Origin of the sequence: Enterobacteriaceae endosymbiont of Donacia thalassina, from assembly GCF_012568245.1 — a bacterium.
Lineage (GTDB): Bacteria > Pseudomonadota > Gammaproteobacteria > Enterobacterales > Enterobacteriaceae.
The window spans coordinates 59,904-117,574 of the sequence record NZ_CP046188.1; the positions used below are offsets into that span (position 1 = coordinate 59,904).

58 protein-coding genes, 3 tRNA genes and 2 pseudogenes (2 of these 63 cut by a window edge) are annotated in these 57,671 nt (G+C 19.4%); 38 read left to right on the forward strand and 25 right to left on the reverse strand.

The genetic code is table 11. The features are described 5' to 3' along the window. On the reverse strand, positions 1-166 hold the beginning of the coding sequence (ileS, locus tag GJU02_RS00305) for an isoleucine--tRNA ligase (protein ID WP_168919118.1). The gene continues 2,618 nt to the left of window position 1, outside the view; the window shows 166 of its 2,784 coding nt (coding positions 1-166); it begins with the start codon at positions 164-166; its stop codon lies off the left edge, out of view. Between the two features lie 161 nt (positions 167-327). On the opposite strand from ileS, the gene rpsT reads away from it, so the two are divergent. Genes rpsT through gpmA form a run of 3 tightly spaced genes read left to right on the forward strand, consistent with a single transcriptional unit; the run spans position 328 to position 1,689 of the window. Further along, positions 328-594 carry a 30S ribosomal protein S20 gene (gene rpsT, locus GJU02_RS00310; RefSeq protein ID WP_168919119.1) on the forward strand — a complete coding sequence of 89 codons (267 nt, stop codon included), beginning with the start codon at positions 328-330 and terminating at the stop codon, positions 592-594. Positions 595-618: 24 nt separating this feature from the next. Continuing rightward, a complete protein-coding gene (erpA, locus tag GJU02_RS00315) occupies positions 619-954 on the forward strand; it encodes an iron-sulfur cluster insertion protein ErpA (protein ID WP_168919120.1) in 336 nt (111 codons plus the stop codon). Positions 955-990: 36 nt separating this feature from the next. Next, positions 991-1,689 (forward strand): 2,3-diphosphoglycerate-dependent phosphoglycerate mutase, encoded by a 699-nt coding sequence (gene gpmA, locus GJU02_RS00320; RefSeq protein ID WP_168919121.1) that lies wholly within the window; start codon positions 991-993, stop codon positions 1,687-1,689. A 16-nt stretch (positions 1,690-1,705) separates the two neighbouring features. Here gpmA and pta read toward each other — a convergent pair whose 3' ends face one another. Continuing rightward, on the reverse strand, positions 1,706-3,844 hold the full coding sequence (gene pta, locus GJU02_RS00325; protein ID WP_168919122.1) for a phosphate acetyltransferase: 2,139 nt from the start codon (positions 3,842-3,844) through the stop codon (positions 1,706-1,708). A 46-nt stretch (positions 3,845-3,890) separates the two neighbouring features. Beyond that, positions 3,891-5,093, reverse strand: a complete 1,203-nt coding sequence (locus tag GJU02_RS00330; RefSeq protein WP_168919123.1) for an acetate kinase — start codon at positions 5,091-5,093, stop codon at positions 3,891-3,893. 150 nt (positions 5,094-5,243) lie between these two features. On the opposite strand from GJU02_RS00330, the gene GJU02_RS00335 reads away from it, so the two are divergent. Continuing rightward, a tRNA-Cys gene (locus tag GJU02_RS00335) sits at positions 5,244-5,315 on the forward strand. A 29-nt stretch (positions 5,316-5,344) separates the two neighbouring features. Continuing rightward, positions 5,345-5,431 (forward strand) — tRNA-Leu (locus GJU02_RS00340). Between the two features lie 500 nt (positions 5,432-5,931). On the opposite strand, the gene truA is transcribed toward GJU02_RS00340, so the two are convergent. After that, a complete protein-coding gene (gene truA / locus GJU02_RS00345) occupies positions 5,932-6,759 on the reverse strand; it encodes a tRNA pseudouridine(38-40) synthase TruA (RefSeq protein ID WP_168919124.1) in 828 nt (275 codons plus the stop codon). 154 nt (positions 6,760-6,913) lie between these two features. Between truA and GJU02_RS00350 the strand changes: the two genes are divergently transcribed. The 3 genes from GJU02_RS00350 to lipA all read left to right on the forward strand — a co-directional run bounded on the left by GJU02_RS00350 (position 6,914) and on the right by lipA (position 9,754). After that, positions 6,914-8,128, forward strand: a complete 1,215-nt coding sequence (locus GJU02_RS00350; RefSeq protein ID WP_168919125.1) for a serine hydrolase — start codon at positions 6,914-6,916, stop codon at positions 8,126-8,128. Between the two features lie 52 nt (positions 8,129-8,180). Next, entirely contained in the window at positions 8,181-8,807 is a 627-nt protein-coding gene (gene lipB / locus GJU02_RS00355) for a lipoyl(octanoyl) transferase LipB (protein ID WP_168919126.1), read from the forward strand. A gap of 77 nt (positions 8,808-8,884) precedes the next feature. Then, positions 8,885-9,754 carry a lipoyl synthase gene (gene lipA / locus GJU02_RS00360; RefSeq protein WP_168919127.1) on the forward strand — a complete coding sequence of 290 codons (870 nt, stop codon included), beginning with the start codon at positions 8,885-8,887 and terminating at the stop codon, positions 9,752-9,754. A 185-nt stretch (positions 9,755-9,939) separates the two neighbouring features. Here lipA and cspE read toward each other — a convergent pair whose 3' ends face one another. Then, the gene (gene cspE / locus GJU02_RS00365; RefSeq protein ID WP_168820769.1) at positions 9,940-10,149 is read right to left on the reverse strand and encodes a transcription antiterminator/RNA stability regulator CspE; all 210 of its coding nucleotides are present in this window, start codon (positions 10,147-10,149) and stop codon (positions 9,940-9,942) included. Positions 10,150-10,363: 214 nt separating this feature from the next. Between cspE and GJU02_RS00370 the strand changes: the two genes are divergently transcribed. The 3 genes from GJU02_RS00370 (at position 10,364) to GJU02_RS00380 (ending at position 14,252) form a co-directional block, all read left to right on the forward strand. After that, the gene (locus GJU02_RS00370) at positions 10,364-11,146 is read left to right on the forward strand and encodes an enoyl-ACP reductase FabI (protein ID WP_168919128.1); all 783 of its coding nucleotides are present in this window, start codon (positions 10,364-10,366) and stop codon (positions 11,144-11,146) included. Between the two features lie 150 nt (positions 11,147-11,296). Further along, positions 11,297-12,847 (forward strand): Re/Si-specific NAD(P)(+) transhydrogenase subunit alpha, encoded by a 1,551-nt coding sequence (locus tag GJU02_RS00375; protein WP_168919129.1) that lies wholly within the window; start codon positions 11,297-11,299, stop codon positions 12,845-12,847. Between the two features lie 13 nt (positions 12,848-12,860). Further along, positions 12,861-14,252, forward strand: a complete 1,392-nt coding sequence (locus tag GJU02_RS00380; protein ID WP_168919130.1) for an NAD(P)(+) transhydrogenase (Re/Si-specific) subunit beta — start codon at positions 12,861-12,863, stop codon at positions 14,250-14,252. A gap of 1,031 nt (positions 14,253-15,283) precedes the next feature. Here GJU02_RS00380 and GJU02_RS02290 read toward each other — a convergent pair. Continuing rightward, positions 15,284-16,801 (reverse strand): annotated as a pseudogene (locus tag GJU02_RS02290) (Rne/Rng family ribonuclease); the annotation flags it as partial. Between the two features lie 379 nt (positions 16,802-17,180). Here GJU02_RS02290 and GJU02_RS00390 point away from each other — a divergent pair. From GJU02_RS00390 to GJU02_RS00440, 11 genes are all read left to right on the forward strand, one after another. Next, positions 17,181-18,137: an RluA family pseudouridine synthase gene (locus GJU02_RS00390; protein ID WP_246208772.1), complete on the forward strand. Its 957-nt coding sequence runs from the start codon at positions 17,181-17,183 to the stop codon at positions 18,135-18,137. Positions 18,138-18,210: 73 nt separating this feature from the next. Continuing rightward, entirely contained in the window at positions 18,211-18,393 is a 183-nt protein-coding gene (gene rpmF, locus GJU02_RS00395; protein WP_168919132.1) for a 50S ribosomal protein L32, read from the forward strand. 26 nt (positions 18,394-18,419) lie between these two features. Further along, complete coding sequence (locus GJU02_RS00400) at positions 18,420-18,866, forward strand: ACP S-malonyltransferase (protein ID WP_168919133.1); 447 nt, start codon at positions 18,420-18,422, stop codon at positions 18,864-18,866. Positions 18,867-18,994: 128 nt separating this feature from the next. Beyond that, the gene (locus tag GJU02_RS00405) at positions 18,995-19,384 is read left to right on the forward strand and encodes an ACP S-malonyltransferase (RefSeq protein ID WP_168919134.1); all 390 of its coding nucleotides are present in this window, start codon (positions 18,995-18,997) and stop codon (positions 19,382-19,384) included. Between the two features lie 13 nt (positions 19,385-19,397). Then, complete coding sequence (gene fabG / locus GJU02_RS00410) at positions 19,398-20,138, forward strand: 3-oxoacyl-ACP reductase FabG (RefSeq protein ID WP_168919454.1); 741 nt, start codon at positions 19,398-19,400, stop codon at positions 20,136-20,138. A 58-nt stretch (positions 20,139-20,196) separates the two neighbouring features. Then, positions 20,197-20,436: an acyl carrier protein gene (acpP, locus tag GJU02_RS00415; protein WP_168919135.1), complete on the forward strand. Its 240-nt coding sequence runs from the start codon at positions 20,197-20,199 to the stop codon at positions 20,434-20,436. Between the two features lie 96 nt (positions 20,437-20,532). Next, a complete protein-coding gene (fabF, locus tag GJU02_RS00420; protein ID WP_168919136.1) occupies positions 20,533-21,777 on the forward strand; it encodes a beta-ketoacyl-ACP synthase II in 1,245 nt (414 codons plus the stop codon). A gap of 80 nt (positions 21,778-21,857) precedes the next feature. After that, positions 21,858-22,478 carry a dTMP kinase gene (tmk, locus tag GJU02_RS00425; RefSeq protein ID WP_168919137.1) on the forward strand — a complete coding sequence of 207 codons (621 nt, stop codon included), beginning with the start codon at positions 21,858-21,860 and terminating at the stop codon, positions 22,476-22,478. Position 22,479: 1 nt separating this feature from the next. Further along, complete coding sequence (locus GJU02_RS00430; protein ID WP_168919138.1) at positions 22,480-23,499, forward strand: DNA polymerase III subunit delta' C-terminal domain-containing protein; 1,020 nt, start codon at positions 22,480-22,482, stop codon at positions 23,497-23,499. A 37-nt stretch (positions 23,500-23,536) separates the two neighbouring features. Further along, positions 23,537-24,994 carry a PTS glucose transporter subunit IIBC gene (ptsG, locus tag GJU02_RS00435; RefSeq protein WP_168919139.1) on the forward strand — a complete coding sequence of 486 codons (1,458 nt, stop codon included), beginning with the start codon at positions 23,537-23,539 and terminating at the stop codon, positions 24,992-24,994. Between the two features lie 15 nt (positions 24,995-25,009). Further along, the gene (locus GJU02_RS00440; protein ID WP_168919140.1) at positions 25,010-25,360 is read left to right on the forward strand and encodes an HIT domain-containing protein; all 351 of its coding nucleotides are present in this window, start codon (positions 25,010-25,012) and stop codon (positions 25,358-25,360) included. Positions 25,361-25,457: 97 nt separating this feature from the next. Here GJU02_RS00440 and gap read toward each other — a convergent pair whose 3' ends face one another. The 7 genes from gap to GJU02_RS00475 form a co-directional block, all read right to left on the reverse strand. After that, positions 25,458-26,456: a type I glyceraldehyde-3-phosphate dehydrogenase gene (gene gap / locus GJU02_RS00445; protein WP_168919141.1), complete on the reverse strand. Its 999-nt coding sequence runs from the start codon at positions 26,454-26,456 to the stop codon at positions 25,458-25,460. Positions 26,457-26,512: 56 nt separating this feature from the next. Beyond that, a complete protein-coding gene (sppA, locus tag GJU02_RS00450; RefSeq protein ID WP_168919142.1) occupies positions 26,513-28,327 on the reverse strand; it encodes a signal peptide peptidase SppA in 1,815 nt (604 codons plus the stop codon). 31 nt (positions 28,328-28,358) lie between these two features. Then, on the reverse strand, positions 28,359-29,165 hold the full coding sequence (gene xthA, locus GJU02_RS00455) for an exodeoxyribonuclease III (RefSeq protein WP_168919143.1): 807 nt from the start codon (positions 29,163-29,165) through the stop codon (positions 28,359-28,361). A gap of 48 nt (positions 29,166-29,213) precedes the next feature. Continuing rightward, a complete protein-coding gene (cls, locus tag GJU02_RS00460; protein ID WP_168919144.1) occupies positions 29,214-30,680 on the reverse strand; it encodes a cardiolipin synthase in 1,467 nt (488 codons plus the stop codon). 67 nt (positions 30,681-30,747) lie between these two features. Next, complete coding sequence (gene ychF / locus GJU02_RS00465) at positions 30,748-31,794, reverse strand: redox-regulated ATPase YchF (RefSeq protein WP_168919455.1); 1,047 nt, start codon at positions 31,792-31,794, stop codon at positions 30,748-30,750. 4 nt (positions 31,795-31,798) lie between these two features. Next, positions 31,799-32,389: an aminoacyl-tRNA hydrolase gene (gene pth, locus GJU02_RS00470; RefSeq protein WP_168919145.1), complete on the reverse strand. Its 591-nt coding sequence runs from the start codon at positions 32,387-32,389 to the stop codon at positions 31,799-31,801. Between the two features lie 23 nt (positions 32,390-32,412). After that, a complete protein-coding gene (locus tag GJU02_RS00475) occupies positions 32,413-33,360 on the reverse strand; it encodes a ribose-phosphate pyrophosphokinase (RefSeq protein ID WP_168919146.1) in 948 nt (315 codons plus the stop codon). A 177-nt stretch (positions 33,361-33,537) separates the two neighbouring features. Here GJU02_RS00475 and prfA point away from each other — a divergent pair, with 177 nt between their 5' ends. From prfA to tyrS, 10 genes are all read left to right on the forward strand, one after another. Next, on the forward strand, positions 33,538-34,608 hold the full coding sequence (prfA, locus tag GJU02_RS00480) for a peptide chain release factor 1 (RefSeq protein ID WP_168919147.1): 1,071 nt from the start codon (positions 33,538-33,540) through the stop codon (positions 34,606-34,608). A gap of 17 nt (positions 34,609-34,625) precedes the next feature. Continuing rightward, positions 34,626-35,468 (forward strand): peptide chain release factor N(5)-glutamine methyltransferase, encoded by an 843-nt coding sequence (prmC, locus tag GJU02_RS00485; RefSeq protein ID WP_168919148.1) that lies wholly within the window; start codon positions 34,626-34,628, stop codon positions 35,466-35,468. A gap of 114 nt (positions 35,469-35,582) precedes the next feature. Beyond that, entirely contained in the window at positions 35,583-36,854 is a 1,272-nt protein-coding gene (thrS, locus tag GJU02_RS00490) for a threonine--tRNA ligase (protein WP_168919149.1), read from the forward strand. A 3-nt stretch (positions 36,855-36,857) separates the two neighbouring features. Then, entirely contained in the window at positions 36,858-37,397 is a 540-nt protein-coding gene (gene infC, locus GJU02_RS00495; protein ID WP_168919456.1) for a translation initiation factor IF-3, read from the forward strand. A 31-nt stretch (positions 37,398-37,428) separates the two neighbouring features. After that, a complete protein-coding gene (rpmI, locus tag GJU02_RS00500) occupies positions 37,429-37,626 on the forward strand; it encodes a 50S ribosomal protein L35 (protein WP_168919150.1) in 198 nt (65 codons plus the stop codon). A gap of 45 nt (positions 37,627-37,671) precedes the next feature. Further along, entirely contained in the window at positions 37,672-38,031 is a 360-nt protein-coding gene (gene rplT / locus GJU02_RS00505; protein ID WP_168919151.1) for a 50S ribosomal protein L20, read from the forward strand. Positions 38,032-38,100: 69 nt separating this feature from the next. Continuing rightward, on the forward strand, positions 38,101-39,096 hold the full coding sequence (gene pheS, locus GJU02_RS00510; protein ID WP_168919152.1) for a phenylalanine--tRNA ligase subunit alpha: 996 nt from the start codon (positions 38,101-38,103) through the stop codon (positions 39,094-39,096). Next, entirely contained in the window at positions 39,093-41,573 is a 2,481-nt protein-coding gene (gene pheT / locus GJU02_RS00515; protein ID WP_168919153.1) for a phenylalanine--tRNA ligase subunit beta, read from the forward strand. The genes pheS and pheT overlap by 4 nt, the downstream gene beginning before the upstream one ends. Before the next feature lie 100 nt (positions 41,574-41,673). Beyond that, entirely contained in the window at positions 41,674-42,297 is a 624-nt protein-coding gene (locus GJU02_RS00520; RefSeq protein WP_168919154.1) for a riboflavin synthase, read from the forward strand. A gap of 19 nt (positions 42,298-42,316) precedes the next feature. Further along, entirely contained in the window at positions 42,317-43,600 is a 1,284-nt protein-coding gene (tyrS, locus tag GJU02_RS00525; protein ID WP_168919155.1) for a tyrosine--tRNA ligase, read from the forward strand. Positions 43,601-43,629: 29 nt separating this feature from the next. Here tyrS and GJU02_RS00530 read toward each other — a convergent pair. After that, a tRNA-Val gene (locus GJU02_RS00530) sits at positions 43,630-43,702 on the reverse strand. Positions 43,703-43,749: 47 nt separating this feature from the next. Then, the gene (locus tag GJU02_RS00535; RefSeq protein ID WP_168919156.1) at positions 43,750-45,090 is read right to left on the reverse strand and encodes an MATE family efflux transporter; all 1,341 of its coding nucleotides are present in this window, start codon (positions 45,088-45,090) and stop codon (positions 43,750-43,752) included. 148 nt (positions 45,091-45,238) lie between these two features. Between GJU02_RS00535 and grxD the strand changes: the two genes are divergently transcribed. After that, positions 45,239-45,553 carry a Grx4 family monothiol glutaredoxin gene (gene grxD / locus GJU02_RS00540; protein WP_168919157.1) on the forward strand — a complete coding sequence of 105 codons (315 nt, stop codon included), beginning with the start codon at positions 45,239-45,241 and terminating at the stop codon, positions 45,551-45,553. A 21-nt stretch (positions 45,554-45,574) separates the two neighbouring features. Here grxD and rnt read toward each other — a convergent pair whose 3' ends face one another. Then, positions 45,575-46,216, reverse strand: a complete 642-nt coding sequence (gene rnt, locus GJU02_RS00545; protein ID WP_168919158.1) for a ribonuclease T — start codon at positions 46,214-46,216, stop codon at positions 45,575-45,577. Positions 46,217-46,396: 180 nt separating this feature from the next. Here rnt and minC point away from each other — a divergent pair, with 180 nt between their 5' ends. The 3 genes from minC to minE are packed head-to-tail and all read left to right on the forward strand — an operon-like array spanning position 46,397 to position 48,301. Then, positions 46,397-47,167, forward strand: a complete 771-nt coding sequence (minC, locus tag GJU02_RS00550; protein WP_168919159.1) for a septum site-determining protein MinC — start codon at positions 46,397-46,399, stop codon at positions 47,165-47,167. Positions 47,168-47,201: 34 nt separating this feature from the next. Continuing rightward, a complete protein-coding gene (gene minD / locus GJU02_RS00555; protein WP_168919160.1) occupies positions 47,202-48,011 on the forward strand; it encodes a septum site-determining protein MinD in 810 nt (269 codons plus the stop codon). A 2-nt stretch (positions 48,012-48,013) separates the two neighbouring features. Then, on the forward strand, positions 48,014-48,301 hold the full coding sequence (minE, locus tag GJU02_RS00560) for a cell division topological specificity factor MinE (protein WP_168919161.1): 288 nt from the start codon (positions 48,014-48,016) through the stop codon (positions 48,299-48,301). A gap of 9 nt (positions 48,302-48,310) precedes the next feature. Here minE and tsaB read toward each other — a convergent pair whose 3' ends face one another. After that, positions 48,311-48,991, reverse strand: coding sequence for a tRNA (adenosine(37)-N6)-threonylcarbamoyltransferase complex dimerization subunit type 1 TsaB (tsaB, locus tag GJU02_RS00565; RefSeq protein ID WP_168919162.1), 681 nt, complete (start codon positions 48,989-48,991; stop codon positions 48,311-48,313). 248 nt (positions 48,992-49,239) lie between these two features. Between tsaB and hslV the strand changes: the two genes are divergently transcribed. Further along, on the forward strand, positions 49,240-49,767 hold the full coding sequence (hslV, locus tag GJU02_RS00570; RefSeq protein WP_168919163.1) for an ATP-dependent protease subunit HslV: 528 nt from the start codon (positions 49,240-49,242) through the stop codon (positions 49,765-49,767). 19 nt (positions 49,768-49,786) lie between these two features. Further along, the gene (gene hslU, locus GJU02_RS00575) at positions 49,787-51,106 is read left to right on the forward strand and encodes an ATP-dependent protease ATPase subunit HslU (RefSeq protein ID WP_168919164.1); all 1,320 of its coding nucleotides are present in this window, start codon (positions 49,787-49,789) and stop codon (positions 51,104-51,106) included. Positions 51,107-51,145: 39 nt separating this feature from the next. Here hslU and hisIE read toward each other — a convergent pair whose 3' ends face one another. The 8 genes and pseudogenes from hisIE to hisG form a co-directional block, all read right to left on the reverse strand. Further along, a complete protein-coding gene (gene hisIE / locus GJU02_RS00580; RefSeq protein WP_168919165.1) occupies positions 51,146-51,754 on the reverse strand; it encodes a bifunctional phosphoribosyl-AMP cyclohydrolase/phosphoribosyl-ATP diphosphatase HisIE in 609 nt (202 codons plus the stop codon). Further along, on the reverse strand, positions 51,748-52,527 hold the full coding sequence (gene hisF / locus GJU02_RS00585; RefSeq protein ID WP_168919166.1) for an imidazole glycerol phosphate synthase subunit HisF: 780 nt from the start codon (positions 52,525-52,527) through the stop codon (positions 51,748-51,750). Before hisF ends, hisIE begins: the two co-directional genes overlap by 7 nt. Further along, positions 52,509-53,249: a 1-(5-phosphoribosyl)-5-[(5-phosphoribosylamino)methylideneamino] imidazole-4-carboxamide isomerase gene (locus tag GJU02_RS00590; protein WP_168919167.1), complete on the reverse strand. Its 741-nt coding sequence runs from the start codon at positions 53,247-53,249 to the stop codon at positions 52,509-52,511. The genes hisF and GJU02_RS00590 overlap by 19 nt, the downstream gene beginning before the upstream one ends. Before the next feature lie 9 nt (positions 53,250-53,258). Beyond that, positions 53,259-53,849 (reverse strand): imidazole glycerol phosphate synthase subunit HisH, encoded by a 591-nt coding sequence (gene hisH, locus GJU02_RS00595; protein ID WP_168919168.1) that lies wholly within the window; start codon positions 53,847-53,849, stop codon positions 53,259-53,261. Then, entirely contained in the window at positions 53,846-54,913 is a 1,068-nt protein-coding gene (gene hisB, locus GJU02_RS00600; RefSeq protein WP_168919169.1) for a bifunctional histidinol-phosphatase/imidazoleglycerol-phosphate dehydratase HisB, read from the reverse strand. The genes hisH and hisB overlap by 4 nt, the downstream gene beginning before the upstream one ends. 26 nt (positions 54,914-54,939) lie before the next feature. Beyond that, the gene (gene hisC / locus GJU02_RS02270) at positions 54,940-56,001 is read right to left on the reverse strand and encodes a histidinol-phosphate transaminase (protein WP_168919457.1); all 1,062 of its coding nucleotides are present in this window, start codon (positions 55,999-56,001) and stop codon (positions 54,940-54,942) included. A 48-nt stretch (positions 56,002-56,049) separates the two neighbouring features. After that, positions 56,050-57,357 (reverse strand): annotated as a pseudogene (hisD, locus tag GJU02_RS02275) (histidinol dehydrogenase); the annotation flags it as partial. Between the two features lie 4 nt (positions 57,358-57,361). After that, positions 57,362-57,671, reverse strand: the 3' end of a protein-coding gene (gene hisG, locus GJU02_RS00615; RefSeq protein ID WP_168919170.1) for an ATP phosphoribosyltransferase. 590 nt of this gene lie beyond the right edge of the window; only the last 310 of its 900 coding nucleotides appear in the window; its start codon lies beyond the right edge, outside the window — the gene reads right to left on this strand; the stop codon is at positions 57,362-57,364.

Consider the following 57,671-nt stretch of genomic DNA (forward strand, 5'->3'; position numbering starts at 1 on the left):
GACCATCATGTAAAATAAATTTTTTTTTATTTTTTTTAATATTTAATATTTTTTGATATAAATTATCTTTTTCCCATTGTTTTAATATAATTAATTCATTTTTTGTTAAATGTGCTTTCATTGGAAATTTTGTTTTTGGTAAATTTAAATTAAATTTATTTTTCATACTAATTATCTTTAATTTGTTATTAATTTGACAAGAATCAATAAATATAAATTTTATTTTATTTTATTTATGTATAGATATTATATATAATAATATTTTATGTAAATATATAATTTCTATAAAAAATTAAAATTATCATTGTAATTAAAAGGAATATTTATATGGCAAATATAAAATCATCTAAAAAAAGAGCTTTAAAATCAGAAAAACAAAGACAACATAATATTAATTATCGTTCAATGTTACGTACTTTTATTAAAAAAGTTAATAATGCTATTTCTAATAAAAATATTGAATTATCAAAAAATAATTTTAAGATTATGCAATCTATCATAGATAGACAAGTACAAAAAAAATTAATACATAAAAATAAAGCATCTCGTTATAAATCTAGGTTATTTAATAAAATTAAAAAATTAAAAATATAATAAATAATAATTTTAGAATAAAAAATGAACATTAATTTAATAAATAAGCCAATTTCTTTAACTAAAAGAGCAGCAAATAAAATAAAAAAATTACATTATAAAAATGTTAATTTTAGAATATTTATTTTAGGTGGGGGATGTAGTGGTTTTAAATATGATTTTATGTTAGATAAAAAAATAAAAAAAAATGATATTTTGATAAATTTACTAGATATAAATATTGTAATAGATAAAATAAGTATGCAATATTTATTAGGTAGTGTTATTGATTATATTGAAAATATTGAAGAATCTAAATTTATTATTAAAAATCCATATATGAAAAATACATGTAATTGTGGTGTTTCTTTTGATATTTAATATTTTAAAAAATTTATTTATATAAGGAAAAATTTTATGTCTAATATAAAATTAGTATTATTACGTCATGGACAAAGTGAATGGAACAAAAAAAATTTATTTACTGGATGGAATGATATAGAATTATCTCCAGAAGGAAAAATTGAAGCAATACAAGCAGGAAAAATATTAAAAAAAAATAATTTTAAATTTGATTATGCATATACTTCTGTTTTAAAAAGAGCTATACATACTTTATGGTTAACTTTAAAAGAATTAAATCAACTTTGGATTCCTGTTAAAAAAACATGGAGATTAAACGAAAGACATTATGGAAGATTACAAGGAATGAACAAAGATCAAATTACAAATAAATTTGGTATAAAAAAAGTACAGAAATGGCGTCGTAGTTTTACTGCTGAACCTCCTTCATTATCAATAGATGATATTAGATGGCCTAGATTTGATCTAAAATATTCCAAATTAGAAGATTATCAATTACCTTTATCAGAAAGTTTATCTAAGACTTTAGATAGAGTTATATATATATGGAAAAAAAGTATATCTTCTAAAATTAGGAATGGAGAACGTATTCTTATTGTTGCACATGGTAATTCATTAAGAGCTTTAATCAAGTATATTGAAAATATTAATGATAATGATATTATTAACTTAAATCTTGCTACAGGAATACCTATCATCTATGAATTAGATCATGATTTAAATTACAAAAAAAAATATTATTTAAATAATTAATATAAAAATATTAATTTTATTTTTTTATAGATTCAGCTTGAATAACTGTAACTGCTATTGTGTATATTATATCTTCAACTGAAGAACCTCTTGATAAATCATTGATTGGTTGTTTTATACCTTGTAATATCGGACCTATAGAAATTATATTTGATGTTCTTTGAACTGCTTTATAAGTAGTATTACCTGTATTAAGGTCTGGAAAAATAATAATATTTGCTTGTCCAGCAACTAAAGAGTCTGGTGCTTTATATTTACCAATATTTTTTACAACAGCAGCATCATATTGTAATGGTCCATCTATTATTAGATTTGGTAATTTATTTTGTACTAATTTAGTTGCTTTATATACTTTTTCAACTTCAAATCCTTTACTAGAATTACCAGTTGAATAAGAAATCATTGCAATTTTAGGAATTATATTAAATAATTTACTAGTTTTTGCTGATTGTATTGCTATTTCAGCTAATTGTTTATAATTAGGATTAGGATTAATTGCACAATCACTATATATTAGGATATTTTTAGGTAATAACATAATAAATATTGATGAAATTATAGAATATTCTGGTAAAGTTTTAATAATTTGTAATGCAGGTCTTATAGTATTTGCTGTTGTTGTATTAGCTCCAGAAACTATTCCATCAACTTCATTATTTTTTAACATCATAGTAGCTAAAAAAATATTATCTTGTAATAATTTTATAGCATTATTTTTATTTAAAAATTTATCTTTTCTTATATATATTAATTGTTCTATATAGTTATCTCGAATTAAATTAGGATTAATAATATCAATATTATTTAAATCTATATTATTTATTTTAGCTATGTTTATAATTTCTTTTTTTTCTCCTAATAATATACATTTAGCTATATTTTTTTGAGTACATATTGATGCAGCTTTAAGAGTACGTAATTCATTACCTTCTGGTAATAAAATTGTTTTTTTTGATTTACGAGCTTTATTTATTAAATTATATTTAAATATAAATGGTGAAATATAAAATTTATAATTTACATATTTTTGACTAAATATTTTAGAAGGAATATATAAATTAATATATTTAATAATATTTGATATTAAATTAGAATCATCAGTTGGAAAATTATTTTTATGAAAATTTTCTAATTTTAAATAAATATTATAAAAATTATTTTTTGTAAATAAAAAATATATATTATTATTTTTAATAATTTGAGTAATTTTTTCTATAATTTGATAATAATTTTTTTCTATTATATCTGTAAATAGTATAGCTTTAAAAAAAATATTTTTAGATAACATATTATATATTTTTTTAATTTTTGAATTATCTTTTATAGAAATAATAATTAAAGATTTATTAAAAAAATCTTTATTTATAAATATTTGTTTATCATAAAATATAATATATTTAATGTTATTATATTTTATATTATTAGAAAAATCAATTTTTAAATATTTACATATAGTTTTTAAATTAATTCCAAATACAAAATTTTTTAACCATGAAATATATATCATTTTTTTTTTATCTAAAAAAGATAAATTATTATTTATAATATTTTTTTTTTTCTTTAAAAAAAAATTTTGAAATATATTTATATTATAAAAAAAAGGATTATTATTATTTTTATTATTATAAACAGTTTTAACAAAGGAAAATATATGTTTTGTTTTTAAATTATATATTTTTTTTTTAAAAAAAGTATTAATTATAAATTTTGTTTTTTCTAAAGTTTCATTTTTAGAAAATTTAGATGCAACAAAAATAATTTTTGTATCAAATATATTTGCTATATCACAATTAAATTTAAATAATATTGGTTCAATATAGCAAGGTATAATGCCTTCTATAAAAAGAATATCTGTATTATTAATATTTTTATGATATTTTTCTATTATTTTTTCAATAATATTATTATATTCAATAGTATTATTTAGTAAATTAATATCATTAATTTTTAATGGGTTAATAGATTCAATATTTAAATTGTATTTATTTAATACATGATTAGTATAATTAAAATTATAATTTTCTATTTGTGAAATAGGTTTTAAAAATTTACATTTTAATTTTTTATTACTAAAATGATGTAATAATCCTATATTTATACTAGTTAAAAAATGAAAATCAATATTTACTGGAATTGACATAATTACTTTTAACATTATTTTATTATTACCTTTTAAATTAATTAATTTTTTATATTATTTATTATCTATTTATAATATTAAATGTATCTTGTGCTATCATTAATTCTTCATTTGTAGGAATTACTAATATTGGAATACTATTAATTGTATTTATTAATCCAGTTTTACCAAATTTTATTTCATTATTTAATTTATTATCAATAAAAATATTTAAAACTTCTAATTTTTTTATTGTTTTTTTTCTAATTAATACACTATTTTCTCCAATACCACCTGTAAAAATAATTGCATCCATTTTTTTTCCAATTAAAATTCTATAAGATGCTATATATTTAGATAAAGAATGTATAAATATGTTAGTAGCTCTTTTTATTTTATTATCTTTTGAATAATTATTTTCAATATATCTAAAATCACTAGTTATGTTAGTTAAACCTAATATACCTGATTTTTCGGTTAAAATTTTGTAAATTTTATCTATCTGAATATTTAATTCATTAAACATATAAAAAATAATGGCAGGATCAATATTTCCACATCTTGTACCCATTACTAAACCTTCTAAAGGAGTTAATCCCATTGAAGTATCAATACTTTTACCATTTTTTATTGCAGTAATGGAAGAACCATTTCCTAAATGACATGAAATACAATTTAAAATATTTAATGGAATATTCAATATTTTTGAAGCAATTTGAGTAACATATTTATGACTAGTACCATGTGCTCCATATCGACGTATTTTATATTTCTCGTAAAATTTTATTGGTAAAGCATATAAATATGATTCTTCAGGCATTGTTTGGTGAAAAGCAGTATCAAATACAGCAACTTGTTTATTTTTTAAATGAGGTAATATTTTTGTTATTTCTTTAATACCTATTAATTGAATAGGATTATGTAAAGGAGCAAATATAGATGCTTTTTGTATTGCTTCTATAACTTTTTTTGTAATTATTACAGAATTTACAAAATTTTCTCCTCCATGTACAATACGATGACCTACAGCTATTATATTATTATATAATAAATATTTTTTTAAAATATTATTTGTTATATAATTTAATATTATTTTATGATTAATTTTTATGTAAAAATTTTTTTTTTTTTGTGTATTATTAATATTCCATTTAATATAAGAATTTTTATTATTAAAATTTTCTGCTAAACCAAATAATAAAATTTTTTTTTTTTGAACATTTATTACTGAAAATTTTAAAGAAGAACTACCACAATTAATAACAAATATTAATTTATTTAACATATATATTTCCAAAATAAATAGTAATTAATAAATAATTACTATTATATATAAAAAAATAATAAAATTATATATAAGATAAATGATAAAATTTAATAATATTAAAAAATATAATATATACATAATTAATAATTTAATATATTATATACAAATGGCGCATTGGCAGAATGGTTTATGCAGAGGATTGCAAATCCTTTTATTTCGGTTCAATTCCGAGATGCGCCTTTTTTTTAAAAATAATTTATTTTATATTTGCCCAGATGGTGGAATTGGTAGACACAAGGGACTTAAAATCCCTCAGCATGTATATTGCTATGCGGGTTCAACTCCCGCTCTGGGTATTACTTTTAAAATACCCTAAAGGTATTGATCTTTTTGTAAAATATTATTGAAGTAAATAAAAAATAATGATTTTTTCTTCATTAAAAAATAATTATATAAATTTTGATTAATATGATTTAATGAAAAATAATAAAAAAATGATTAAAAATTCTTTTAATAATACAAAAAATAATCTTAATATATTATTAATATTTTATATATAATACAAAACTAATAATTTTTATATTTAAATATTTTTTAACAAAATTTTCTGATATTAAAGTAAACATAAAATATATAAATAATAAAAAAAAATTTTTTAAATAAAAATTAATTAATTTTTATTTTTTATAAAAAATCAATAATTACAATATTTTTTGAATATATAAAACGATATAAACCAACAAATATTATTAAAATTTCTTTTATAAATTCTCTAAAAAAATTAAATTTTATAGAAAAAAATAAAATAAACTACATAATTTCTTTATAAAAAAATCTTTTTTACTATTTAATTTTATTAATTTAATTTTTTTAAAAAAAAATATAAATTATTTTTTATATTTGGAATACCAAAATATTTTGGATATTTAATTTCTGCTAAAAATAAACCATTGGGTTTTACTGTTACTGAAGCTTTAGTTCTATCTTTAATTTTTATTAATTCTAGTAACCAATCTTCTTTTTTATTACCAATACCTATTTCTAATAAACTTCCTACAATATTTCTAACCATATGATATAAAAAAGCATTTGCTGTAATATCTATTACAATATAATTTCCATATTTTTTAATATCACAATTTAAAATTTTTCTAAAAGAAGAACCAATTAATTTTTTACTAGATTGAAAAGATGAAAAATCATGTTCTCCTAATAAATATTTCATAGCATTTTTTATTTTTTTTATATTTAAATTATAATTAAATACAGTAACAAAATTATTAAATATAGCAGACCTATATTTATTATTATAAATAATATAAAAATATCTACGTGATAAAGCACTAAATCTAGCATGAAATTCTTTTTTTACAGATACTATCCAATTTATAACTATATCTTTAGGAAGAAGGCTATTTATACCTAAAATCCATGATTTTTTTTTTCTAAAGCTATCTGTTTCAAAATGAATAACTTGTCCTAAACTATGTACACCTATATCAGTTCTACCTGCACAAAAAATTATTACATTATGATTAGCTATTTGAGAAATAACGCTTTCCAAACATGCTTGTATAGTTTTTTTATAATATTTTTTCTGTTTTTGCCATCCATGATAATTAGTACCATTATATTCAACTCCTAAAGCAAATTTATATTTTTTTTTAGTTTTAAAATTTATCATTTTATATTTATATACCTTTATATATTTTATAATATTTTTTTACTAAAAATTAGTTACATTTTTTTAAAAATTATATAAAATAATATTTTTGATAAAAAAATTTAAATAATTTTTAATAAAATTAAGTATATACTTATCTGTGAGTATAAATATAATGAAAATATATAAAAAAAATAATAAATTTTTAAATAAAATTTTAAAAATAATTACTACTATATTTGTAGTATATTCTACTATTGTATATGCAAATGAAAATATCTTTAATATTATATCTCAACCTACTATTGATGTTAAATCATATATTTTAATAGATTATAATACAGGTATTATTTTAACTGAAAAAAATTCAAATGAAACTCAAAAACCTGCTAGTTTAGCAAAAATTATGACTAGTTATGTTATAGGAAAAGCATTATCAAAAGGAAAGATACATCGAAATGATATAGTTATAGTAAGTAAAAATGCTTGGTCTACTGGTAATATTGAATTTAATGGTTCATCATTGATGTTTTTAAAAATAGGTGATCATATTTCTGTACAAAATTTAATAAAAGGAATTATATTACAATCAGGTAATGATGCATGTGTTGCTATGGCAGAATATATATCTGGTACTCAAAAAAATTTTGTAAATTTAATGAATTTTTATGCAAAAAAAATAGGATTAAAAAATACTTGTTTTAAAAATGTACATGGTCTAGATGAAAATGGACAATATACATCTGCAAAAGACATCGCAATTATGGGTAAATCTTTAATTCGTGATTTTCCTTATGAATATTCCATTTATAAAGAAAAAAAATTTACTTTTAATAATATTTCTCAAAAAAATCGTAATTTATTATTATGGGATAAAACATTAAATGTAGACGGGATTAAAACAGGTCATACTGAAAATGCTGGTTATAATATAATAGCTTCTGCAATAAAAAATAATATGAGATTAATTGTTGTAATATTAGGAGATAAAACAGAACAAGATCGTAAAAAAAATAGTAAAAAATTGTTAAATTGGGGATTTGAAACATTTCGTACAATTAATCCAATAAAAAAATATCAAAAAATAGCTTCTATACCAGTTTTATATGGTAAACATAGTCATATAAGAATTGGCATTAAAAATAATGTTTTTTTAACAATTATTAAAAATCAAGAAAAAAGAATAAAAATTTTATATCATATTAAAAATAATAAAATTTTTGCCCCTATTTATAGAAACCAAGTATTAGGTAATTTAACTTTTATAATCAATAATCATATAATTGGTCGTTATCCATTGGTTGCATTAGAAAATATACCAAAAGGTAATATTTTTATTTGTTTATTAGATTACATAAGATTATTATTAAGTAAATGGATTCATCAATAAAAATATATATAATATATACAATAAATATAACTACTTTATTTATATAATAATAATGTATAAAACAAATTTTATTATCAGAAATTTAGGTATAGAAACATGGAATATAACTTATAGAAAAATGTATAATTTTAATTATACAAGATCTAATAATACATTAGATGAAATATGGTTAGTTGAACATTATCCTGTTTTTACTCAAGGAAAATTATCTAAAATTAACGATATTCTACTGTATAATCATAAAATACCAATATTTAATACAGATAGAGGAGGAAAAATTACTTATCATGCTCCAGGACAGCAAATTCTATATATTTTAATTAATTTAAAAAAAAGAAAAATTAAAATTAAATCATTAATTTCTATTCTAGAAAAAACAATTATTAATATATTATTATATTTTAAGATAAAACCTGATGTTTCTTCAAAACATCCTCCTGGTGTATATATTAATAATAAAAAAATTGCATCCATAGGAATAAAAATTTCAAAAGGATTTACATCACATGGCATATCATTTAATATTAATATGGATTTATTACCTTTTAATTATATTAATCCTTGTGGTTTTCATAAATTAAAAATGATTCAATTAAAAAATTTTATTCCATATATAAAAATAATTAAAATTAGAAAATTATTAATAAAAGAATTTTTATTATTAGTAAATAATATTTAAGATGAAATTATTTTTTTTAAAAATTTTATTTTATAATATTATATATATAATTTTTTAAAATACATAATTAATATAATATGAAACAAAAAAATTTAAAAAAACCTAATTGGATTAAAATTAAATTTTCCATAAAAAATATTAATAAAATAAAAAAAATTAAATCTATTTTAAAAGATCATGGATTATACTCAGTTTGTGAGGAAGCATCTTGTCCTAATTTAATAGAATGTTTTGGTAAAGGACAATTAACTTTTATGATTTTAGGAAATATATGTACAAGAAATTGTCCTTATTGTGATGTAATGCATGGTAGACCAAAAATAAAATACGATAAGAATGAAGCTTCTAATTTAGCTAATATAATTTTTAAAATGAAATTAAAATATGTTGTTATTACTTCTGTTAACCGTGATGATTTACATGATGGGGGTGCAAATCAATTTATTAATTGTATAAAAAAAATACGTAAAAAAAATTCTAATATTAAAATAGAAATTTTAGTACCTGATTTTAAAAATTGTATGAAAACTGCTTTAAATATATTTAGTTATGCTTTACCTGATGTTTTTAATCATAATATAGAAACCGTAGAACGTTTATATTATAAAATACGTCCTTCTGGTAAATATCAAAAATCTTTAATGTTATTAAAAAAATTTAAAAATTTATTTCCTAAAATTTTAACCAAATCAGGATTGATGGTTGGTTTAGGAGAAACAAAAGAAGAATTATTTAAAACTCTAAAAGATTTAAAAAATAATAAAGTTGATATTTTAACTATAGGACAATATTTACAACCTAGTAAAAATCATATACCTGTTTATAAATATATTAGTTTAAATGAATTTTCTAAAATTCAAAAAAAAGCAGAAAAAATTGGTTTTAAAAAAGTAATATGTGGTCCTTTTATACGCTCTTCATATAATGCTGAAAAATTTTCTTTTTAATAATATTATATAAAACATAAAGATGCCTCTGATAAAATTTAAAAATTTTATTTTTAATTATTTATAATTAATTTAATAAAATAAAAAAATTTTTATTTTTAAAATAAATATTTTAAATAATTTTAATAAAAAATAAACTTTTCAGAGGCAATTTTATTAAACCTTTTCTTGCTAACTAAAGAAATTTAAAGAGCAACAACATTAGCAGCAGAAGGTCCTTTGGCTCCGTTAGTAATTTCAAATTCTACTCTTTGGCCTTCAGTTAATGTTTTAAAACCACTACTTTGAATTGCAGAAAAATGTACAAAAACATCTTTACTACCATCTTCAGGAGTAATAAAACCGAAACCTTTAGATTCATTAAACCACTTAACGTTACCTTTAATCTTGGACATCAATTATTACCTTTACATAAAAATAGACACTAAATTTGTGTCATTTAAAAGTACATCAATTAATAATACATTTGTCTAGCGAAACAAATCAAAAAAGTGAGAAATATCGAATTTTTAAATATTTTTTTTAAAAAATTATTTAATTTATTTCATATTTTGATTAGTTTTATTACATTTATTGATAAAATATAAATTATTTAAGGAAAATAAATTTATGTATTTATTAGAAGGAAAAAAAATATTAATTACTGGTATTTTAAATAAATTATCTATTTCATATGGTATTGCTCGTATTATGTATAAACATAAAGCAAATTTAATTTTTACATATCAGAGAAAAAAAAACAAAAAAAAAATTGAAAAATTAGTAAAAAAAATGACAAAAAATCCAATTATAAAATGTGATGTATCCAAAGATACAGATATTAAATATTTATTTTTAAAAATATCAAAAATATGGAATAAATTTGATGGTTTTGTACATTCTATTGCATTTGCTCCTGATAATATTTTAAAAGAAGATTTTATTCAAAATACATCTCGTTTAGCATTTCAAATTTCACATGATATTAGTTCTTATAGTTTATTAGGTATGGTTAAAGAATGTATAAATATATTACATAATAAAGCTTCAATTATAGTCTTAACTTATTTAGGTGCAAGAAATGTTATACAAAATTATAATATTATGGGATTAGCAAAAGCTTCACTAGAAGCAAATATTCGATATATAGCATGTAATATTGGTAATAAAAATATTAGAATTAATGGTATTTCTCCAGCACCAATAAAAACTATTGCATCTTCAAAAATAAAAAATATTAATCATTTAATTAAATTATATAAAAAAAATAGTCCCTTATCAGAAAAAATTACTACAAACCATATAGGTAATGTAGCTACTTTTTTAGCCTCAAATTTATCTTTAGGTATTACAGGAGAAATAATAAATTTAGATTCTGGATTTAATATAAAAATTATTAATAATATCTATTAATTAAAATAATTAATAATTTATTTTTATATATAATATAATAAATATTTGAAAAATAAATTAATAAATGATAATTTTGAATTTCAAATAAATTTTTTTATTTTATATATTATTTATAATATAAACATATTTTCTTATAATTAAGGAATTAATATGATAATTGGAATACCAAAAGAAAAATATTTTAAAGAAAAAAGAATAGCAATGACTCCTTCAAATATTAAAAAATTAATAAAATTAGGTTTTGAAGTATATGTTGAAGAAAAAGCAGGACTACTTTCTTATTTTCAAGATCAAGATTTTATAAATGCAGGGGCAAAAATAGTAGAAAATAAAAAAGTTTGGGAATCAAATATTATAATAAAAATTCATCCTCTTGATACAGAAGAAACTAATTTAATAAAAAATAATAGTATATTAATTAGTTTTATTTGGCCTTATAAAAATAATTTATTATTAAAAATTTTAGCAGAAAAAAATATAACTACTATTGCAATGGATACAGTTCCAAGAATTTCTCGAGCACAATCTTTAGATGCTTTAAGTTCAATGAATAATTTATCTGGATATAGAAGTATTATAGAATCTATAAATTTATTACAAAAAACTCCAAATGGACAAATAACAGCTGCAGGTAAGATATTACCAGCTAAAATAATGGTTATTGGCGCAGGAGTAGCTGGATTATCAGCTATTGGAACAGCTAAAAGTTTAGGAGCAAAAGTAATTGCTTTTGATAAAAGAAAAGAAGTAAAAGAACAAATTCATAGTATGGGAGCAGAATTTTTAGAATTAAAAGATCAACAAAAAGATAATGATTATGAATATAAAACACTTTCATCAAAAAAAAAGGTAGAATTAGAAAAAAAATTTTTTAATAATATTGTAAAAACAACAGATATTATTATTACAACAGCAGTAATTTTAAATAAAAAAGCACCTATTTTAATTACTAAAGAAATGATTAAATTAATGAAACCAGGTAGTATTATTTTTGATCTTGCAATTGAAAATGGTGGTAATTGTGAGTTAACAAAAATAAATAAAATAATTACTACAGAAAATAATATAAAAATATTAGGTCTTACTAATTTACCTAGTAAATTAGCTCCCCAAGCTTCTCAATTATATAGTACAAATATTATTAATTTAATTAATTTATTATCTAACAAAAATAATTCAGGTAAAATTTTTATTAATTTAAAGGATGAAATTATTAGAAATATGACTATTATTCATGATAGTCAAATTATTTGGCCAGCACCACAAAGTAATTTAATAAAAAAAAAAAAAGATATAGAACAAAATATTAATTTTAATAAAACAAAAGACATGTCAAATATAAAAAAAAAAACTTGTTTTTTTACAAGTAATTATTTTTTATATACTATAGGATTATTTTGTATTTATTACATAACAGAATTTATTCCTCGTGAAATAATACCTCATTTTATAATTTTTTTATTATCTTGTATAATAGGATATTATGTAGTATGGAATGTCGATCATAAATTACATACACCATTAATGTCTGTAACAAATGCAATTTCTGGTATTATTATTATTGGTTCTATATTACAAGTAAATAGTAATTATTTTATTATAATTTTATTATCATTTTTAGGAACTTTATTATCTAGTATTAATATTTTTGGCGGATTAACCATTACTCAACGTATGTTACAAATGTTCCGTAAAAATTAAGGAGAATTTATAAATGTTTGATAGGTCATTAATATTTATATACACTATATCTGCAATATTATTTATACTGAGTATTGCAAGTCTTTCAAAAAAAGAAACCTCTCAACGAGGTAATTTACTTGCTATTAATGGCATGCTTATTGCTATTATAATAACTATATTAAAATCACCAATTAATAATATTGGTTATGTATTAATAGCAATTTTATTAGGTGCAATTATAGGAGTTAGTATCTCAAAAAAAATTGATATGACTAAAATGCCTCAGTTAATTGCAATATTACATAGTTTTGTTGGATTAACTGCTATTCTTGTTGGATTTAATAATTATTTATTATTAATTAATGATAAAATTACATTTCATAAAAATATAAATATCCAATTAATAGAAATTTTTATCAGTATTTTTATTGGTTCAATAACTTTAATAGGGTCTATTGTTGCTTTTAATAAATTATCGGGAATAATTAAATCAAAAACTTTAAATATTAAACATAAAAATAAAATACATGTTTTTACATTATTTTTATCATTTATATTTATGATGATTTTTTTAAAAACACATAATATAAAATTACAAATTATTTTTTTAGGATTAATATTATTAATTTCATTAATATTTGGTTATCATTTAATAATGAGTATTGGTGGCGCAGATATGCCTGTAGTAATTTCAATGTTAAATTCCTATTCAGGATGGGCAGCTGCATCTTCTGGATTTATGTTAACTAATGATTTATTAATTATAACAGGGGCATTAGTAGGTTCTTCTGGTGCTATACTTTCATATTTAATGTGTAAAGGTATGAATAGATCATTTATTAATGTATTACTTGGAGGGAACAAATTTTTTAATAAAAATTCTGTTTTAGAAGATACACAAAATTTTAAAAAAATATCTATTGAAAATACAGTAGAAATATTAAAAAATTCTAATAGCATTATTATTGTTCCTGGATATGGTCTTGCTGTTTCTCAAGCACAATATCCCCTTTCCGAAATAGTAAAAAAATTACGTTTATTAAATATTACAGTAAAATTTGCTATTCATCCTGTAGCAGGAAGATTACCCGGACACATGAATGTATTATTAGCGGAAGCTAATATACCATATGATATAGTTTTAGAAATGGATGAAATTAATAAAGATTTTATTAATACAGATACAGTATTAGTAATAGGTGCTAATGATACAGTAAATCCATCAGCTCAGGAAGATATTAATAGTCCAATATCAGGAATGCCTGTTTTAGAAGTATGGAAAGCTAATAATATTATTATTCTTAAAAGAAGTATGAATCAAGGATATTCAGGTATTAGTAATCCTCTTTTTTATAGAGATAATAGTTATATGTTATTTGGTGATGCTAAAGACGTAATAAATAAAATTTTAAAAATAATTTAATAAAAAAGTTTACTCATTGTATATAAATAAAATACTAAGAGTAAACTTTATATTTTATATATTAAATTATTAATTAAAAAAAATTTTTTTTTATAAATATTTTTTAAAAAACACAATTTTTTTATAAAAAAAAATTATGGTCTTTTTACTGGAGATGTAGCATATCTTTTAGCTGCATGTCCACCTGCACCTTTTTTATTATTTATATTAAATGATGTGTTAATTAATTTATTATTATAATAATTTGTAAAATTATTTTGTATTTTTTTACTACTTGATGAAATATAATTTTTATATAATTTTTTTTTTGTTATAAAAGCATTATTTTTGATTTTAGAATGATGTTTATTAAAAATATCTGAAACAATTATATTTGTTTTAGATATAATATTTTTTTTAGCATGTAATCTAACTTTATCTAATTTTATTTTGTTAATTTTAACAGGATTTTTAAATTTATTAAAACCTATTTTATTTTCTAAAGAAATATGAGATATATCAGTAGTTTTATAATTACTAATAATAATATTTTTACTAAAAATATTTTTAATATATTTTTTTTTGCGTAAATAATAATTTTGTTCTGTTTTTATTTTTAAAAAATCTTTTAATTTAATATAATTAAAATTAGTTTTATTATTTTTTTTATTTTTAAATAAAAATTTAATTTTTAATATTAATAATTTAAATTTATTTTTTATTAATTCTAATTTAGAAAAAATTTCTTTTTTATAAAAAAATGAAAATTTTTTTTGTATGTTTAATTTGATTTTATTAAAAGAATTATTTATTTTTTTATATAAATTATTTTTTTTACTATACAAAATATCTTTATTCAAAATATTTAAAATAATTTTATTTACAAAAATTATTTTTTTTATAAAAAAAAATTTTAATAATTTAAATTTTTTAAAAGAAAAATAATATTTTCTCTCTATCAAAGGTTGATTATATATATCTAATTTACTAATTTTATTATTATTTAAAAATTTATTTTTGAAATAATAATTATTATAAACATTTGAATTTAATTTGCGAATTTTTTTAATAAAAAAATAAACATTTTTTTTATCTTCTCCATGTTTTATTCGTAAAATAAAATAATTAGGTGTATTTATTTTATCATTAGGTATTATAAATGTTCTTATTTTTCTATTTTCAATTGCATTTACTGCATTTCTTTTTTCATTTAATAAATAAGATGCTATTTTTACAGGAACTATAGCATATACTTCCTTTGTATTTTCTTTAAAAGATTCTTCTTCTATTAATCTTAAAATTGATAAAGATAAAGATTTACTATCTCTTAAATTACCATTTCCTAAACATCTAGGACATGAATAATAACTAGATTCTTTTAAAGAAGATCTTAATCTTTGACGAGACATTTCTAATAATCCAAATTTCGAAATAGAATTAATTTTAATTTTAGCTCTATCTTGACGAATATTATTAAATAATCTTTTTTCTACAGCTTTTTTATTTTTTAAAAGTAACATATCAATAAAATCAATAACAATTAAACCTCCTATATCACGTAATCTTAATTGTCTAATAATTTCATCTGCAGCTTCTAAGTTAATATTTAATGCTGTTTCTTCAATATCTATACCTTTTGTTGCTTTAGAAGAATTTACATCAACTGATGTTAATGCTTCTGTATTATCAATAACAATTGACCCACCTGAAGATAATCTTACTTTACGTTGAAAAGCTGTTTCAATTTGTGATTCTATTTGATAATGACTAAATAAAGGAATATTACCTTTATATAATTTTATTTTATGATGTAAATCTGTTCTTCCTAAAATATTAATATGTTTTTTTGCTAATTTTAATATTTTAGGATTATCAATTAAAATTTCATTTATATCTTGATATAAATAATCACGCAATGCTCTTATAATTATATTACTTTCTTGATATATTAAAAAAGGAGCAGGTTTTTTTTGAGCTATTTTTTTTATTATTTTCCAATGTTTTAATCTAAATTTTAGATCTAATTTAAGAATTTCTATATTTTTCCCTAATCCAGCTGTACGAATAATTAAACTCATATTATGAGGTAAATATAATAATGATAAATTTTTTTTTAAAATTTTTCTATCTTCTCCTTCTATTTTTCTAGATATTCCATTTGAATTAGGATTATTAGGCATTAATACTAAATAACTTCCAGCTAAACTAATAAATGTTGTTAATGATGCTCCTTTATTTCCACGTTCTTCTTTATTTATTTGTACAATAATTTCTTTACCAACTAAAGAATTTTGTAAATTTAATTTATTAAATAAATTCTGATTAGTATAATTAAATAAATATTCTTTTGTAATTTCTTTTATTGGTAAAAAACCATGTTTATCTACTCCATAGTCAACAAAAACAGCATCTAAACTTGGTTCAATACGTATAATTTTTGCTTTATATATATTAGATTTTTTTTGTTTATAATTAGAATTTTCTATATCTAAATCATATAATTTCTGTCCATCTACTAGAGCAACACGTAATTCTTCATGTTGAGTAGCATTTATTAACATTCTTTTCATAATAACTTACTCATATATTTTTTTATAAATTTATCAATATTTTTATAGAAAAATAAATTATATAATCAGAAAATTATATTTCATATTTTATGAATATTTTTAAATTAATAATATTGATTATTTAAAAATCATAAAATATATTTTATGATTTTTTATAAAAAATTTTTATAAAATATTTACTACGTTATAATTAAAGGTATTTTATACATTAGTATTTTATAAAAATTATTTACTAAAATAATATTAACATAAAATTTTATTTTCAAATAATCATTTTATTAGAAAAATATATTAAATAAAATTATTTTTTTTTATATTTTTTAATTATATTAATGAGATAATTAGTTTATTTTTATAAATATTTTTATAATATAATATTATGTATAAAACAATGAATCATAAAATAATAACTGTTCCATCAATTATCGAACAACAAAGAATTGATAATTTTTTAATAAATAAATTTAAAAATGTTCCTAAAAGTATGATATATAGAATGTTAAGAACAGGAAAAATAAAAGTAAATAGAAAAAAAATATTTCCAAATTTCAAAATTAAATCTCAAGATATAATAAAAATTCCATTTATTTATATAAATAAAATAAAACCAATTAAATATAATATTAATATAAATAAAATAAATTTTTTAAAAAAAACAATAATTTTTGAAGATAAATATTTATTAGCTATTAATAAACCTTCTGGTATAGCAGTACATGGAGGAAGTGGTATTAGCTACGGTATTATCGAAAATTTTAGATATTTATTTCAAAAAAAAAATTTTTTAGAACTTGTGCATAGAATAGATAAAGAAACTTCTGGTGTATTATTAATAGCAAAAAAAAGATCAATATTAAAAATATTGCAAAAGCAGTTAATAGAAAAAAAAATAGTTAAGGAATATATAGCTTTAGTTAAAGGTAATTGTTTTGAAAAAAAAAATATTTATATTAAAAATTTTTTAGTAAAAAATTTTTTAAACAAAAAAATTAAAGTAACAATAGATAATAATAATAAAGGTAAATATTCAGAAACTAAATTTAAAATAATAAAAAATTATAAAAATATTATGTTAATAAAAATAAATCCCCTAACAGGTAGAACACATCAAATTAGAGTTCATATGTCTCATTTAAATTATCCTATAATTAATGATCAAAGATATGGTGATAATAATTTAAATTTAAAATTTAAAAAATTTTTTAATTTAAATAGATTATTTTTACATGCAAAAAGTATTCAATTTATGCATCCTAAAAATAATCAAAAAATTAAAATTTACGCTCCATTAAGTAATGAATTAAATAATTGTTTATTAAAATTAGAACATAAATAAAAATATTTATTACATTTACTTTATCAAATATAAAATATAAAATAAAATTTTATAATATTAAAGGTATTTAAATATGGCTGTTCAAAAACATAAAAAATCAAGATCTAAAAGAGGTATGAGACGTTCTCATAATAAATTATCTAATAATAATTTTTTGTTAATTAATAAAAAAACTGGTAAAAAATATTTATATCATCATATGACTGATGATGGTTTTTATAAAGGAAAACAAGTTATAGATAAAAATCATAATTAATTTTTTATTATTAAATTATATAAAATATGAAAAAATTTGCTGCTATTTTTCCAGGACAAGGAACCCAATTTATTGGGATGATATCTTCTTTATATATAAAATATAAAATTATAAGAGAAACTTTTTGTTCTGCTTCAGAAATACTTGGATATGATTTGTGGAATCTTATTAAAAATGGTCCATTAAAAAAATTAAACATAACATACTATACACAACCTGCTATTTTAACTACATCTATAGCCATATATAGATTATGGTTACAAAAAAATAATATATTACCTAATATAGTTATTGGTTATAGTTTAGGAGAATATACAGCTATGGTATGTAGTGATATTATTAGTTTTATAGATGCTATTAAAATAGTAGAATTTAGAGGAAAATTAATGTATGAAATGTCATCTAATTTAAATGATTTTAATATTAATGGATATTATATGCAAACTATTATTGGTTTAAAAAAAAAAAAATAGAAAATATTTGTAAAAAAATATCTCAAAATAATTGTGTTATATCTATATCTAATTATAATGCACCTAATAATATAACAATTAGTGGTAATAAATTAGCTATAATTAAAGCTATTAAAATATTTAAATCTTTGGGAGCATATACAATACCTATAAATATAAATATACCTTCTCATTGTTTATTAATGAAATCTATAGCATATAAATTTAAAGATTTTTTAGATAAAATAACAATAAATAAACCTAAGATTAAATTTATTAATAATGTAAATTGTAAATATGAAAAATCTTCAGAAAAAATTAAAAAAAATTTAGTAAAACAATTATATACTACTGTTAACTGGTTTGGATGTATAAAATTTATAGAAAAAAAAAATATATTTAATGTAATAGAATTTACTCCTAAAAGTATACTTAAAAAAGTATCATTACAAATTACTAATAATATAAATATAAATTCAATTTATAATGTTAAAACATTTCTTCTAACATTAGAAAAATATAAAAATTTAAATAAATAATATGTTCAAAAATATTAATTTTAAAAATAAAATAGCTTTAGTAACAGGAGCAAATACAGGAATAGGCTATCATATAGCAAATACATTATCTAATTATGGAGCCTATGTAATAGGTACATCAACTAATATTGATGGAATAAAAAAAATTAATAATTATTTAGGTAATAATGGTACTGGCATTATTCTTGATTTAAAAAATAAATCACCATATATTATTAATAATTTAATTAGATATATTATTAAAAATTTTAAAAATTTAGATATACTTGTTAATAATGCAGGAATTATAAATGATAAACTTGTATTAAATATGACAAATAATCAATGGGATAATGTTTTACAAATTAATTTAACTTCTATTTTTAGGATTTGTAGAGAAGTTATTTATTATATGTTAAAAAAAAAATTTGGTCGTATAATTAATATTGGATCTGTTATTGGAATTACTGGTAATATAGGTCAAGCTAATTACGCAGCTTCAAAAGCAGGAATTATTGGATTTAGTAAATCTTTAGCTAAAGAAGTAGCTTCTAAAGGCATTACTGTAAATGTCATATCTCCTGGTTATATTAAAACTGATATGATATTAAATCTAAAAAAAATAGATTTTAATAATATTAAAACACAAATTCCATCTAAACGTTTTGGTTATCCTCAAGAAATAGCTGATGCTGTAATTTTTTTAGCTTCTGAAAAAGCATCTTATATAACAGGAGAGACACTTAATATTAATGGTGGTTTATATATGGGATAATTTTATTATTTTTTCAATTAAATTATCTTAAATAATTTTATAGGAAAATATAACGAGTATGAGTAATTCTATTACTAAACGTGTTAAAAAAATTATTATTAACCAATTAGGAATAAAAAAAAAAAATATTATAAATTCTTCTTCCTTTAAAGAAGATTTAGGTGCAGATTCTCTTGATACTATTGAAATTATCATGGCCTTAGAAGAAGAATTTAATATTGAAATTCTTGATGAAGATGCTGAAAAAATTACTACTATTCAAAAAGCTATTGATTATATTAATCATTTTAAAAAATAAAATTTAATTAAAATTATGGAATTAAGAGTAATATAATATTTTATTCTATTCCATAATAATAATTTTTAAATATATAATTTATATAGAAGAAATATAATGTTTAGACATAGACGTGTAGTAGTTACTGGTATTGGTATGGTTACTCCAATAGGTAATACAATAGAATCTAATTGGTTTAATCTTATTAATGGTAACAGTGGTATTAATCATATTAATACTTTTGATACTAGTATGTATAAAACAAAAATTGCTGGATTAATAAAAAATTTTAAATATAAAAATAATATTTTAGATAGAAAAAAAAAATATATTGATTTATTTATTAAATATGGATTAGTAGCATGTCAAGAAGCTATTCAAAATTCTGGATTAATATTTAAACAACATTATAATCCTAGATTTGGAATTTCTATAGGTTCTGGATTAGGAGGTATTAATTTAATAGAAAAAAATACTAATATTTTAAATAAAAAAGGTCCTAAAAAAATAACTCCATTTTTAATGACATCTACACTTATGAATATGTTAACAGGAAATATTGCAATAAATTATAAAATTACAGGACCTAGCTTAACAATTAGTACAGCTTGTAGTTCTGGCATACATAATATTGGTATTGCCTTTAAAATTATATCTTATAATGATGCTGATGTTATGATAGCCGGAGCATCAGAAAAAGCTGTTACTCCTTTAAGTTTAAGTGGTTTTTGTGCAATGAATGCATTGTCTAAAAGAAATAATGAACCACAAAAAGCAAGTAGGCCTTGGGATAAAGACAGAGATGGATTTGTTATTGGAGATGGAGCAGGTATAATAATATTAGAAGAATATAATCATGCTAAAAAAAGAAATGCAAATATTTTTGCTGAATTAGTAGGTTTCGGGATGAGTAATGATTCATATCATATAACTTCTCCTCCTATAAATGGTGAAGGAGCACAATTAGCAATGTTAAATGCATTAAAAGATGCTAATCTTAATCCTGAAAATATTAAATATATAAATGCACATGGTACATCAACAATATTAGGAGATATAGCAGAAGTAAATGCTATTAAAAAAATATTTAAAAATAATTATTATAAATTATTTGTAAGTTCTACTAAATCAATTACAGGACATTTATTAGGAGCTGCTGGAGCAATCGAATCTATTTATTCTATTCTATCTTTAAAACATCAAATTGTTCCTCCTACAATTAATTTAGATAATCCAGATAAAGATTTAGATTTAGATTTTATTCCTAAAATTTCACGAGATGTTTATAATATGCAATATGTATTATGTAATTCTTTTGGTTTTGGAGGGACTAACGCATCATTAATTTTTAAAAAAATATAAATTTAATATTTTAAATATTTTTTTTAAAAAATACTAAATATAGTATAATATTATATATTTATTTTTTAAAAAAATATCAAATGAATAATAAAAAATTTATTGTAATAGAAGGTATAGATGGAGCAGGAAAGTCTACTATTTGTAGTTATATAATAAAATTATTAAATAATCTTAATATTCATAATATTATTAAAACTCATGAACCAGGAGGTACTCCAATTGCAGAAAAATTAAGAAATATTATTAAATTTGCTAAAGGAGAGAAATTTTCTCATAAGACTGAATTATTATTAATATATGCAGCTAGATTACAATTATTAGATAATATTATAAGAAAAAATATTAACACAAACTGGATTTTATCAGATCGATATGATTTATCTACATATGCTTATCAAATAGGAGGGAGAAAAATAAATAAAAAAATTATATTATTTTTACAAAATTTTATTAATAATAATATAAAACCAGATATAACTATTTATTTAGATGTAAATCCTTTAATTGCTTTACAAAGAATACAAATTAAAATGTATGATAGAATTGAAAAAGAATCAATAAATTTTTTTTCTAGAGTTAGAAAATATTATTTAAAAATAGCAAAAAAAGATAAAAATATTAAAATAATTGATGCTAATTATAACCTAAAAAATGTAAAATCATCAGTTGAAAAAATTATTAATAAATTAATATTAGTATAAAATGAAAAAATATCCGATATTACCATGGTATCCTTGGCTAGATTTTTTTTATAAAAAAATAATTTATCAATTTTTAAATAAAAAAAATTATAAAGCTTATATTTTTTGTTCTATAAATAAATTAGGTATAAATAGTTTAATTTATGCCTTAACTAAATGGATTTTTTGTATAAATAAAAAAAAATTATATAGTTGTGCAAAATGTCAAAATTGTATTTTAATAGAAAAAAATATTTATCCTGATTTACATATTATTCAAAATAATAAAGAACAAACAAGTATTAGTATAGAATTAATTAGAAATATAACCGAGATTACTTATAAAACATCTTATAGAGATGTTGGTAAAATTATATGGTTTCCATATGGAAATAGATTGAATAATTCATCAAGTAATGCTATTTTAAAAATTTTAGAAGAACCATCAAATAACATTTGGTTTTTTTTCCAATGTAAAAACAAAAACGAATTATTACCTACAATATATAGTAGATGTCAATTCTGGTATTTATCTCCTCCTAATGAAGAAATAGGTATGTTTTGGTTAAAAAAAAAAGTTCAAGATTATAAAATTTATAAAAAAGAATTAATAAAAACGGCAATACGTATATGTAATAATTCACCAATTTATGCTTACCAATTATTAAATAATGTAATATGGAAAAATAGAGATTTTTTATATAATATTTTAATTTCTTCTTTAGAAGAAGATATAATGAATTTATTACCTATATTAAATAATAAAAATATTTTTTTATATTTAAATTGGATTTATCTAATTTTATTAGATGTAATTAAAAAACAGTTAAATATAGATCAAAAATTTTTTTATAATTTAGATCAAATATGTATTATACATAAAATATCTAATTTAATTTTAGTTGATAAAATTTTATTAATAATAAAAAAAATATTATTTTATAATAATATTTTAATAAAAATTAAAACAATTAATCATGAATTAGTATTAATTAATTTATTATTATCTATAGAGAAAATCTATAAATCTGATAATAAATAATATTTATTAAATTTTATTTACAATTAGGATATTTATAATGTTCAATAACACATTCGCTAATATGCAAAAAATAGGTAAATCTTTAATGTTACCAGTATCTGTTTTACCAATAGCGGGGATATTATTAGGTATAGGATCAGCTAATTTTCATTGGTTACCTCATATTATTTCTAATATTATGGAAAAAACAGGTAGTTCTGTTTTTGCTAATATGCCATTAATATTTTCTATAGGAATTTCTTTAGGATTTACTCAAAATAATGGTGTATCTGCATTAGCATCTGTTGTTTCTTATGGTATTTTAACAAAAACTATTGAAGTTATGATTCCTATTTTACTACATAATAATGTCACACAAGATATAATTATCCAAAAACATCTTGCCGATACAGGAGTATTAGGTGGTATTGTTGCTGGTTCTATTGCAGCATATATGTTTAATCGTTTTCATAATATCCATTTAGTTGATTATCTTGGTTTTTTTTCTGGTAAACGTTTTGTTCCAATTATTTCAGGATTAACATCAATTTTTGTTGGTTTATTATTATCGTTTATATGGATTCCTATTGGTAAATTAATTCAATTTTTTTCATATTGGGCTATTTATCAAAATCCTATTTTTGCCTTTGGTATTTATGGAATTATAGAAAGAACTTTATTACCTTTTGGATTACATCATATTTGGAATGTTCCATTTCAAATGGAAATTGGTTCATTTATGAATGAGGTAACTAAACAAATATATCATGGTGATATTGCTAGATATATAGCTGGAGATCCATCTGCAGGAAAATTAGCCGGGGGATTTTTATTTAAAATGTATGGATTACCTGGAGCAGCTATTGCAATATGGCATACATCAAAAAAAAAAAATAAGAAAAAAATTGGTAGTTTAATGTTATCAGCAGCATTAACATCATTTTTTACAGGTATTACTGAACCGATAGAATTTTCATTTATGTATGTAGCTCCCTTATTATATGTAATTCACATTATTCTATCTGGATTATCTTTTCCTATTTGCATTATGTTAGGAATGAGAAATGGAACAAGTTTTTCTCATGGATTAATTGATTTTATTATTTTAAGTGGTAATGGTTCTAGAATATGGTTATTTCCATTGATAGGTTGTATTTATACAATTATTTATTATAGTATATTTAAAATAATAATAATAAAATTTAATTTAAAAACTCCTGGACGTGAAGATATACAAAATAATACATATACAGATAATTATATATCATCAAAAAATTATATAAAAAAACTAGTAGAATCTTTTGGTGGAGGAGATAATATTTCTAATCTAGATGCATGTATTACTAGATTACGTGTAAGTGTTATAAATATAGAAAAAGTTAATAAAAAAGAATTAAAATTATTAGGAGCTTCTGCTGTTATAATTTCTGGTACTGGAGTTCAAGCTGTTTTTGGTACTAAATCAGATAATTTAAAAACAGAAATGGATAATTATATAAAAAATAATAATAAATAATAAATATAAAATATTATGAATAGTAAAGAAAATATATTTCAAAAAATTTTATCTAAAAAAGTAATTACTGATATTATTTATCAAGATAATTTAGTAACAGCTTTTAATGATATAAATCCTCAAAGTCCAGTACATATTTTAATTATACCTAATATTTTGATAAAAACACTTAATGATATTAATAACAATCATGAATTTATCTTAGGTAGAATGTTATTAGTTGCATCTAAAATAGCTAAAAAAAAACACATTAATAAATTAGGTTATAGAATTGTAATTAATTGTAATGTTCATGGATGTCAAACAATATTTCATTTACATATGCATTTATTAGGTGGACGACAAGGTATAAAAAATTTTTTTTAAATTTTAAAATATATTTTTCTTATTTAAATTTTTAAAAAAATTTTGCTATGTATTATTTTAATAAATAAATACATAGCAATAAACAAATTTATATTTTTTATTTAAAAATATGTAATATTAAATCCACTATCTTAGTAGAATATCCTGTTTCATTATCATACCAAGCAATTAATTTAAAAAAATTATTATTAATAGCTATACTTGCTTTTTTATCAAAAATAGATATTAATTTTGATCCATTAAAATCACTTGATACCACATCATCTTCTGTATAGCCAATAACTTCCTTCATATAACTATGAGATGCAAATTTGATAACTTTATAAATATCTGATAGTGTAGTTTTTTTTAAAACTCTAACTGTAAAATCAACAACAGAAACATTAGCAACTGGTACTCTTAATGATATCCCTGTTAACTTATTGTTTAGTTCTGGTAAAACAAATCCTACTGCTTTTGCAGCTCCAGTACTTGAAGGAATAATATTTTGATATGCTCCTCTACCTCCTCTCCAATCTTTTTTTGAGGGGCTATCTACTGTTTTTTGGGTTGAAGTTACCGCATGAACAGTTGTCATTAAACCATTTTCAATAATATAATTATCATTAATAATTTTAGCTAACGGCGCTAAACAATTAGTAGTACATGAAGCATTAGAAATAATATTTTCACCATTATAATTATGAAAATTTACTCCTCTAACAAACATAGGAATAGAAATATCTTTAGGAGGAGCTGTAATAATAACTTTTTTAGCACCAGCAATAATATGTTGTTGTGCTAATTCTCTAGTCAAAAAAATACCTGTAGATTCAATAACAACATCAATTTTTAAATCATTCCATTTTAATTTACTAGGATCTGATTCAGAAAAAACATGAATAATATTTTTATTTATAATTAAATTATTTTTATGAATTTTAATTGTTTCTTTAAAAGATCCATGTGTTGAATCATATTTAATCATATATGCCATATAATTTATTTCTAATAAATCATTAATAGCTATAATTTTAATTTTAGTATTTTTTTGAGCAGCACGAAAAAAAATACGTCCTATTCGGCCGAATCCATTAATAGCAACTCTAATAGACATTAAATAATCTCCTTAATTATCTATAATAAAAAAATAAATTTTTTGTATTTTCTAATTTATATAGCATATAAAGAATATGTTTTTTCAACAACAAAAGAATTATTATTATCTAGTAAAGAAAAATTTTGATTAATAGTATTTATAAAATTTTGCATAAAATTAGACATAATAAAAATATCTAATTGCATTAAATAATTTAATAAACAAAAAGTATTTGTATCTTCCCATTGTAATTTTATTTTTTTAATCTTTGTTAATTGCGAAATTTTTATTACTGCATCGTCAAAATCACCTAAATCATCAACTAATCCGTATTTTTTAGCATCTTTACCTAATATAACCATTCCATTAGCTAATTTTTTAACTTTTTCAAGAGATATATGTCTTTCTTTAGAAACTAAATTGATAAATTTTTCATAACCATTTTTTATATTTAATCTGATTATTTTTTTTTCTATAGAAGATAATTCTTTACTTTTAGTAAGATTAAATCTATCTGATATATTAACACCATCTTCTTTTATACCAATAAAATCTAAAATATTACTCATATTATTTACAATACTAAAAATACCAATAGAACCAGTTAAACTAACTGGATCAGCAATTATAAAATCAGCTGCTGTAGAAATCCAATATGCTCCTGATGCTGCTATTTTACCCATTATAACTACTATTGGTTTATGTATTTTTCTTAATAAAATTAATTCATCATAAATTGCTTGTGCAGCTAAAATATCTCCTCCTGGACTATTAATTTTTAATATTACTCCTTTTATTTGTGGATCTTGATATGCTTTATGTATTGCATTTATAATATCATTACTTCCACTTTTTCCATATAACATAATTCCATCTATTGGAATGACTGCAATATTACCATTATTTTTTTGTATATTATTATCTATATTTAATTTTATATAATCACTTATATTAATTTTATTATATGTATTTAATTTTTTATCTAAACCAAACTTTTGAATCATTTCTTTTTTAAAATTATTATAATTAGATATTTGATCTACTAATTTATTTTTTAATGAAAATAAAGTTAAATCTCCGTTACATTTTTCAAGAGAAATTAAAAAATTTTCATCTGTAGGAAAAATTTCTTCTTTAGTTAATTTTCTATTGGTTGATATAGTTGTTAAATAATCATCCCATAAATTATTAATTAAATTATTCATAATAATTTTGTCATTACTAGACATATTATTTCTTGTTATAGATTCTACAGTAGATTTATATTCTCCTATTTTAAATATATGTGCTTTTATTTTTAAATTTTGTAAAAGTTTTTTATAGAAAAATTTTTTTAAATTTAAACCATATAATTTTACATGACCATATGGTAATAAAAAGATTTTATTAGCAAAACTCGCTAAATAATATTGATGTTGATTATACATATCAGAAATTGCATATATTTTTTTGCCACTTTTTTTAAAATCATTTAAATATTTTCCTATATATCTTAAAGTAGGAATATCATAAATATTTAAATTGTTAAGTTTTAATATAATTCCACTAATATTTTTATCTTTTTTTGCATACTGTATCGCATAAGTTATATTAATGATAGGATCATTATCTTGTTTATTTGTAAATCTATTAAATAATTTAAATATTAAATTATTTTCACAAACAGTTTTATCATTAAAATTTCCATTAAAATTAATTTCTAATACTTGATTATTCTTTTTTAATATTTGATTATTTATATTTTTTTTATGATGAACATTATATATGTAATAACATAACAAAGATATTAATAATATAAAAATAATATTTATTATTAATGTTCTAGTAAAATTAATTAATGACCATAAATAACAACAAAAAAATTTTACTAAATTCAATAATTTAATCATTTTTCACCTAATTTTTTAAAATAAAAATTTATTAAATATTTTTAAATTTTACCCAAATAGGAACATGATCTGAAGGTTTAATTAAATTACGAATAGAATATTCTATTCCTGAATTAAAATAATATTTTATTAATGAATGAGTAATTAAAATATTATCAATTCTTAATCCTTTATTAATAAAAAACCCTTTTGATCTATAATCAAACCAAGAAAATTTATTATTTACTAAGGGATTCATTAATCTCCAAATATCAAATAGGCCCCAATTAAGTAATTGATTAATATAAAATCTTTCTTCTGGTAAGAAAGAACATTTTCCTTGTTTTAACCATTTTTTACGATTTTTTTCTCCTATACCAATATCTAAATTAGAAATACTGATGTTAATATCTCCCATAATTATAATGTGATTTTTTGGATTTAAATTTTTTTTAATATAAAAATATAAATTTTTAAAAAAATTAATTTTATAATTAAATTTTATTTTATTATTTCTATTATCTCCTTGTGGAAAATAACAATTTATAATTTTTATATTACCAATAGAACTGTCTAAATCAATCATTATTAATCTTTTTTGATTATTTAAATTTTGTAAAAAATTTTTTTGAATATTAAAAGATTTTATTTTGCTTAATAAAGCTACTCCATAATATTTTACTTGTCCACAGATGTAAGTATTATACCCTAAACTATCTATTTTTTCTTTAGGAAAATTTTTATTATCTACTTTTATTTCTTGTAATCCGATTACATCAGGATTATATAATTCTATAATTAATTTTAATTGATGTATATGCGCTCTTATTCCATTAATATTAAATGAAAAAATTTTCATATAACTAAATTTTTTTTAAATTAAATATTTAAATATAAAATAATTTATCTATAAAATAAATTTAAATAAAAAAAATAATTTTTCTATTATTTTTTTCCAAAATGGTCTTTTTATCCATAAATTATATTCTAATTTTTTAGATTTTAAAATATATTTATTTTGTATAGATAAAAGTGATTTACTAAAAACAGTATCATCTATAATTAGATTAATTTCAAAATTTAAATATATACTTCTTATATCTAAATTTACAGTACCTATTAAACTTATTTTTTTATCTATAATAATACTTTTTGTATGTAAAAAACCTTTTTTTAATTGATAAATTTTAACTCCTGATTTTAATAATTTATAAAAAAAAAATTTACTGGCCCAATAAATAAAAATTGAATCATTATATTTAGGAATAATAATTTTTACATCTACTCCACGTTCAGAAGCAATACAAATAGAAGATAATAAATTACTACTTGGTAGTAAATAAGGTGTTGTAATAATTAAACTTTTTTTAGATAAAAATATTGCTGTAATTAAAGAATTATGAATTATTTTTTTTGATAATTCTAATCCTGAAAATATTACTTGTATTCTATTTATACTTTTTTTATTTTGATATTTAACTAAATTATTTTTTAATTGATTAATAGATAAAATATTTTTTCCTGTTTCAATTTCCCATTCGTATGCATAAATAATACTTATTGTATTAACAATAGGACCAGTGATACGAATCATTAAATCAAGCCATTTTTCTATTTTAACATTTTTTTGTAAATATTTAGAATCTATCATATTCATACTACCAACATAAACTATCTTATTATCAATTAAGATTATTTTTTTATGTTGTCTTAAATCGATTCTTGAATAAAAAAAATTAAAAATTGTAATTTTTAATGACCTAATTATAAAAACACCAACTTTTATCATAAGATAATACCATGAACTATAAAAAAAATTTCTACCTCCAATATAATCCAACATAATATAACATTTGACTCCTCTTTTAGCTGCAATTATAATTGAATTAGAAAATTCGTTTACTAAACCTCCTGGTATCCATATATAAAAAACAATATGTATACTGTATTTTGCTAATTCTATGTCATGAATTAATGATTTAAATAATTTAAATGATGAATTTATTAATTTAATAGAATTACTAGTCATGCTAAATAAATTTTGTTTATTTTCACATAATTTAAATAATGTTTGGATTTTTTTATTTAAACATATATTTATAAAATATAATTTATAATATATTTGTAATTTTTTTAATAATTTACTATAACGAAACCATATTTTTTTAGATTTTGGAGATTTATATTGTGTTTTTGAATAAATTTCACCAAAAACAAAATAAAAAATAATTCCTATTTTTGGAAAAATATATAAAATAAGATACCATAATAAATAAGATTTTATATCTTTATATCTAATAAAGATTCTAATTATAATACAAATCAATATTATAATATTACTATAGAATAAAATTAAATTTAAAAAACTAATCATACTAACACTAAATATATTATTATATAATATTTTAATATTTTAATATTAAAATATATAAATATATATTTTAAACTTTAAAAAGAAAGTGAATAATATCTCCATCTTGTATTATATAATCTTTACCTTCTATTTTCATTTTACCAAATAATTTTGCTTTTATTTTGCTTTTATAAAAAATAAAATCTTTATAATGAATTACTTGTGCTCTAATAAATCCTTTTTGGATATCACTATGTATTTTTTTCGCTGCAATTAATGTTGTTGTTCCTTTTAAAATACTCCATGATTTTGTTTCTTTAATACCTACTGTATAAAAAGTATGTAAATTTAATAAATTAAAACTAAAAATTATTATTTTTTTTAAATCATACTCTTTTTTATGTACAGATAATAATTTTTGTTTTTTATTAAGTTTTTTAATACATATTTTTAATATTAAATATTTTTGCTTTAAAATTTTTATTTCTTTCGAAAAATATTGATTATTAATATTATTTTCATCTATATTAGCAATAATAATTGATGGTTTAATCGTTAATAATTTTAAATATTTTAAAAAATTTTTTTCTTCTATATTTAATTTTAATAAATTTAAAAGTTTACCGTTTTTTAAATAATTTAAACAAATATTTAATAAATATTGCCATTTATTAAAATCCTTTTTATTATTTTTTTTAGAAATATTAGATTGTAATTTATATAATATATTAATATCAAATTGTATAATTTCATTATTTATGATATTTACATCTTTTATAGGATTATATGATAAATTTAATATATTTTGGTCTTTAAAACATCGTACTACGTGAATAATAGCATCTACTTCTGATATATTATGTAAAAATTGATTACCTAATCCTTCTCCTTTATAAGCTCCTTTTATTAAACCAGCAATATCAACAAAAGTAACTGTTGAATGTATAGTTTTTCTAGAATTTGCTATTTTAGATAAATAAATTAATCTTTCATCAGGAAAAGTTACTATACTAGTATTTGGTTTTATTGTACAAAAAGGATAATTTAATGCATCTACATTAGAATTAGTTAAAGCATTAAATAATGTTGATTTACCTACATTTGGTAAACCTATTATACCACATTTTAATCCCATTCTTTTACCCATTATTTTGAGAATGTAAATAATTAAGTGCTCTATTATAATTATTTGTTTTAATAAAAATTAATAAAGCTTTTAAACTATTTTTTATTGCAAAATTAATATTTTTTTGTTCAATTATTGTCGGAGAACTTAAAACAAAATTATTTACTTGAAATTTATTTCTTGGACGTCCTATACCTATACGTAATCTATAAAATAATGTATCATTAAAAATTTTTATAATATTTTTAATTCCATTATGACCTCCACTACCTCCTCCATATTTAAATTTAATAATTCCAGGTAAATAATCTAATTCATCATGAACGATTAAAATATTTTTTAATAAAATTTTATAAAAGTTAGCAACAATAAAAATTGATTTACCTGAATTATTCATAAAAGAATTAGGTATTAATAACATTATTTTTTTATCAAAAATTTTTAGATAACCAATATTTGCATTTAATTTTTTTATTTTTTTTAATTTTACATTAAATTTATTAGATAAATTAAAAATATAATTAGAACCTATATTATGACGAGTTTGAATAAATTTTTCATCTATATTATTACCTAACCCTACTATCATTTTAATATTATTCAAATATTTACCTTATTAATTCTAGTTTATTTAAACATTATAGAAATAGATTCTTCGTTATTAATTCTTCTTATTGTTTCTGAAAGCATATAAGATAGAGTTAAAACTCTAATATTAGTTAATTTTTTTATTTTTTTTGTTAGAGGAATACTATCACATACAATAATTTCATCTATTGCAGAATTATAAATATTTTTAATAGCATCTCCAGAAAAAATAGCATGAGTCACATAAGCAACAACTTTTGTAGCTCCATGATTTTTTAAAGCTTTAGCTGCTTGACATAATGTACCAGCTGTATCAATAATATCATCTATTAAAATACAATCTCGTTGATTAACATCTCCTATAATATTCATTATTTCAGTTGTATTCGAATTAGGTCTTCTTTTATCTATTATAGCCATATCTGTACCATGAAATAATTGTTTTGCTATAGATCTTGAACGTATTACACCTCCAATATCAGGAGAAACTATAATTGGATTATTATATGTATTTTTTGATATATCTTTTAAGAAGATAGAACTTGCAAAAACATTATCTACAGGTACATTAAAAAATCCTTGAATTTGTTCTGCATGTAAATCAACAGTTAAAATTCTATTAACACCTACTCTAGATAAAAAATCAGCTATTACTTTAGCAGTAATAGGAACACGAGCAGAACGAATTCTTCGATCTTGTCTAGCATAACCAAAATAAGGAATAACAGCTGTTATTCTCCCAGCAGATGCTCTTTTAAATGCATCAATCATTATAATTAATTCAATCAAATTATCATTTGTAGGATTACAAGTTGATTGTATGATAAAAATATCATCTCCTCTTACGTTTTCATTTATTTTAACAGATATTTCTCCATCACTAAATTTACCGACAAATATTTTACCTAAATTAATATATAAATGATTAGCAATTTTCATTGCTAATTTAGGAACAGCATTACCAGTAAATAATTTCATATGAGCCATAAAAATCCTTAAAATTTATATTTAAAATTTTCCTTTAAAATATCTTTTTATATAAAACATAAAATATTATTATGTAATATATAGTATTAAAATACTATATTATTATAGTATAAATAATAATGTATTTTTTATAAAAAAATTTTTATTTATAAAATTTTCAAAAATAAAATAATAATTATGAATTCTTATATGATTAAAAAACTTGATCTCTTATATAAGAGATATAAATATATATCAAAAAAATTAGGTAATTATAGAACATATAATGATTACAATTCCTTACGTAATCTATCAACTGAATATTCAAAATTATCTAATATAATTAGACCATTTTTAAAATGGAAAAAATTACAATTAAATTTAATTAATAATAAAATATTATTAAAAGAAAAAGATAAAGAAATATATCTAATGGTATTAGAAGATATAAAAAATATTAAAATTAAACAAAAGAAAATAGAAAAAATATTATATAAATTACTTTCTCCAAAAAAAGAAGAAGATGATCGTAATTGTTTTATAGAAATTAAAGCTGGTTCTGGAGGAAACGAAGCTGCAATATTTGTAAAAAATATTTCTAGAATGTATATTAGATATGCAGAATCAAAAAAATGGAAAATAGAAATAATAAATATTCATTATAATGAAAATGGAAATGGTTTTAAAGAAATTATATTAAAAATTATGGGAATAGGAGTATATGGAAAATTAAAATTTGAATCAGGAGGACATAGAGTTCAAAGAGTTCCGGAAACAGAATCACAAGGAAGAATACACACCTCTACTTGTATTATTGCTGTTATGCCTGAATTGTTAAAAACAGAAATTTCAGAAATAAATTATCAAGATCTAAAAATTGATACATTCAGATCCTCTGGAGCTGGAGGACAACATGTAAATACAACAGATTCAGCTATAAGAATTACTCATTTACCAACTGGAATTGTAGTAGAATGTCAGGATGAAAGATCTCAACATAAAAATAAAGCTAAAGCCTTATCTGTTTTAGCTGCAAGAATAAATACTCTAGAAATAGAAAAAAAAAATAAAGATAATGCAATAAAAAAAAAAATATTATTAGGTAGTGGAGATCGTTCAGATAGAAATAGAACATATAATTTTATTCAAAAAAGAGTTACAGATCATCGCATAAATTTAACAATTTATAAATTAAATGAAATTATGGATGGTAATTTAGATATTTTAATAAATCCAATTATTTACCAATATAATACTATTAAACTATAATGTAATTATAAAAAAGAATGATTATTAATCAATGGTTAAAATATGCTTCTAATTTTTTAAAAAAAAATAATATATTAACATATCAATTAGAATCAGTTGTATTATTATCTTTTGTTTTAAAAAAATCTAAATCGTGGATTTATGGTTTTGATGAAACAAAAATAAATTATAAACAATTTAAAATATTACAAAAATTTTTAAAAAGAAGAATTAAAGGAGAACCTATAGCCTATTTATTAGGTTTTTGTGAATTTTGGTCATTAAAAATTAATGTATCACCTTATGTTTTAATACCTCGTAAAGATACAGAAATTTTAGTTGATATTGTTTTAAAAAAAATTAATTTTAATATAAAAAAAATATTAGATTTGGGAACTGGGAGCGGTGCAATTTCATTAGCAATAGCTTCTAAATATAATTTTCTTAATATTACTGCTATAGATATTTCTCAAAAAATTATTAATTTAGCAAAATATAATGCTAAAAAATTATGTATTAATAATATTAATTTTTTAGTAAGTAATTGGTTTAATAAGTTAAAAAATAATAAATTTGATATTATAATTAGTAATCCTCCATATATAAGTTATTATGAATATTCTCTTTTAAAAAAAAAATTAAAATTTGAACCTATTAAATCATTAAGATCACTTAATAATGGATTAGCTGATTTAAATCATATTATTTCTAAATCTAAAAAATATTTAAATAATTATGGTTGGTTAATATTAGAACATGGATATAAACAAGAATATTTTTTAAAAAAAATATTTAAAATTAAAAAATTTAAAAATGTCACACAATATTGTGACATACAAGGTTATTATAGAGTTATTTGTGGACAAAAAATTTTAAAATAAATAATATTAAAATATTAATTTATTTAGTTTAATTCTTTTAAAGAATATTTTTAATGTATTTAAAAGAAAAATTTTGTTATTATATTAACAATATTAATATTATGAAAATAAACAATGGAACAAAATGATAATTTTACAAAAATAGATTTATCAAATCAAACTAAATTATTAGAAATAGATCATAGAGTTATAGGGAAAAAATTAAATTTATATCATATTCAAAATAAATCTCCAGGAATGGTTTTTTGGCACAATAATGGTTATATTATTTTTAAAGAATTAGAAAAATTATTACGTTTAAAATTAAAAAAATATAATTATTTAGAAGTAAAAACTCCTTTAATAACTGATTTTTCTATCTGGGAAAAAACAGGACATTGGAAAATTTATAAAGAAGCTATTTTTACTACTTTATCAGAAAATAGAAATTATTGTATAAAACCAATGAACTGTCCTGCACATATTCAAATTTTTCAACAAAAACTTAAGTCATATAGAGATTTACCTTTAAGAATTGCCGAATTTGGTATTTGTCATCGAAATGAACCTTCTGGTTCTTTACATGGTCTTATGAGATTAAGAAATTTTACACAAGATGATGCTCATATTTTTTGTACAAAAAATCAAGTTAGTAGAGAAATAGAAAATTGTATTAACATGATGTATGATGTTTATCATATTTTTGGTTTTAAAAAGTTTCTTGTAAAATTATCTACTAGGCCAACTCATAAAATTGGAGATAATAAAATTTGGGATCAAACAGAAAATAATTTATCTTTTATTTTAAATAAATTAAATATAGATTTCAAATACCAAGAAGGGGAAGGCGCATTTTATGGTCCTAAAATAGAATTTTCTTTTTTTGATTGTTTAAATAGAGAATGGCAATGTGGTACAATACAACTAGATTTTACATTACCAAAATGTTTGAATTTATTTTATATTAATGATAAAAATAAACGTAGTACCCCAATCATAATTCACCGTGCTATTTTAGGTTCAATAGAAAGATTTATAGGTATTTTACTTGAAGAATTTTCTGGATATTTACCTATTTGGTTAGCTCCAATACAAATTGTAATATTAAATATTAGTAAAAAACATATACAATATGTTTTAAAATTATTTACAATAATTGAAAAAAATAATATTCGTGTTAAATATGATATAAAAAATCAAAAAATTTCATTTAAAATAAGACAATATACAATACAACATATTCCATATATCTTAATTTGTGGAGATAGGGAAATTAAAAATAATGTTATCTCTGTACGAGATTGTTTTGGTAAAAATTTGGGATTTATGAAAATTTATGATATTATCAATAAAATAAAAAAAAAAATTAATAATTATGATATTAATAAAAAAAATAAAGAGAGGTAAAATATTAAAATTGGAAAAAAAACCATACAATTATCACGACCTAATAAAATTAATAAAAATATTAGGAGTAAAATTGTGAGATTAATAGGATTAAATGGTGAACAAATTGGGATAATTAATATCAAAGAAGCTTTAAAAAAAGCAGAAAATGTAGGATTTGATTTGGTTGAAATTAGTCCTAATTCTGTACCTCCTGTATGCCGTATAATGGATTATGGTAAATTTTTATATGCAAAAAACAAAGCTTCTAAAGAACAAAAAAAAAAACAAAAAATAATAAATTTAAAAGAAATTAAATTTCGTCCAGGAACAGATATAGGAGATTATAAAGTTAAATTACGTAATTTAATTCGTTTTTTAAAAAAAGGAGATAAAATAAAAGTTACTCTTAGATTTAGAGGAAGAGAAATGATGCATACTAAAATAGGATTTTTTATGTTAAATCGTATAAAAAATGACTTAGAAAGCTTAGCTATAGTAGAATCATTTCCGACAAGAGTTGAAGGTAGGCAAATTATAATGATTTTAATACCAAAAAAATAAATTTTAATTTAAAATTCTGGATTTTAATAATATGAATAAATTAAAAACAGTACGTAGTGTTGCAAAACGTTTTAAAAAAACAAGTACTGGATTATTTAAACATAAAAAAGCTAATTTAAGACATTTATTAACTAAAAAAAATAAAAAACACAAAAGATCTTTAAGACAGAAAAAAATAGTTACAAAAGGAGATTCATATTCATTAAAAATATGTTTACCTTATTTATAATAAGATAAATATGTAAAATATAATAATTATAGGAAATTAAATAATATGGTAAGAATTAAGCGTGGAGTTATTGCAAAAGCAAAACATAAAAAAATAATAAAACAAGCAAAAGGATATTATGGATCACGATCTAGAACTTATCGTTCTGCTTTTCAAGCTGTAATTAAATCAGGACAATATGCTTATAGAGATAGAAAACAACGAAAAAGAAAATTTCGCCAATTATGGATTATGAAAATTAATGCAGCAGCACGTCAAAAAAATATATCTTATAATTGTTTAATGTATAAATTAAAAAAAAATAATATAAATATAAATAGAAAAATTTTAGCTGATATAGCTATGTTTGATATTTTGTCTTTTAATAAATTGATAAATTTTTCAAATAATGAATTTAATAAATAAAATTTATTAAATTAAAATATTTTCTTATATATAATTATTTTTATTATTATATTAATGAGAATATTATATATGGTATATGATGATATAGTTATTATTGCAAAAAAAGAAATTTATGCGATAAAGAGTATTAATGATCTAAATATATTAAAAATTAAATATTTAGGTAAGAAAGGATATATTACAACACAATTTTTATTAATAAAAAATTTAGTAAAAAAGGAAAGAATAAATAAAAGTATTATTATTAATAAACAGAAAAAACAAATAAAAAAAATAATAGAAAAACGTAAAAAAGAAATAGAACTAGAAAAAAATGATAAAAAGCTTTTAAATCAAAAAATTGATATTTCATTACCTGGAAAATATATTAAAATCGGTTCTGAACATCCTATAAAAAATATAATTAGTGAAATTGAAAAATTTTTTATCAAAATTGGTTTTGAAATAGTTATAGGTCCGGAAATAGAAGATGTTTATCATAATTTTGATGCATTAAATATTCCAAAATATCATCCTATAAGAAAAGAACAAGATACATTTTGGTTAGATAAAAATGTTTTATTACGTACTCAAACTTCTAATGTTCAAATTAGAATAATGAAAAAAACAAAACCTCCCATACGTATATTAACTTCCGGAAAAGTATATCGTAATGATTATGATAGTAGTCATACACCAATGTTTCATCAAATAGAAGGATTATTTATTGATAAAAAAGTAACTTTTACAGATTTAAAAGGAATATTAATCTTGTTCTTAAACTTTTTTTTTGGTAAAAAATGTAAAATACGTTTTAGACCTTCTTATTTTCCTTTTACAGAACCTTCTTTAGAAATAGATATTTTAAATAAAAACAAAGAATGGATAGAAATTTTAGGAGCTGGAATGGTACATCCTAATGTTTTAAAAAATGTTAAAATAAATTTTATAAAATATCGTGGATTTGCTTTTGGTTTAGGAGTAGAACGATTAGCTATGTTACGTTATAATATTCATGATATACGTTCATTTTATGAAAATGATATACGTTTTCTTAAACAATTTAAATTTAATAATTTTATATGATTAAGTTCAGTGCATCATGGTTAAAAGAATGGTTAAATTATAATAAAGACATTCATTCTTTATCAAAGATAATAACAATATTAGGATTTGAAATAGAAAAAATTGAATATATTAAAAATAATATAAATTTTGATAATATTTTAGTAGGAGAAATTGTAAAATACTATGTATATCAAAAAAATCCTAAAATTTATAAATTAATAATATTAATTAATAATGGAAGATTTTTAAAAATATTTTCTAATATAAATAATTTAAAAAATAAAACTAAAGTTATTTTAGCAACCAAAGATTCTTCATTATATAAAAAATATATTAAAATTCCAGAATATTCTTTTTTACTTAAATCTGAAGGATTATTATGTTCTAATAAAATTATTAATTCATATAAAAAAAAAATTTTAAAAAATGATATAATTAAATTACCCTATAATAGTTATAATGGGGAAAATGCAAATCAATATTTAAAAAAAATAACTGATAATATATTACATATTAATATACCTACTAATAGACCCGATTGTTTAAGTATATTAGGACTAACTAGAGATTTATCTGTTTTAAATAACGTTTTTTTTTTACAAAAACCATATAATAATATTTTACTTAAAAAATCAAAAAAATATAATATTAATATTAATTTTAATAAAAATATTAATGATATATTATATCAATATAATTATTGCATAGTTAAAAATATTGATCTTACAAAAGAAATTCCACTATTTATTAAAAATAGATTATTCCAATCTGGAATTAAAATTTCCATCGAAAATCCATTATTAAATATTTATAATTATATAATTTTAGAACTAGGATATCCTATTCAATTTTATGATTTTAATAAAATTACCGGTGATATTTATATCAAAAGTAAAAAAAAAAATCAAAATAATATATTAAATTTTGAAAATAAAAATATTAATTTAATAAATAATAATTCTTTATTAATCATAAAAGATAAATCTAAAATAATTTCTATACCTGGAATAATACAAAATAAAGATGTAATCATTCAATTAACAACAAAAAATATTCTAATAGAATGTTTCTTTATAAATAAAAAATATTTTGAATATTTATTTAATGAAAATAGTTATTTTAATAATAATTCTAACATATATAATAGATTTTTAGATCCATTAATACAAAAAGAAGTTATAATAAGAACAGTAAATTTAATAATAGAAATATTTGGTGGTGATAGAAGTAAAATTTATTCAATTAATATGAATAGTATTAATTATATACAAAAAATTATTAAATTATCATTTAAAAATATATATAAAATTTTAGGTTTTCATATTTTAAAAAAAAATATAATTAATATTTTAAATAAATTAAATTTTTTAATTATAAAAAAAACAATTAATTATTTTATTATTAAAATACCTAGTTGGCGTAATGATATAAATATTGAAGAAGATATAATAGAAGAAATTATCCGTATATATGGATATAATAAAATTCCTAATAAGATAGAAATATGTTTGATCAAAAAAAATATTTTAAAAAAGCAAAATTTAAAATTAAAAAATACAAAAATTAATTTTAAAAAAATTAAAAATATTTTAATTCATAAAGGATATCATGAAGTAATTAATTACAGTTTTATTAATCCTAAAATACAATCAATTTTATATCCAAAAATAGAAGAAATTAAAATTCAGAATCCCCTTACAAATGAAACATCTGTTATGCGTTGTTCTTTAATATGTGGTTTAATAAATAATATTATTTATAATCAAAATAGACAACAAAAAAATTTACGTTTTTTTGAATATGGATTATGCTTTTTCAAAAATTTAAAAAAAAAAATAGGAATATCACAAAAATTAATATTATCTGGAATAACAAATGGAAATTTATATTCTGATTATTGGGGTGAAAAAAATAAATTAATAAATTTTTATGATATAAAAGGTGATATAGAATATTTTTTTGATTTTTTAAAAAAAAATAATAAAATAGAATTTCGTCAACAAAAAAATATTACAATATTACATCCATATATTAGTTCATTAATATATTTTAATAATATATATATTGGATATATTGGAATGTTACATCCTAAATTTACTAATTATTTTAATATAAATTACGATACTTTTTTATTTGAAATTTTTTTTGATAAAATTATTGTAAATAATATTTTAAATTTACAAAAAATTATTAATTTACCGGTAAATAAAAGAGATATATCTTTTTCAATTAAAAAAAACATCTATTTTATAGATATTTTATCTTTTTTAAAAAAATTAAAATTAAAAGATATAATAAAAATAAAATTAATTGATATATATCAAGGAAATAATATTCCTGTAGGATATAAAAATATTACATTAAGTATATTTATACAAAATAAATATCATACATTAACTGAACAAGAAATTAATAGTATTATAAAACAATGTATTTTCGAATTAAAAAAAAAATTTCAAATTTTATTTAAAGATTATATTGATAATCATCAATAAAATTTTTTAATTAATTTTTTTATATTAATTTAATTTTTAATATAAAAAAATATATATTATTTATATAATAAATATATTTATATTATAAAAAAGTAAAAAAATGTTTACAGGTATTATACAAACTATAGGTAAAATTATAAATATTATTTTATATAAAAAAATATATTCTTTACATATAAAAACAAATAAAAAATTTATAAAAAATCTGAAAATAGGAGATTCAATTTCTAATAATGGATGTTGTTTAACAATTATTAAATTATATAATAATATAATGATTTTTAATATAATAAAACAAACATTTAATATTACTACTTTTAAAAAAGTAAAAGTTGGTGATTATGTAAATCTTGAAAAACCTATAAAAATTAATAGTTTTGTTGGAGGACATATAGTTTTAGGACATATTACTGATATAGCTATTATTACAAATATTAAAAACTATAATTTTTCTAAAATTTTATGGATAAAACCTAATAATATTTTACAAATGAATTATATTTTAAAAAAAGGATCTATATGTATAGATGGTGTTAGTTTAACAATAGATAAAAAATTAAAAAATAAATTTAGTGTAAATATAATACCAGAAACATTATCTAAAACTACATTATCTAAAAAAAATATTTATAATTATGTAAATATAGAAACTGATATATATACTAGAAGTATTATTCAGACTACAAAAAAATTATATAATCATAATATGAAATATTTTAAATGAAATAATAAAAGGAATGTAGATGATAAAAAAAAATAATATAAATATTCTAAAAAAATTAGAAGAACGTAATATCTTATATCAAGCAACTAATAAAGAAGATTTATTTAAAATTTTAAATGAAAAAAAAATTAATCTTTATTGTGGTTTTGATTTAACAGCAGAAAGTTTACATATAGGTCATTTAATACAACTAATTACACTTAAATATTTTCAAGAATTAGGACATAAACCTATAATTTTATTAGGAGGAGCTACAAGTTTAATTGGTGATCCTAGTTTTAAATTAAAAAAAAGAAAAATAAATCCAATAGATAATATAAATCTATGGTTTAAAAAAATTAGTTTACAAATAAATAATTTCTTAGATTTTAATTGTGGTAAAAATAGTGCGATTATAATTAATAATTATGAATGGTTTCATCAAATGAATATTCTTTTTTTTCTAAAAAAAATTGGTAAACATTTTTGTGTTAATCACATGATGAATAAAGATTCTATAAAAAATAGAATGACAAATAATAATATTCAAGGAATTTCTTTTACTGAATTTTCTTATAATTTATTACAATCATATGATTTTGCATATTTAAATAAAAAATTTGATGTAATACTCCAAATTGGAGGATCAGATCAATGGGGAAATATTATATCAGGAATAGATTTAATAAAAAAAATATATAAAAAAAAAGTTTTTGGTTTAACTACTAATTTAATTATTAAAAATGATGGAACAAAATTCGGAAAAACTGAAAAAGAAGCTATATGGTTAGATCATAAAAAAACTAATCCATACAAATTTTTTCAATTTTGGTTAAATATACCAGATTCAATCGTTTTTAAATTTTTAAATATGTTTACTAATTATGAATCAAAAATTATTAAATCTTTTTATCAAAAACAAAATAATATTAAAAAAAATAGTCCTCAATATCTTCTTGCAACATACATGACTAAAATGGTACATGGAGAAACAAATTTAGTTATATCAAAAAAAATAACTAATTTACTTTTTTATGAAAATATAAATAATTTTTCAGAAAATGATTTTTTAACACTTTTAAAAAATATTCATAATATTTCTTTAGAAAATAAAAGTTTTGATTTACCAACAATATTAATCTTAAGTAAATTTACATCTTCTAGAAAGAAAGCAGTTATTTTAATAAAATCAAATTCTATTTTTATTAATAATCAAAATATATCTAATACTAACTTTATATTTACAGATCATGATAAAAAATTTCATCATTTTACTTTATTACGTAAAGGAAAAAAAAATTTTTGTTTAATTTATTGGAAATAAATAAAAATATAAATTATAAAATAACTTTATGCGTTCTAGAGGATTTGAACCTCTGACTTTCACCATGTCATAGTGACACTCTAACCACTGAGTTAAGAACGCATATAAAACATTAATATTCTATATGTTATACTATATATATATAATAATCAATTTTTTTGTATTTTTATAATACGTAATATAATTAATATTGCTCCAGTTGTTAATCCAATAATAAATCCAATCCAAAAACCAGATGGTCCCATAGGATGGGTAATTAAATTTGTAAAAGATAAAATATATCCAATAGGAAAACTTATAATCCAATATGATATAAATGTAATTAAAAAAATAAATTTAGTGTCTTTATAACCTTTTAAAATACCGGTTCCAATCACATGAATAGAATCTGAAAATTGATAAATAGATGATAATAATATTAAATGAGATGATAAATTTATAATATTTAAATTAAGATTATATAATGAAGCAATTTTTTTTTTAAAAATAATACTAATTAAAATAGTAAAAATAGATATTATTATCCCAATACTTTGAGAAATCCAACTAATAATTTTTGCTTTTTTTTTATTACCTAAACCTAAATAATATCCTATTAATATAGTAGTAGAAATACTTAATGATAGAGGAATAATAAAAATAAAAGAACTAAAATTTAAAGCTATTTGATGACTAATAATATCATCTATTTTCATCATAGATGATATTAATAAGGAAACAATACTAAATAATGTAATTTCACAAAAAATAGATAAACCAATAGGTAAACCTAATTTTAATATTTTTTTCAAAATTTTAAAATCAGGTTTATTTAATAAATTAAAACATTTAATTTTTTTAAAATAAATGGATTTTAACATCCATATTATGGTTATAATAAATAATATCCAGTATATTAATACTGTAGATAAACCACATCCTAAACCACCAAACGATGGTATATAACTAAAACCATAAATAAAAATGTAATTAATTGGTATATATAAAACTACTCCAATCCAACTGATAATCATATCAGGTATTGTTAATGATAATGATATACATAAACAACGTGTTATTTGTAATAATAAATATCCTGGTATACTCCAAATTATTATATTTAAAAATTTTTTTATTTTTAAAATAAAAAATTTATTATTAAATAATAAAGATATTAAAAAATTTATTTTATATAAAATAAACATCATTATTAATGATAATGTTATTGCTAATAAATATGATTGTTTAATATAATTAGTTATTTTTTTATTGTTTTGAGATATATATAATTTTGTAATAATAGGTATTAAAGATAAAAAAATACCATGTCCAAATAATATTATTGGCAACCAAATTGATGTTCCTATTGATATAACAGCCATATCAATTTTATTGAAAGAACTAGCCATAATCATATTAATAATACTTATTAAAAGATAAGCTATTTGTGTTAAAATTATGGGTATCGCAATATTAAATAATTTTTTTGTTTCGATTAAATATTTTTGCACATATAACCTTTTTTATATTTATTATAATTTATAAAAAATAAATTTTATTGTATAAATAATATTTTACTTTTAAAAAATTTTAAACTACTATATACATAGTTATTCTAATTATTATTCTTTTATCATTATAAATAAAATAGAGAATTTTATGCAAATTTTTGATAAGATTAAAAAACAAATTAATAATAATTCTATAATTTTATATATGAAAGGAAACCCTAAACATCCTCAGTGTGGTTTTTCCCAAAAAGCTGTTCAAATTATTTTATTTTACAAAATAAAATTTACTTATATTGATGTTTTACAATATCCTGATATTAGAAAAAACTTACCAAAATATGCTAACTGGCCAACATTTCCCCAGTTATGGGTTAATAATAAATTAATAGGAGGTTATGATATACTTTATACATTACATGTTAATAACGAATTAAAAAATATTTTAAATTTTAAAAAAAAATAATTTTTTTATATACTTATAAAATTAGGAAAAAGAATTGGGAGGCCATCCGCCTTTTATTTTCCATTTATTAACTAATTTGCAAAATAATTCAGCAGTACGATTAGTATCATATAAAGCTGAATGTGCTTTGTTATTATCAAATGGGATACCAATTGCATGACATGATTTCGCAAGAACAGTTTGACCTAAAATTAATCCACACATTGAAGTAGTATCAAATATTACAAAAGAATGAAATGGATTATAATTTTCTAATTTTGTTCTTTTTGTAGCTTGCATAATAAAACTATGATCAAAACTAGCATTGTGAGCTACTATAACTGCTTTTCTACATTTATTTATTTTTATATCTTGAGAAATTTTTTTAAAAATGATTTTTAAAGCTTTTTTTTCAGTTATAGCACCTCTTAAAGAGGTGTCAATATTAATACCATTAAAAGCTAATGCTTCTAAAGAAATATTTGAACCTTTAAAAGGTAAAATATGAAAATGTAATGTTTCATTTTTTTCTAACCAACCATTATGCATTCTCAATGTTATTATACTTATTTCTAATATAGCATTATATTTAGAATTAAATCCTGAAGTTTCAATATCTATTACAACAGGATAAAAACCTCTAAATCTATGAGATAATAGATCTAACTTTGATAAATTTTTCATTTTTATTCTTTAAATTTTTATTTAAATATATTTTATATTGATATTATATAAATAAATAAATTATACTTTTATCAAAAAAATTACAAGTATAAAATATTTTATATATATTAAAAAAGTATTAATATAATTAATAAAGTTATTTTAAATAAAAATAATTTTAGTTAATTAAAGGCGATAGAAATGTTAACAAAAATAATTAAATTTAAACAAAATAATTTTTCATTTTATGTAATTTACTTATATAGTAATCAACCTGAACTTATATTTAATGCTATTAAAAAAAAAATAAATCATTCTCCTATTTTTTTTACAAAAATATCAGTTATTATAAATATTTATCATATAAAAAATGAAATAAATTGGGAAAAAGTTTATAATGCTATTATTTCTACAGGAATTAATATTATAGGAGTAAGTGGTTGCAATAATAAAAATATAATTAAAATGATAAAAAAAACGGGTATACCTATTTTTTTTACAAAAAATAAAGATAACAAAAAAATTCAAAATATTGATGTTAAAAATCAAAAAAAAAATACTGATAATAATATAATACAAAAATCTATTATAAAAATAATAAAAGAAAAAAGTTCATTATCATTAAATAAAAATATTATTTATAATAAAAGTAAAATTATTTATAATCCAATTAGATCAGGACAACAAATTTATGCTTATAATAGTGATTTAATTATTATAAATAATGTTAGTACAGGAGCAGAATTAATAGCAGATGGAAATATTCATATTTATGGTTTTATGAGAGGAAAAGCTTTATCTGGAGCAAATGGAGATAAAAATTGCCAAATTTTTTGTAATCAATTATTTGCTGAATTATTATCTATTGCAGGTGAATATTTACTTCAGGATCAAATTCCTAATAAATTTTTAGGAAAATCATCAAGAATATATTTAAAAAATAAAGTATTAACAATAAAATCATGTAATTAAATTTAATTTAAATTTACTATTAAAGGAAATTCTAATGCGTATAATTGTTGTTACTTCGGGTAAAGGTGGAGTAGGTAAAACTACTTCTAGTGCCGCTATAGCTACAGGATTAGCTAAAAATGGTAAAAAAACAGTTGTTATTGATTTTGATATTGGACTACGTAATCTTGATTTAATTATGGGATGTGAAAGAAGAGTAGTTTATGATTTTATTAATGTTTTACAAGGTGAAGCAACATTAAATCAATCTTTGATAAAAGATAAAAAATATAAAAATTTATATATTTTACCTGCTTCACAAACAAAAAATAAAGATGCTTTAACTTATAAAGGAGTAGAAATAATTTTAAAAAATTTAAATATAATGAATTTTGATTTTATTATTTGTGATTCACCAGCAGGTATTGAAACTGGGGCATTAACTGCATTATATTTTGCTGATGAAGCTATTATTACTACTAATCCTGAAATTTCTTCTATTCGTGATTCTGATCGAATATTAGGTATTATTTCTTCACAATCTAAAAGAGCTAAATATGGGGAAAAACCTATTAAAGAATACTTATTATTAACACGTTATAATCCTATAAGAGTAGACTGTGGAGATATGTTAAGTATTGATGATATTATTGAAATTTTAGGAATTCAAATTATAGGTGTTATCCCGGAAGATCCTTTAGTTTTAAGAGCATCAAATCAAGGTAAAAGTATAATTTTACATGATAATTCTAATGCTTCATTAGCATATAATGATACCGTTAAGCGTTTATTAGGAGAGAAAATCCCTTTACGTTTTATAAAAAGCGAGAAAAAAAATTTTTTACAACGTTGGTTTTGGAGATAATAATGAACTTTATTAATTTTTTTTTATCAAAAAAAAAAAAAACTGCTAATATTGCAAAAAAAAGACTACAGATTATTATATCAGAAGAATCAAAAAAAGGATATATTTATCCTTGTTATATAACACAATTAAAACAAGAAATATTAAAAGTTATTTCTAAATATACTAAAATTAATCCTAATATGATTAATATAGAATTAGATGATAAAAAAAATAATATATCAGTGTTAGAATTAAATATTACATTACCTAAAACAAAAAAATATATTAAAAATAAACATGAAAAATAATAATTTTATTTAAAATACATTTTTTATATAATTAATTTTATAATATTTTCTTATTTTTTTTTTATTTAATAAAATATTATTAATAATATTAATAATTTCTTCTGAAGAATAATTTTTATTTTCAATAAAATGTATTTTTACATTTTTATTTGATATTTTTTTTATATTATATTTTAAATAATTATTAATATTAGAAATTAATACCCATCTACCTTTTAGATATAAAATTTTATTTATAAAATCATGATGTTTTATTAAACATTCATTATGTTTTCCAATCCATAAACTTTTTTTGTTTCTTTTATATAAAGAAAAATATAAAAATTCTTTATTACATTGAATAATGGTTATTATTTTTTTGATTCCTGTTATTTTCCAAGATTTTTCTGCTAAAATCATTAAATGAGATAAACCTATTTTAGGAATATTTAGTACATAAGAAATACTTTCTATTGTTGCTATACCTATTCTTAGACTTGTAAAATTTCCAGGTCCTATATTATATCCTAATAAATTTATTTCAGATAATAATAAATTTGTTTCTTTTAAAATACTATTAATTAAAAATAGTATATATTTAATATGTGAATAAGGACAATATTGAATTTTTTTATAAATTATTCCATTATTTTTTAATGTTACTAAACAATATTCTGTAGACGTATCAATAGTTAAAATATTTTTGTACATATAATCCTTATTTAAAAATAAATTTATTGTTTAAAATAAAAATTATGTTATAATTTTAGTGTTTTAATAAAATTCAAACTATTTTATCAAATAATTATAATATAATTATTAATAAAATAAAATATTTTATATTAAAATATAATAAATTTTAAAATAATATTTTTTTATTAAAATTTTTTTAGAGTAAAATTATTTGTATATTGTTATGAGATATAAAATAATAATAATTAGAGTGAGGAATAAAACTCATGACAACAATAGTAAGTGTTAGGAAAAATGGGGATGTAGTTATCGGTGGTGATGGGCAAGCAACTCTTGGTCATATTATAATGAAAGGAAATGTAAAAAAAATTCGTAAATTATATCATGATACAGTAATTGCAGGTTTTGCTGGTGGTACTGCAGATGCTTTCACTCTATTTGAATTATTTGAACAAAAATTAGAAGTATATCAAGGAAATTTAACAAAATCAGCAGTAGAATTAGCAAAAGATTGGAGAACAGATCGTATTTTACGTAAATTAGAAGCTTTATTAGTAGTTGCAGACAAAATTAGTTCTTTAATAATTACAGGAAGTGGAGATGTTATTCAACCTGAAAATAATATAGTAACTATTGGTTCTGGTGGACCATATGCGCAAGCATCAGCTCGCGCTTTATTTGAAAATACTAATTTAAGTGCATATGAAATAGTAAAAAAATCTTTAAATATAGCAGGAGATATTTGTATATATACTAATCATAATTTTACTATTGAAAAATTACCATGTACATAAGCATAGGAAAATGATATTTATGTCTGAAATGACCCCAAAAGAAATTGTGAGAGAATTAGGCAAATTTATTATTGGACAAGAAAGTGCAAAAAAAGCTGTGGCTATAGCATTAAGAAATCGTTGGCGCCGTATGCAGCTAGATGAAAATTTAAGACAAGAAGTTACACCTAAAAATATATTAATGATTGGTCCTACTGGTGTAGGAAAAACAGAAATTGCGCGTAGATTAGCAAAATTAGCTAATGCTCCTTTTATAAAGGTAGAAGCAACTAAATTCACCGAAATTGGTTATGTAGGCAAAGAAGTAGATTCTATTATTCGTGATTTAACTGATGTTTCTATAAAAATGATTAAGATACAAGCACTTAATAAAAATTGTAATAAAGCAAAAGAAATGGCAGAAGAAAGAATCTTAAATGTTTTAATACCAAATAAAAGTAATTGGAATCAAGATGATAATATTGAATCTATTCGTCAAAAATTAAAAATTAAACTTAAAAATGGATTATTAGATAATCAAGAAATTGAAATTAATGTATCTAGTACCCCTATGGGTATTGAAATTATGGCTCCTCCAGGAATGGAAGAAATGACTAGTCAATTACAATCATTATTTCAAAATTTAGGTGGTAATAAACAAAAAAAACGTAAATTAAAAATTAAAGATGCAATGAAATTATTAATAGATGAAGAAGCTGGAAAATTAATTAATAATGAAGATATTAAACAAAAAGCTATAGAAGCTGTTGAACAAAATGGAATTGTATTTTTAGATGAAATAGATAAAATTTGTAGAAGAAGTAATAATGTATCTTCTGATATTTCTCGTGAAGGAGTACAAAGAGATTTATTACCTTTAGTAGAAGGATGTACGGTTTCAACAAAACATGGAATGGTTAAAACAGATCATATTTTATTTATTGCATCAGGATCATTTCAAATATCTAAACCCTCTGATTTAATTCCTGAATTACAAGGTAGATTGCCTATTAGAGTTGAATTAAAAGCATTAACTAGTAATGATTTTGAAAGAATTCTTATAGAACCTGATACATCTATAACAGTGCAATATAAAGCATTATTAGCAACTGAAAAAGTAAATATTATCTTTACTAAAGATGGTATAAAAAGAATTGCAGAATCTGCTTGGAAAGTAAATGAAACAACAGAAAATATAGGAGCTAGAAGATTACATACTGTTCTTGAACATTTAATGTCTGATATTTCTTATAATGCAAATGAATATAATAATAAATCTATTGTTATTGATAAAAATTATGTAAGTAAACATCTTGACACATTAATAATTAATGAAGATATTAGTCGATATATTTTATAATAAATTTTTTAATTTTTAATTAATATAAATTTAAAAAAATTATGAGTTTCTTTTTCTTAAAATTTGTATAATATCACACAAATTAATATTTTTCATTTTTAATAAAACTATTAAATGATAAATTAAATCTGCTGTTTCTTGCATAGTTTCTTTATTATTATTATCATTTGCAGCTATAATAGTTTCTATAGCTTCTTCTCCTACTTTTTGGGTAATTCTTTTTAATCCACTTTTATATAAATTATAAGTATATGAAGAATCTATAGAATTTTTTTTTTTATCTAAAATATTTTCTAATAAATATAAAAAAGTAAAATCTGATATTGTTTTTTTAAAACAACTATATTCATTTAAATGACATGTTTTATATACTGGTTGAACTAAAATTAGCAATGTATCATTATCGCAATCTGTTTTAATTTTTTTTATATATAAAAAATTACCAGTTGTTTCTCCTTTTGTCCATATTCTATTTTTAGTTCTAGAAAAAAATGTAACTTTTTTTGTCTTTAATGTTATTTTAAGAGATTTTTGATTCATATATGCATGCATAAGTATTTGACCTGAAATTTTATGTTGTATAATAGCGGGAATTAAACCATTTGTTTTATTCCAATTTAAATTACTTAATATATTTTTTTTTAACATATTCTTACCTCAATATTTTTTTTATGTAAAAATTTTTTTAATTTATGAATATTAATAATATTTTTATGAAATACTGATGCAGCTAAAGCACCATCAACATTTATATTTTTATGAAAAACATTATAAAAATTATCTAAAGAACCTGCTCCACCAGAAGCAATTAAAGGAATGTGACAAATTTTTCTAACTTTTTTTAAAAGCACCATATCATATCCTGAGCATAATCCATCTTGGTTCATCATATTTAACACTATTTCACCAGCTCCTAATTCTTGTACTTTTTTAATCCATTCTATTGTTTCCCAATTAGTTATTTTTGCAGTTTTTTTATTACCAGTATATTTATATACATAATATTTTTTATCTTTTTTGTTATACCAAGAATCTATTCCAACAACAATACATTGTTTTCCAAAATAATTAGATAATCTTTTTATCAAAAAAGGATTATTTAATGCAGGAGTATTTATAGATATTTTTTCAGCTCCTGAATGTAATATTTGTGCTGCATCTTCTATAGATTTAATACCTCCCGCTATACAAATAGGTATACTAATAATTTTAGCAATTTGAGAAATCCATTTTTTATTTACTAATCTTTTATCAATAGATGCGGTAATATCATAAAATACTAATTCATCAGCACCTTCTTTATCATATTTAGATGCTAAAGATAAAATATCTCCTATAATTTCATGATTTTTAAATTGTTTCCCTTTTACTACTAAATTTTTATAAACATCTAAACATGGGATTATTCTTTTTGCCAACATAAATTAGCCTCTTGAAGAGTAAATTTTTTTTCTAAAAAAGCTCTTCCTATAATAATATCTTTTACTCCACTTTTTTTTAAATTAATAATATCTTCTAATTTAGAAATTCCTCCAGATGCTTGAAAAAATATTTCTGGATATTTTTTAACTATTTCAGTATATAAACTTATATTTGGTCCTAAAAAAGTCCCATCTCTAGAAATATCTGTACATAAAACATATTTTAATCCTAAAGATAAAAATTTTTCAATAATATCTTCAAAAATTATATTACTTTTATTTTGCCATCCATTAATAAAAACTATTTTTTTATTATTTTTATTAATTTTAATATCTAAAGCTAGAATTATAGAATATGGATTATATATTTTAAACCATTTTTGTACATTTTTAAAATCTTGTATAATTGAAGATCCTAATATAATTTGAATTTTAGGTTTTAAATTTAAAACTAGATCTATATCTTTTTTATATCTAATTCCTCCTCCTAATTGTATAGGAGGTAATTTATTTTTAAAAATATTTTTTAATAAAACTATTTGTTTTTTATGAGGATTTTTTGCTCCATCTAAATCAATAATATGAATTTTTTTAGCTCCTTGTTGCATATATTGTTGTATATAAAATATAGGTTCATATAAATATTTACGTTTTAAATTAAATTTTCCTTGATGTAATCTAACTACCTTTCCTTTTATTAAATCAATTGCTGGGATTATCATATTTTAATTTTATATATTTAAGAAATTTTTAATTAATTGAATACCATTAATTCCGGATCTTTCTGGATGAAATTGGACTCCAAAAAAATTTTTTTTTTGAATAACAGAACTAAAAATTTTTTCATAATTAGTAGTAGCTATTGTATATTTGTTAATATTAATATTATAACTATGTGAAAAATAAAAATAGGAATTTTCTTTAATATTATGAAATAATGGTGATGATATTATATTTTTTACTTTATTCCATCCCATATGAGGAATAGGTTTATTTGTACTGTTCATTAAATTTACAGAATAATCTAAAACACCTAATGTAGAAACTCCTTCATTCTCTTCACTATATTTTCCTAAAATTTGCATACCTAAACATATGCCTAATAAATCTATTTTACAATTTTGAATTAATTTTATTAAATTATCATTTTTTAATTTTTTTATTATAGAATAAGCAGAACCTACTCCAGGTAAAAAAATTTTATCAGCATTTAAAATTTTATTTTTATTATTTGTAATTTCCGAATTAAATCCTACTTTTTTTATAGTAGATTTTAAAGAATAAAAATTACCACAAGATGTATCTAAAATAATAATTTTCAAATCAAAACTCCTTTTGAACTAGGAATAATATTATTTACTTTTTTTATAGCTTGTTTTAAAGAACATCCAAAGGCTTTAAATAAACTTTCACTTTTATGATGATCATTTTCTCCTGTAACTTTTAAATATATATTACATGACATAGAATATGATAAAGAATAAAAAAAATGTTTAATCATTTCTGTACTTAAATCTCCAATTTTTTGATATTTAAATTTTGCATGATATTGCAAATATGGCCTTCCTGATAAATCAATTGAACATTGAGCTAATGATTCATCCATTGGTAATAAAAAACCAAATCTATTAATTCCTTTTTTATCCCCAATAGCTTTTGTAAAAACTTTTCCTAATAATATTGCAATATCTTCTATTGTATGATGATCATCAATATATAAATCTCCTTTACTGTAAATTTTTAAAATAAATCCTCCATGTATTGCTATTTGTTCTAACATATGATTTAAAAACTTAATTCCAGTATTTATATTATTTTTACCATTTTGGTCTAAAAATAATTCAACATGTATTGAAGTTTCTTTTGTTATTCTTTTTATTGTAGCATATCTTTTAATTGGTGTTAATTTAGTTAAAATATGTAACCAATTACATATTTTTTTATTATATAAAATACCATTAATTCCAATATTTTTTGCTAATTCAATATCAGTTAAACGATCTCCTATAACATAACTATTTTTTTTGTCTAAATTATCATTTAAATATGATTTTAATAATGTTATATTTGGTTTCCTACATATACAATTATCATAAGAATAATGAGGACAAATTAAAATATTTTCAAATTCTATACCTTGAGATTTAAAAATATTAATCATAAAATTATGTGGAATATCAAAAGATTTATAAGGAAAATTTTTACTACCTAAACCATCTTGGTTTGTAATAATTATAAATAAATAAGAAAATTTTTTTAATTCTGATAATGTAATAATAACATGTTTTTCAAAAAATAATTTATTAATATTATCAACTTGATAATTATTTTTAGGTTCAGATATCAAGGTACCATCTCTATCTATAAAGAGTATTTTTTTTAACATATAATAAGTTCTTTTTTGTTAAATTATTAACAAGATAATTGTTTTAATTCAAAAAATAATTTTTTACATTCAAAAAATGTTCCTATTGTAATTCTTAAACAATTATTTAATTTTTTTTCATGATTTTGATTTCTTACAATTATTTTTTTTTTAGTTAATTTTTTAAATATAAATTCAGAATTATGAAATTTTACTAAAATAAAATTAGTTGAACTATCAAATATATTTTTTATACAATTACATTTATATAAATTTTTTATTAACCATTTTTTATTATTAATTATTATTTTAACATTATTTTTCATAATAATTAAATTTTTTGAATTTAAAGCTTGTATAGCTATATCAACAACAGGTGCAGGTATGGGATATGGAGCAATAACTTTCAGTAATACATCAATAATATTTTTATTTGTTAAAATAAAACCACAACGTAAACCTGCTAATGCAAATGCTTTTGATAACGTTCTTAATATAATTAAATTATGATATTTATTTATTAAATAAGAAAAAGTTTGATCTACACAAAACTCAATATAAGCTTCATCAATAACAATAATTGTTTTATTTTTTGTTAATTTTAATAGCCTTATTATATCATTTTGATTTATATAATTACCAGTGGGATTATTAGGATTACAAATATAAATAATTTTAATCTTATTAAGATTTTTTTTAATTTTATTTAAATTTAATTCCCAATTATTATTACTATCAATTTTTATATATTTTATATTTAATATTTCAGCAGTAACACGATACATATCATATGTTGGGGGACAAAATAATATTTTATCTTTTTTTGGATTACAGAATGTACGCATTACTAAATCTATACCTTCATCAGCTCCTCTTGTTATTAAAATATTCTCAGGATTTAAATTTACATATTTACTATATAAATTAATTAATTCTTTAGGTTGTGGTTCTGGATATCTATTAAATATTTTCTTATTTAAAGAAAAAGAAGAAATAATAGGAGATTCATTGGCATTTAATGCTACTAAATGATTAGTAATATTATCATTTTTATATAATAAGCGTGCAGATTTATATGGAATAAAATTAATAATATTTTTTCTAATCATTTGATGAATATTATCTATTTTTTTTTTTTTTTTTTGATTAAAGAAATTTTGACTAATATATTTTTTTCTTATTATAATAGAATTACTATGACCTAATAAGTTTTCTTTTTTTGCCATAATTTCTACTGTATTAGAAATATTTAATAAACCTTGCTTTGTTAATTTTTGGACATAAATTCTTTTTTGAAAATCAGAAATTCCTAAACAAGAGTATGTTAATGCATAACCATAAGTAGGTAAAACATGATTAGTTCCTGAAGCATAATCTCCTACTGATTCAGGAGCCCAATGTCCTAAAAAAATTGATCCTGCATTAATAATTTTTGATAAAATTTTATTATAATCATTACATTGAATAATAAGATGTTCAGGAGCATATTGATTTATTATTTTTATACATTCTTCAATATTTTTTTCTATTATAATATAACTCTTACTAAGAGATTTTGTTGCTATATGTTTTTTAGGTAATTTATCTAATTGATTTAAAAGTTCTTTTTTAACTAATTTTGCTATTTTTTCTTCAAAAGTAACTAAAAATACTTGTGAATCTATACCATGTTCTGCTTGTGATAATAAATCAGCTACAATAAATTTATAATTTGCATATTTATCAGCTAAAATCATTAATTCTGATGGGCCAGCCGGCATATCTATAGATATATTTTTATAAGTTTTATTTTGATTACTGACTTGTCTTTTAGCTTCTGTAACAAAAAAATTTCCTGGTCCAAAAATTTTATCTACTTTATTGATAGATTCTGTTCCAAAAGCCATTGCTGCTATAGCATGAGCTCCTCCTACTTGAAAAATATTTTTAATATTGCATAAATATGCAGCAAACAAAATTTCATTAGATATAGGAGCAGGAGAACATAATATAATGTTAGGACATAATGCTAATTTAGCTGGAATACCTAACATTAATACTGTAGAAAATAATGAAGATGTCCCACCTGGGATATACAATCCTATCCTAGGAATAGGACGATAAATTTGGTGACAAAATACTCCAGGTATAACTTCAATTATTTTTTTATTTAAAATTTGATATTTATGAAATTTATATATATTATTATATGCATTTTTTATAGCATTTTTAATATTTTGATCTATATATAATTTTGAATTATATATTTTTTTTTTGTCTATTTTTAATTTATTAATTTTAATCTTATCAAATAAAAAATTATATTTTTTTAATGCTCTATCTCCCTTTTTTTTAACTTGATCTAAAATATTACTTATATTATTTTTAATTTTTTCATCTATTAAAAATATTGGACGAGATAATATTTTTTTTCTTTGTTCTTTATTATAATTATTCCAATAAATCAAATTATTTAAAAAAGTCATTTTATTACTCCATGATTTTTTCAATAGGTAAAACTAAAATAGAACTAGCACCTAATAATTTTAATTTTTCCATTTTTTCCCAAAATAATGTTTCACTACATACCATATGTATGGCTACTTTTTTAATTTCTCCTCTTAATGGTAAAATAGTAAGATTTTGAACATATGGTAATAATGTCATTACTTTTTCTAATTTTTTATTTGGGACATGTAACATTATATATTTAGATTCTCTAGCTTGTATTACTCCTTTTATTCTTGCTAATAATTTATTTATTAAAAGTTGTTTAAATGTTGTTATCTTATCATAACGT

Coding starts and splice junctions, on each gene's coding strand:
- GJU02_RS00370 (WP_168919128.1), top strand. CDS start 10,364: ATGTATTTATTAGAAGGAAAAAAAATATTAATTACTGGTATTTTAAAT.
- cspE (WP_168820769.1), bottom strand. CDS start 10,149: ATGTCCAAGATTAAAGGTAACGTTAAGTGGTTTAATGAATCTAAAGGT.
- gap (WP_168919141.1), bottom strand. CDS start 26,456: ATGTCTATTAGAGTTGCTATTAATGGATTCGGCCGAATAGGACGTATT.
- gpmA (WP_168919121.1), top strand. CDS start 991: ATGTCTAATATAAAATTAGTATTATTACGTCATGGACAAAGTGAATGG.
- grxD (WP_168919157.1), top strand. CDS start 45,239: ATGCAAATTTTTGATAAGATTAAAAAACAAATTAATAATAATTCTATA.
- rpmI (WP_168919150.1), top strand. CDS start 37,429: ATGAATAAATTAAAAACAGTACGTAGTGTTGCAAAACGTTTTAAAAAA.
- hslV (WP_168919163.1), top strand. CDS start 49,240: ATGACAACAATAGTAAGTGTTAGGAAAAATGGGGATGTAGTTATCGGT.
- thrS (WP_168919149.1), top strand. CDS start 35,583: ATGGAACAAAATGATAATTTTACAAAAATAGATTTATCAAATCAAACT.
- tsaB (WP_168919162.1), bottom strand. CDS start 48,991: ATGTACAAAAATATTTTAACTATTGATACGTCTACAGAATATTGTTTA.
- tyrS (WP_168919155.1), top strand. CDS start 42,317: ATGATAAAAAAAAATAATATAAATATTCTAAAAAAATTAGAAGAACGT.
- minE (WP_168919161.1), top strand. CDS start 48,014: ATGAACTTTATTAATTTTTTTTTATCAAAAAAAAAAAAAACTGCTAAT.
- prfA (WP_168919147.1), top strand. CDS start 33,538: ATGAATTCTTATATGATTAAAAAACTTGATCTCTTATATAAGAGATAT.
- GJU02_RS00430 (WP_168919138.1), top strand. CDS start 22,480: ATGAAAAAATATCCGATATTACCATGGTATCCTTGGCTAGATTTTTTT.
- rplT (WP_168919151.1), top strand. CDS start 37,672: ATGGTAAGAATTAAGCGTGGAGTTATTGCAAAAGCAAAACATAAAAAA.
- hisB (WP_168919169.1), bottom strand. CDS start 54,913: ATGTTAAAAAAAATACTCTTTATAGATAGAGATGGTACCTTGATATCT.
- sppA (WP_168919142.1), bottom strand. CDS start 28,327: ATGATTAAATTATTGAATTTAGTAAAATTTTTTTGTTGTTATTTATGG.
- lipB (WP_168919126.1), top strand. CDS start 8,181: ATGTATAAAACAAATTTTATTATCAGAAATTTAGGTATAGAAACATGG.
- GJU02_RS00390 (WP_246208772.1), top strand. CDS start 17,181: ATGTATAAAACAATGAATCATAAAATAATAACTGTTCCATCAATTATC.
- rpmF (WP_168919132.1), top strand. CDS start 18,211: ATGGCTGTTCAAAAACATAAAAAATCAAGATCTAAAAGAGGTATGAGA.
- minC (WP_168919159.1), top strand. CDS start 46,397: ATGTTAACAAAAATAATTAAATTTAAACAAAATAATTTTTCATTTTAT.
- hisIE (WP_168919165.1), bottom strand. CDS start 51,754: ATGTTAAAAAAAAATATATTAAGTAATTTAAATTGGAATAAAACAAAT.
- ptsG (WP_168919139.1), top strand. CDS start 23,537: ATGTTCAATAACACATTCGCTAATATGCAAAAAATAGGTAAATCTTTA.
- GJU02_RS00380 (WP_168919130.1), top strand. CDS start 12,861: ATGTTTGATAGGTCATTAATATTTATATACACTATATCTGCAATATTA.
- minD (WP_168919160.1), top strand. CDS start 47,202: ATGCGTATAATTGTTGTTACTTCGGGTAAAGGTGGAGTAGGTAAAACT.
- GJU02_RS00375 (WP_168919129.1), top strand. CDS start 11,297: ATGATAATTGGAATACCAAAAGAAAAATATTTTAAAGAAAAAAGAATA.
- fabF (WP_168919136.1), top strand. CDS start 20,533: ATGTTTAGACATAGACGTGTAGTAGTTACTGGTATTGGTATGGTTACT.
- pheT (WP_168919153.1), top strand. CDS start 39,093: ATGATTAAGTTCAGTGCATCATGGTTAAAAGAATGGTTAAATTATAAT.
- lipA (WP_168919127.1), top strand. CDS start 8,885: ATGAAACAAAAAAATTTAAAAAAACCTAATTGGATTAAAATTAAATTT.
- truA (WP_168919124.1), bottom strand. CDS start 6,759: ATGATAAATTTTAAAACTAAAAAAAAATATAAATTTGCTTTAGGAGTT.
- GJU02_RS00440 (WP_168919140.1), top strand. CDS start 25,010: ATGAATAGTAAAGAAAATATATTTCAAAAAATTTTATCTAAAAAAGTA.
- rnt (WP_168919158.1), bottom strand. CDS start 46,216: ATGAAAAATTTATCAAAGTTAGATCTATTATCTCATAGATTTAGAGGT.
- acpP (WP_168919135.1), top strand. CDS start 20,197: ATGAGTAATTCTATTACTAAACGTGTTAAAAAAATTATTATTAACCAA.
- GJU02_RS00475 (WP_168919146.1), bottom strand. CDS start 33,360: ATGGCTCATATGAAATTATTTACTGGTAATGCTGTTCCTAAATTAGCA.
- GJU02_RS00330 (WP_168919123.1), bottom strand. CDS start 5,093: ATGTTAAATAAATTAATATTTGTTATTAATTGTGGTAGTTCTTCTTTA.
- hisC (WP_168919457.1), bottom strand. CDS start 56,001: ATGATTAGAAAAAATATTATTAATTTTATTCCATATAAATCTGCACGC.
- ychF (WP_168919455.1), bottom strand. CDS start 31,794: ATGGGATTAAAATGTGGTATAATAGGTTTACCAAATGTAGGTAAATCA.
- prmC (WP_168919148.1), top strand. CDS start 34,626: ATGATTATTAATCAATGGTTAAAATATGCTTCTAATTTTTTAAAAAAA.
- erpA (WP_168919120.1), top strand. CDS start 619: ATGAACATTAATTTAATAAATAAGCCAATTTCTTTAACTAAAAGAGCA.
- pta (WP_168919122.1), bottom strand. CDS start 3,844: ATGTTAAAAGTAATTATGTCAATTCCAGTAAATATTGATTTTCATTTT.
- GJU02_RS00350 (WP_168919125.1), top strand. CDS start 6,914: ATGAAAATATATAAAAAAAATAATAAATTTTTAAATAAAATTTTAAAA.
- GJU02_RS00590 (WP_168919167.1), bottom strand. CDS start 53,249: ATGATAATCCCAGCAATTGATTTAATAAAAGGAAAGGTAGTTAGATTA.
- hslU (WP_168919164.1), top strand. CDS start 49,787: ATGTCTGAAATGACCCCAAAAGAAATTGTGAGAGAATTAGGCAAATTT.
- GJU02_RS00520 (WP_168919154.1), top strand. CDS start 41,674: ATGTTTACAGGTATTATACAAACTATAGGTAAAATTATAAATATTATT.
- GJU02_RS00400 (WP_168919133.1), top strand. CDS start 18,420: ATGAAAAAATTTGCTGCTATTTTTCCAGGACAAGGAACCCAATTTATT.
- rpsT (WP_168919119.1), top strand. CDS start 328: ATGGCAAATATAAAATCATCTAAAAAAAGAGCTTTAAAATCAGAAAAA.
- cls (WP_168919144.1), bottom strand. CDS start 30,680: ATGATTAGTTTTTTAAATTTAATTTTATTCTATAGTAATATTATAATA.
- xthA (WP_168919143.1), bottom strand. CDS start 29,165: ATGAAAATTTTTTCATTTAATATTAATGGAATAAGAGCGCATATACAT.
- pheS (WP_168919152.1), top strand. CDS start 38,101: ATGGTATATGATGATATAGTTATTATTGCAAAAAAAGAAATTTATGCG.
- hisF (WP_168919166.1), bottom strand. CDS start 52,527: ATGTTGGCAAAAAGAATAATCCCATGTTTAGATGTTTATAAAAATTTA.
- tmk (WP_168919137.1), top strand. CDS start 21,858: ATGAATAATAAAAAATTTATTGTAATAGAAGGTATAGATGGAGCAGGA.